A 44,642-nucleotide genomic window follows, 5' to 3' on the forward strand; every position below is an offset into this window, starting at 1 on the left:
GCTGGCCACCACCATCCAGCGCCTGTCCTCCGGTTCGCGCATCAACAGCGCCAAGGACGACGCCGCCGGTCTGGCGATCTCCGAGCGCTTCGGCACGCAGATCCGCGGTACCGACGTCGCCATCCGCAATGCCAACGACGGTATCTCGCTGGCCCAGGTCGCCGAAGGTTCGCTGACCGAAATCGGCAACAACCTGCAGCGCGTCCGCGAGCTGTCGGTGCAGGCCTCCAACGCCACCAACTCCGCCAGCGACCGCAAGGCCCTGCAGGCCGAAGTGACCCAGCTGGTCAGCGAAATCGACCGCGTCGCCAAGCAGTCGGACTTCAACGGCACCAAGCTGCTGGACGGCTCGTTCTCCAGCCAGCTGTTCCAGGTCGGCGCCAATGCGGGCCAGGCCATTGCCATCGACAAGACCATCGATGCCAAGGCCAATGCCTTGGGCGGTGCGATGTTCGATTCGGTCAGCTTCACCATCGCCGCTCCGGCAGACGGCGCAACCGGCGTGAAGGTCAGCGGCATGACCATCACCAACGGCGCAGGTTCGGCAATCAGCATCGCCGACATCGACGTGGCCGCCCAGGGCGGTGCCGATGGCACCAAGACCCAGGACGCCGCCACCAAGGCCATGGTCGCTGCGATCAATGCCAAGATCGGTGAGACCGGCGTCCTGGCCGAGGTCGACGCTGCCGGTGGTGGCAAGATCAACCTGAGCTCGGTCAAGGACAGCGTCGACAAGAATGGCGCCTTCCTCGGTATCGCCGTGGAAACCGGCACCTGGACCGGCATCGCCACCGGCCCGGGCGACATCACCGCCAGCACCACCGCAGTGGCCAAGAGCTTCGCCGACAAGATCGACGTGTCCACCGTGAAGGGTGCACAGCAGGCGATGGAAGTGGTCGACAAGGCCCTGGGTGCGATCAACAGCACCCGCGCTGACCTCGGTGCGATCCAGAACCGCTTCACCTCGGTGGTGGCCAACCTGCAGACCTCGTCGGAAAACCTGTCGGCTTCGCGCAGCCGCATCAAGGACACCGACTTCGCCAAGGAAACCGCAGAGCTGACCCGCACCCAGATCCTGCAGCAGGCCGGTACGGCCATGCTGGCCCAGGCCAACCAGGTGCCGCAGGGCGTGCTCAGCCTGCTGCGCTGATCCACGGCAAGAGGGCGCCGCTACCGTCGGGTCGAACCGACGGTAGCGGCAACCGGGAAGCCACGATGCACGAAGGCGCGGGCCATGCCCGGCCCGGGATCACTCCCGAACCGGCTTGGCATCGCCCGCTCCTGCGGACCTCTCTTTCAGCGCTGTACCTTTGACTGTACGTACCGGGCGGCTTCGTCTCCCCCCGATTGTCAGTAGCCTGATCCCTCCCCTGCATTGGGGGAGGGCTTTTTGCAGACTCCCGGCAGCCCGCGGTGAACCTACCCGCACCCTGCCCCAGCCTTCCTGCAACCCGCGTGCCAGAACCTGCGCCAGACCATTGGCACGGCACGTGCATCAACGAAGTCCTCAAGACCCAGCGGCGCAGGCCGCTATTTTCGTTGACGACGGGCCACCGCACGACGGCCAGGCCCGGATACCAGGAGAATCACATGGCAAGCTTTGGATACGGTGGCATTGGCTCGGGGCTCAACATCTCGGACATCGTCAACCAGCTGGTCGCAGCCGACCGCAAGCCCGCCGACAACGCGCTGAACCTGCAGCAGTCCAAGGCCAAGATGCAGCTGTCGTCGATCGGCACTGTCACTTCGGCCTTCGACAAGCTGAAGACCGCACTGACCGCACTGAAGGCCACCACCGCCTTCGATACCCGCACCGTGACCGCCACCGGCAAGGCGCAACCCGCCAACACCGACGACGTGCTGACGGCCTCGGTGGCACTGTACGACCTTGGCACGACCAAGGCAGCGGCCTCCAATGGCACCCACCAGGTGGAGGTGAAATCCCTTGCCACCGCACACAAGCTGATTGCCAATACCTCGGTAGGAAAGACCGACACCTTCGGCGCCGGAACCTTGACGCTGACCGTTGGCGTCGGCGACAAGGCAAAGACGATGAAGGTCGAGGTGGAAGCCGGCGATACGCTGACCACCGTGCGCAACAAGATCGACGCCGCAGGCCGCAAGGAAGGCGTGCAGGCGACCCTGATCGCCTCGGGCGACAACCAGTACCTGTCGATTGCCCAGGAAAAGACCGGCGCCGCCAATGCCATCAAGCTCGAATACGGCGGCAGCGACCCGAAACTGACCGCACTGGTGGGCAGCCTCCAGGAAAACACCGCGGCAGCCGATGCCGAGCTGACCATCGATGGCGTCACGGTGGTCAGCGCCAGCAACACCGTGGCCGACGCCGTGCCGGGGTTGACCCTGAACCTCAAGGTCAAGGGCAAGAGCACCGTCGTGATCAGCACCGATACCACTGCAGCCACCAAGGTGATGCAGGAGTTCGTGACCGCCTACAACGCAGCAATCGCGGCGATCAACACCGAGACCAAGTACGACGCCAAGACCAAGGAAGCCGCCACGCTGACCGGCGACGCGCAGATGCGTGGTGCCTCCAGCCAGTTGCGCTCGGTGATGTCGGGCGTGCTGAAGGAACTGTCCGCCGATGGCCTGGACCCGAAAACGCTGGGACTGCAGACGCGTGGCTACCCCAACGCCGACGGCAGCCTGGTGCTGGACGCCACCAAGTTTGCCGCCGCGCTGGCCAGTCAGCCCGAGAAGATCCGCTCGGCAATCACCGGTGACACCGGCGGTGCCGGCACGCTCTACACCATGGTCGACGGCTACGTCAGCACCACGGTCGGCAAGGAAGGCGCCTTCGTCGCCCGCACCAAGGGCCTCAACACCACGCTGGACAACATCGACAAGCGCCGCAAGGACCTCGACACGCGCATGAAGAACGTGGAAGAGCGCTACAAGAAGCAGTTCATCGCGTTGGACAGCCTGATGGGCAAGTTGCAGCAGAGCAATACGTCGCTGCAGCAGCAGCTGGCACAGCTGAACCGCTAAAGGACTGCGTGCAACGCTCAAGTTTGGCGTGTAACGCACCGATAACGGACGCAACAGCAATCAACGCCGCACCGCCGGCAACGGTCCCCACGACCCGCCGGCGGCACCCCGCGCAAGGAGAATCACGAATGTACGGTTCCAGCCGTCAATATGCCGAGCAGTACCGCCAGGTGGGAGTGACCAGTGCGGTCGCCGATGCCGATCCGCACAAGCTGGTGGCGATGCTGCTGGCCGGCGCGCTGGAGCGCGTGCGGCGCGCCCTGGCCAGCCTCGAGCGCGGCGACCAGGCCGGCAAGGGCAAGGCGATCGGCGAGGTCTGCGCGATCGTCGGCCACCTCAATGGCTCGCTGGATCATGAGGCTGGCGGTGAAATCGCCGGGAACCTGTCGGCACTCTACGACTACGTGCTGCAGCGCCTGACCGAGGCCAACCTGCACAACGACCGTGCCGCCCTCGATGAATCCCTGCAGTTGCTGGGCGAGATCGACAGCGCCTGGAATGCAATCCCGCAGGAACAGCGCCGCCCGGCCGCGGTGGCGCCATGAGCCTGCACGAACTGCACGCCCAGCTGGACGCCTTCGAAAAGGCCCTGGGCGAAGACGCCCTCGACCAGGCCGACAGCCTGCTCGACGGTCACGACAGCACGCTGCATGCCCTGCTCAGCCAGCCGCTGACCTCGGACGACCACGCACCGCTCAGTGCGCTGTTCGAGCGCCAGCAGAACCTGCTGGGCCTGCTGCGCCAGCGTCGCGATGCGGTGGCAGCACTGATGAATGACGGCCAGCGCTCTCTTCGCGCGGCCCATGCCTACCTGCAGGCAGAATCGCTGGCATGACCCAACTGCCGACAACGTCGCTGCACCATCCCGCCGAAAGCGAGCTGTTCGACGAAACGCTCAGCTGCGAGCTGGCACTGCCCGCCGAATTCCAGGCAGGCAGTGGCACCGGCCGTACCGGCAGTGCCGAGGGCCTGCTGCGCAGCCTGGCGCTGGTTGAAGACAGTCGCGTTGACGAGCATGACGACCGCAATGAAGCCAGCCTGCAATTGCAGCGGCTGGAGGCGAAGCTGGATCTGGCGATGGTGCTGCTTGGCCGCCTGGTCCGCCAGCAGGGCCAGGAACTGACCCTGCGCCCGGTGCGCTGGTCGCGCCGTGGCATCCGCCTGCAACTGGGCCCGCGCAGTGGCGCCAGCCCCGGCCAGGCGGGCCTGGTCCGTCTGCAGCCCAGTGATTGGCTGCCCGACCATATCGACCTGCCGGTGGAAGTGATTGCCGAAGCGGCCGATGGCGGCGGCGGCCACTATCTGTGGCTGCGCTTCCAGCGCCTTGGCGATGGCCTGGAAATGGCCATGGAGCGCCACCTGTTCCGCCTGCACCGGCGTCAGGTGGCCGAGGCACGCCGGGCGCGCTGAAACCTGCCACCATCGCGCTTGGCGGGCAAGCCTTGGCGCGCCCGTTCAGCTAAGTTAAGGTGGACTCCCCTACACGGACCTGCTGCGTGCCTGTGCGAGTTCTCATCGTCGACGATCACACCCTGGTCCGCGCCGGCCTGGCGCGGCTGCTGCAGGGGTTTGCCGACGTGCAGCTGGTTGCAGAGGCCAGCAACGCCGAACAGGCGCTGCAGCTGGCCCTGCAGCACGCCCCGGACGTGGTCCTGATGGACCTGTCATTGCCTGGCCGTACGGGTCTGGAAGCGCTCAGCGATATCCGGCTGCGCGCGCCCGGTACCCGGGTTGTGATGATGACCATGCACGACGACGCCGCGCACGTGCGCGATGCCCTCGACCGCGGCGCGGTCGGGTTCGTGGTCAAGGATGCGGCGCCGCAGGAACTGGAGCTGGCGCTTCGCGCGGCGCATGCCGGCCAGGTGTTCCTGAGCCCGCAGATCTCCGCCAAGATGCTGGCACCGATGCTCGGCCGCGAGAAGCCCACCGGCATCGCCGCGCTGTCGCCGCGCCAGCGCGAGATCCTGCGCCGCATCGGCAAGGGTGAGAGCAACAAGGAAATCGCCGCCGACCTCGGCATCAGCGTCAAGACAGTGGAAACCCACCGCGCACGCATGATGGAGTCACTGGGCTGCCGTCGCGCCAACGATCTGCTGCTGCTGGCCGCGCGCCATCAGCACGAGCTGGAGTAAGCGCCAGCCTCGGCGTGAAGAAGCGATGGCTGGGTAGAGTGGGCTGTTGGTAGAGTCGACTGTCAGTCGACTTGCGCGCGGAGCGCGGGACTTTTCCTTGGTCTGATCGGAGAGCAGTCGACTGACAGTCGACTCTACCGGTGATCGCCTCTATCGACAGCCGACGCAGCCAACCCGCACCCAGCGTCGAATTCCCGTCATCCCGACACTCCCCGACAGGAATCCGTACACGGCGCAGCCCGATCAATCCGGGCCTTGCACCGGAAATCAGCAACTTAGCAGCGATCATCGTCAACATTCCGCGCCACTGTAGGGAATACCCCTACACGCCGTCAGGAAATTCACGAAGCTCCTCAGGAACCCCCCGATTCCGCCACCGCCGGATCAAAAGCAAGATGCGTTCCACAAGGCGCCGGGGAGCGGCGCCGGGGAACCACGATGAAGGCTGCACTCTCGACCCAGCTGGGCCAACAACTTCACCTCACCCCGCAGCTGCTGCAGTCGATCCGGCTGCTGCAGCTTGATGGCCTGCACCTGGAACAGGAAATCCAGCGCCTGCTGGACTCCAATCCCCTGCTGGAAATCGAAGAGCCCGAAGCACCGGCCGCCGACGCCACCGACGTTGCCACCGCGACGCTGGAAACCGCCGCGTTCGACGAGCTGCCGGAGTCGTCGATGTGGGACGTGGCCGGCGCCAGCTGGCAGGACGGCGACGACGACCGCATGGCGCGCATCGCCGCCGGCGAATCCACCGACCCGCAGCTGCGCGTGCTGCAGCGCCTGTCGCTGGACATGGATGATCGCCAGCTGGCAGTGGCCGCATTCTGGCTGGACCACTGCGACGAGGCTGGCTACCTGCAGGCGCCACTGGGCCAGCTGCAGCTGCTGGCCAGCGCCCAGTTCGACATCGACGCCGACGGCGTCGAAGCCATCCGCCAGCAGCTGCTGCACGGTGACCCGGCCGGCATGGCCGCCCAGGACCTGCGCGAGGGCCTGCAGGCGCAGCTGCGCAGCCTGCACGGCGCGGTGCCTGCCCGCCACCTGGCCACGCGCATCCTAGACGGCGCGCTCGATGCGCTGGCCGCACATGATTACCCCGCCCTCGCCCGCCAGCACCACGCCGAGATCGACGATGTGCGCGAAGCGGTACGCCTGATCCTGTCGCTGCAGCCACGCCCAGGCGACAGCCTGCTGCCGGAACGCAGTGCCGTTGTGGTTCCGGATGTGGTCGCCTGGCACGCCGATGGCCAGTGGAAAGTGGCATTGAACCCGGCCACCAGTCGCCGCGTCTCCATCAACAGCCAGTACGAACAGGCGCTGGCAGAGACCAGTGAGGCCGCCCCGGCACTGCGCGAGATGCTGCAGGAAGCGCGCTGGTTCAGCCGCGGCCTGTCGATGCGCTACGACACCCTGCTGCGCACCGCGCGGGTGATCGTCGAGCGCCAGGCCGCGTTCCTGGTGCGTGGCGAGGAAGCCATGGCACCGCTGACCCTGAAGGAAGTGGCCGAGGAAATCGGCATGCACGAGTCCACCGTCTCGCGCATCACCACCGGCAAGTTCCTGCAGACCCCGCGCGGCACCTTCGAACTGAAGCACTTCTTCGCCGTCCGACTGGAAGGCGCCAGCGTCTCCGGGCAGGCGGTCAAGGCCATGGTCCGCCGCCTGATCGACGCCGAACCGGCCGGTCGGCCACTGGCCGATGAGGCGATCGCCGGCCTGTTGTCACGCCAGGGGGTGAACATTGCCCGCCGAACCGTCGCAAAATACCGGGAACAACTGGACATCGCCCCGGCCCGTGAACGGCGCCGGCTCGGCGCCAGGCAACCACAGCTGGCCCGGGTGGGCTGAAAAGGATGTTGCACATGAACAAGCTTACTGTCCTGCTGGTCGATGACCACGAGGGCTTCATCAACGCGGCAATGCGCCACTTCCGCAAGATCGACTGGCTGCAGATCGTCGGCAGCGCCGGCAACGGCCTGGAAGCGATCGAGCGTTCGGAAACGTTGCGCCCGCAGGTCGTATTGATGGATCTGGCAATGCCTGAGATGGGCGGCCTGCAGGCCACCCGCCTGATCAAGTCGCAGGACGACGCACCGTACATCGTGATCGCCAGCCACTTCGACGACGCCGAGCACCGCGAGCACGCGCTGCGTGCCGGTGCCGACAATTTCGTCAGCAAGCTGTCCTACATCCAGGAAGTCATGCCGATCCTGGAAGGCCTCAGGGAGGAACAGTCGTGAGCGAATCGCGCATCCTTGTGCTGGACAACGACGCCGTGCGTGCAGAGCGCACCGTTGCCCTGCTGGAGTTCATGGACTTCAACCCGCGCTGGGTCTCCGACGCAGCCGACTTCGATCTGGGCCGGCAGCGCCAGAACGATTGGATGGCAGTGATCGTCGGCAGCCTGGACGACAACGCCGCCAGCACCGCACTCTACAACTGGCTGGGCGGCAGCAGCCTGCCACCGCCGGTACTGCTGGCCGACGGTGATGCCGCAGCCTTCGCGCAGCAGCACGGGCTGCACGAAGCCAACATCTGGCCACTGGAGACGCCGCTGCGCCACGCGCAGATGGAAGCGCTGCTGCGCCGCGCCAGCCTCAAGCGCCTGGATGCCGAGCACCAGGCAGGTGCCGCGCAGGAGCAGGGGCCGACCGGCAACGGCCCGGCGGTCACTGCGTTGCGCACCATGATCGAACAGGTGGCCGCGTTCGACACCACCGTGCTGGTGCTGGGCGAATCCGGCACCGGCAAGGAAGTGGTGTCGCGCGCCATCCACCAGCGCTCGCCGCGCCGTGATGGCCCGTTCGTGGCGATCAACTGCGGCGCCATTCCGGCCGACCTGCTGGAAAGCGAACTGTTCGGTCACGAAAAGGGTGCCTTCACCGGCGCATTGACCGCGCGCAAGGGTCGTTTCGAGATGGCCGAGGGCGGCACCCTGCTGCTGGACGAAATTGGCGACATGAGTCTGCCGATGCAGGTGAAGCTGCTGCGCGTGCTGCAGGAACGCAGCTTCGAGCGCGTCGGTGGCAACCAGACCATCCGCTGCAACGTGCGTGTCGTGGCCGCGACCCACCGTGATCTGGAAACGCGGATCGCCGAAGGCAAGTTCCGTGAGGATCTGTTCTACCGCCTCAACGTGTTCCCCATTGAAGTACCCGCGCTGCGCGAGCGTCGCGAGGACCTGCCGGCACTGGTGGAAACCATCGCCGCACAGCTGGCGCGCACCGGCCGTGGCGAAGTGCGCTTCACCCCGGAAGCCCTGCAGGCACTGGCGGGCTACGAATGGCCGGGCAACGTGCGCGAGCTGACCAACCTGGTCGAGCGCCTGGCCGTGCTGCATCCGGGTGGATCGGTGCGCGTACAGGACCTGCCGGCCCGCTACCGTGGCGATGCCGCGCTGGCCGCCGTCGCTACGCCGGCGCCGGCACAGCCCGCCACCAGCGAAGAACGACTGGACCTGCGCAGCTTCTCGTTCCACACGCCCGGCAGCGGCAACCAGCCGGCGCTGGAGCACGGCATTGCCGTCAATCGACCGGCGGCACCGGCCGCCCTGCCCGACGAAGGCATGGACCTGCGCAACCACATGGCCAACATCGAACTGGGCCTGATCAACGAAGCACTGGAACGTACCCAGGGCGTGGTCGCCCACGCCGCCCAGCTGCTCGGCCTGCGCCGCACCACCCTGGTGGAAAAGCTGCGCAAGTACGGCATCGAGCGCGAGCAGGCCGAACTGGCCGGCTGACGCGTGCTGTCAGCATGAAGGGGGCACGAACGCCTGGGCTTGCCCGGGCGTTCGTGTTTGTGGGATTTGCAACTATTCCCAATGCGCTTCGCTCCGGGACGCAATAGCCTCAAGGGTTGCGATTGCGACCGAGGAATGTCATGAGCGAGACCTTTGAAGGCTCCATGCAGGAAATACTGGAATCCATGCTCGGCGTTTGTCTGGAGTACGGAGAGAATCGCGTGGATGGTGTGTACCTGTACGGCGCAGCGGAAGCTGGTACTTCCTCTGCAGACGTCTTCTATGAAATAGGTAGTGGCATCTACAGGATTCACGAGTTGAACGACACTCCCGCCGCCCGGAATGGACAGCAGTTTGATGTATCAGATGACCGCGGGTTCGCCTTGCTGAACCTTCTTCTGGACGACTTTGACCGCTTGATTGAGCTTCATGAAGGTCACAATCGGGAGCCTCCTACCCAGCTAAAGGCGCACTTCGACGCCGTTGCTGGAAAGCTAAGCCTCAAGTTCAGCTATGACCTTCATTTCACCAATACCGAGGATCTCCTACCCAGTGACTTTTTCGAAGCGTGGCTCCAGGAAGTGAAGCAGCGCACCTCAAACGCCAGTGTTGGCGGTTAGCCGGGAGCGCAATTCCGGAACGAAGATGAGGCCACCGTGGTCAGCTGCCCCCGTTTCATTTGCACGTTTTCCTAGAGACAACGCGGCCGCAGTGCGGAGCATGGCAGGGACACCCCGAGGAGGTCCCACCATGCATCACCTGATCCTGCTCGCCGCCCTGCTCTGCCCGGCCCTGACCACCGCGGCTAACTGCACCCTGCCCGCCACGCTCGACCAGCGCCAGTTCACCAACCTCAGCGACCCGTTGTACGCGCCGGACAACCCCAACGCCGGGCGCATGGTGCAGGTCAGCTTTGACAACAACCAGTACGTGTTGGACATCCTCGGCACCGACCTCCGCATCGGCGGTAGCTACCGCTATCAACGCCTGGCCCCGCATATCGCGGAAATCCAGATGACCGAGGCCTACCCGGCCGGTCCCGCCCACTACACCCTGCTGCTGACCTGCCAGAGCGACCACCAGGGCCGCTTCATCTACACCCAGCACGACGGACCCATTGCCCCGCTCCAGCGCCAGAATTCCGGCCGCTGGACCCTGCAGCCGTAGGCCAGAAAACCGACGCCGGTTAAATGGCGCCACGACCGGAGCCAGAGCCCGTTGCGTTGCAACGGGATCCGACCCCGTGCCGACCAACGGTCGGCACCCACCATCATCAGAAGCACCATCAGAAGCACCATCAGCAGCAGGTTCCAATAGATCGCGGCCAACTGTCGAAGGCGGGGGGGTCCGGTTGCGGGGGCGTGAGCGCCATGGATGGCGCGACCGAGCCTCCATGGACGGATTTACGGCGTCCCCCGTAACCGGCCCCACCCCGCCACCCCACGGATAGCCCGATTTTGACGTTGATGTTGACGTGGCCTCTGCGGGTGCAGGGCGCAGCCCTGCCACCAAACACCCCCACCCTCACTTCACTGAATCGAAAACCGGTTTCGGCACGGCACTTGCACTGGCTACAGCAGACAACCCCATCCCTGTTTCTGGAACCGTTGCAGATGTCCCACTCCGTCACTTCGATCCTTTCGCAGATCCGCTCCTATCAGACCCAGATGGGACAGCCGGCGCTCAACCCGCTGGGCGAAACGCCTCGCAGCAACGCCCTGCCGGGCACGGTGCTGGATGCACCGCAGGCCCAGCCGGCCAGCTTCACCGAAACCCTGCGTGGTGCGATTGCCGGCGTCAACGATGCGCAACAGAAATCCGGCGCCCTCGCCAAGGCCTTCGAAATGGGCGACCCCAGCGCCGACCTCGCCAAGGTGATGGTCGCCTCGCAGCAGTCCCAGATCGCCTTCCGCGCCACCGTGGAAGTCCGCAACCGTCTCGTCCAGGCTTACCAGGACGTGATGAACATGCCGCTGTAAGGAATAGAGACGCATGGCACTGACGCTCTCCAAGGACAGCCTGAACGCCGAAAAGGCCGGGCAATGGTTCGACCGCCTGCAGAGCCTGCAGATCACCCGTCGGCTGGGCCTGATGGCGATGATCGCGGTGGCGGTGGCGGCAGGCCTGTCCGTGTTCTTCTGGTCGCAGAAGCCGGGCATGGTCCCGCTGTACACCGGCCTGGACCAGAAGGCCACCGCTGAAGCGACCGACCTGCTGCGCGCCGCGCAGATTCCGTTCGCGCTCGACCCGGCCACCGGTGGCATCACCGTGCCGGAAAAGAACCTGCACGACGCCCGCCTGAAGCTGGCCGGTTCCGGCCTGACCGACAGTGGCAAGCTCGGCTTCGAGCTGATGGAACGCGACCCGGGCTTCGGTGTGAGCCAGTTCGTCGAAAGCGCGCGCTACCAGCACGCGCTGGAAACCGAACTGTCGCGCACCATCAACACGCTGCGCCCGGTGCGCGATTCGCGCGTGCACCTGGCCATTCCCAAGCCCAGCGCCTTCACCCGCCAGCGCGACGTAGCCAGTGCCTCGGTCACCCTGGAACTGCGTGGTGGCCAGCAGCTGGAACGCAGCCAGGTGGATGCCATCGTGCACATGGTTGCGGCCAGCATCCCGGATCTCGCGCCGGAGCGGGTGACCGTGGTCGACCAGAGTGGGCGCATGCTCAGCATCACCGACCCGAACAGCGAAGCGGCGGTCAACGCTGCCCAGTTCGAGCAGGTGCGCCGCCAGGAAACCTCGTTCAACCAGCGCATCCGCGAGCTGCTGGAACCGATGACCGGCCCTGGCCGCGTCAACCCGGAAGTGAGCGTGGACATGGATTTCTCGGTGACCGAGGAGGCCCGCGAGCTTTACAACGGTGAGCCGCAGAAGCTGCGCAGCGAGCAGATGAGCGAGAACACCACCAGCACCCCTGGCCCGCAGGGTGTGCCGGGTGCGACCAGCAACAGCCCGCCGGGCCAGCAGGCTGCACCGGCCACCGCGCAGACCCCGACCGAAAGCAGCAAGAACGCCACCCGCAACTACGAGCTGGACCGCACCCTGCAGCACACCCGCCAGCCGGCAGGCCGCATCAAGCGCGTATCGGTGGCGGTGCTGGTGGACAACGTGCCGCGCGCCGGCGCCAACGGCAAGATGAGCCCACAGCCGCTGTCGGCCGCCGAACTGACCCGCGTCGAAGCGCTGGTCAAGCAGGCCGTCGGCTTCAACGCCGAGCGTGGCGATACCGTGTCGGTGATGAATGCCCCGTTCGTGCGGGATACCACGCCGGTCGAAGGCCCGGCCTGGTGGGAGCTGCCGTGGGTGCACGATGCCGGCCGCATGCTGCTCGGTGCGGTGGTGGTGCTGGCGCTGCTGTTCGGTGTGCTGCGCCCGGCACTGCGTGCGATCACCGGCCAGAACAAGAAGAACGACGAACCGGCACTGGAACCGCACACCGCGGATGTGCAGCTGGTCGATGACGATGGCATGCCGCTGCCGGCGCTGGGCGCCGACCGGACCAGCCTGGCCGGACCAGACGCACTGGCCCTGCCGGTGGATTCTTATGAGGAACGACTGCGGATGGCGCGTGAAGCCGTGAAGACCGACTCCAAGCGCGTGGCCCAGGTGGTCAAGGGCTGGGTGGCCAATGACTGAGGCACAACTGACCGGCGTACAGCGCGCGGCCGTGCTGCTGCTGTCCCTGGGTGAGCTGGATGCGGCCGAAGTGCTGCGCCACATGGAACCCAAGGAAGTGCAGAAGATCGGCATCGCCATGGCCACCATGACCGACATCACCCGCGAGCAGGTGGAACGGGTGATGGACCAGTTCGGCCAGGAGCTGGGCTCGAAGACCTCGCTGGGCGTGGGCTCGGACGACTACATCCGCAACATGCTGGTGCAGGCGCTGGGCAGCGAGAAGGCCGGCAACCTGATCGACCGCATCCTGCTCGGCCGCAACACCACCGGCCTGGACGCGCTGAAGTGGATGGACCCGCGTGCGGTGGCCGACCTGGTGCGCAACGAGCACCCGCAGATCATCGCCATCGTGATGGCGCACCTGGAAACCGACCAGGCCGCCGACGCGCTGAAACTGCTGCCGGACCGTACCCGCGTGGACGTGCTGCTGCGCATCGCCACCCTCGACGGCATTCCGCCGAACGCACTCAATGAACTCAACGAGATCATGGAGCGCCAGTTCGCCGGCAACCAGAACCTGAAATCGTCCAACATCGGCGGCGTGCAGTGCGCGGCCAACATCCTGAACTTCATGGACAGCGGCCAGGACCAGGCGATCCTGGGCGAAATCGCTCGCATCGATGCGCCGTTGAGCAACCGCATCCAGGACCTGATGTTCGTGTTCGACGATCTGGTCGACCTGGATGACCGCGAAATGCAGCTGGTGCTGCGCGAAGTGAGCGGCGAGCGCCTGGGCCTGGCCCTGCGCGGTGCCGACATCAAGGTGCGCGACAAGATCACCCGCAACATGTCGCAGCGCGCGGCCGAAATCCTGCTGGAAGACATGGAAGCTCGTGGCCCGGTGCGCCTGTCCGACGTGGAAGGCGCACAGCGCGAGATCCTGGCCATCGTCAAGCGCATGGCCGATGAGGGCACCGTCACCATCGGTGGCAGCGCGGAGGCCATGCTGTGAGCAACGTCGTGCGCTGGCTTGCCCCGGACCTGCTGGCCCAGCCCGAACCGGTGCTGGAGCAGGAGGATGCGTTCGAACTCACCGAGCCGGACCCGGAACACGAGCCGGAGCCGCCGCTGCAGCTGCCGACCCTGGAGGAAATCCAGGCCATCCAGGACAGCGCCGAGAAGGATGGCTTCCAGCACGGCCATGCTGAAGGTTACGGCCAAGGCCAGGCCGAAGTGCGTCGCCTCGCCGCGCAGATCGAAGGCATCCTCGACAACTTCAGCCGCCCCCTGGTGCGGCTGGAGAACGAAGTGGTCGGCGCACTGGGCGAACTGGCGGTACGCATCGCCGGTGCGCTGGTCGGCCGCGCCTACGAAGCTGACCCGGCACTGCTGGCACAGCTGGTCGGTGAGGCCATCGACGCGGTGGGTGGCAGCACCCGCGAGGTCGAAGTGCGACTGCATCCGGATGACATCGCCGCCCTCGCCCCGCTGTTGAGCCTGCCGCCACAACAGCGCCTGGTGCCAGACACCAGCCTCAGCCGCGGCGATCTTCGCGTGCACGCCGAAGCCGTGCGCATCGACGGCACCCTGGAAGCCCGCCTGCGCGGCGCGCTGGACGCGGTGATCCGCCAGACCGGAGCCAATGCATGACCCCCGATCCGCAGCCGACGCCGCCACCGGCCGACTGGGCCATGGCCCGCAACCTGCGCCTGGCCCGTCGCCTCGATGGACTGCGCGTGGATACCGCCCATGGCCGTGGCCTGATCCGCGAAGGCGTGCTGCGCCGCGCGGTCGGACTGACCCTGGAAGCCGTCGGCTGCGAGGCGCCGCTGGGGGCCAGCTGCAAGGTGGAAGTGGTCGACGGCGGCTGGGTCGATGCCGAAGTGGTCGGCTTCGCCGGCGAGCGCACTTACCTGATGCCCAGTGCCGAGCTGCACGGCCTGTTGCCCAATGCGCGGGTGGTGCCATCGGCGCGCCGCGGTGGCGTGGAAGTGGGCGAAGGCCTGCTTGGCCGCGTCATCGACAGCGATGGCGTGCCGCTGGACGGCAAGGGCCCGATCCGCGCCGAAGGCCATGTCGGCATGGCCGGCGTGTCGATCAATCCACTGGCGCGTGAACCGATCACCCAGCCGCTGGACGTGGGCGTGCGCGCGATCAACGCGCTGCTGCCGATCGGCCGCGGCCAGCGTGTCGGCCTGTTCGCCGGCTCCGGCGTCGGCAAGTCGACGCTGCTGGGCATGATGACCCGCTACACCGCCGCCGACGTGATCGTGGTCGGCCTGATCGGTGAACGTGGCCGCGAAGTGCGCGATTTCGTCGAGACCACGCTGGGCGAGGAAGGCCTGCGCCGCGCCGTGGTAGTGGCCAGTCCCGCCGACCGGCCGCCGCTGGCGCGCCTGCACGGTGCCTACCGCGCTACCGCCATCGCCGAATGGTTCCGCGACCAGGGACTGAACGTGCTGCTGCTGATGGACTCGCTGACCCGCTTCGCCCAAGCACAGCGCGAGATCGGCCTGTCGGTGGGCGAGCCGCCGACCACCCGCGGCTACCCGCCGTCGGTGTTCGCCAAGCTGCCGGCACTGGTCGAACGCGCCGGCAATGGCGCCAAGGGCCGTGGCTCGATCACTGCGTTCTACACGGTGCTGACCGAGGGCGATGATCCGCAGGACCCGATCGCCGATGCGGCGCGCGCGATCCTCGACGGCCACATCCTGCTCTCGCGGCGCGTGGCCGACAGCGGCCTGTACCCGGCCATCGACGTCGAATCGTCGGTCAGCCGCGTGGTCACGGAAATCGCCGACGAGCCGTGGCGCCTGCGCATCCGCAAATTGAAGCGACTGGTCTCGGCCTACTCGGCCAACCGTGACCTGATCGCCATCGGTGCCTACCAGCGCGGCAACGACGCGGCCACCGACGAAGCCCTGGAACGCTGGCCGGAAATCATGGAGTTCCTCGGCCAGGACGTTGCCAAGGCCGCAGATCTCCCGCACAGCCAGGCGGCGCTGCAGCGCCTGGTGGAACAAGAGAGTTAAGCCATGAACCAGTCCAAGCGCATTGATCCCCTGCTCAAGCGGGCCCAGGAACACGAGGACGCGGTTGCCCGCGACCTTGCCGAACGCCAGCGCGTGCTCGATACCCATCTATCGCGACTGGACGAACTGCGCCGCTACGCCGAGGAGTACGCCAACGCTCAGATGGCCGCCACCAGCCCGGCGCAGCTGCTGAACCGACGCGCTTTCCTCGACCGGTTGGACAGTGCCGTCGAACAGCAGCAGGCCACGGTCAATGGCAACCGCGAAAAGGTGGAAGCCGAGCGCGCCCGGCTGATCCTGGCCAGCCGTGACAAGGCCGTGCTGGAACAGCTGGCCGCGAGCTACCGCGCGCAGGAAAAAGTGGTGACCGACCGCCGCGACCAGCGCGAGATGGACGATATCGGCGCGCGCCGCGCGCGCCTTGTCCAGGCCGAAGACCAGGACGGCACCGAGCAGGGAGGTCGCTCGTGATGCCCTCCCCACTCGCCGGCAGTGCCAACCCTGCCACGCCGGCCACCAGCAACAGTGCGGCGCGCGCCCCGCGCAGCGAAGGCGGAAAGGACTTCAGCCAGCTGCTGCAGGACGGCGCGCCCTCTGCACCCGGCCCTGCCGGCAGCGCCACCACGCCGTCGCCATCCACGACGAGCCAGCCGTCGACCACTGACAGCAGTGGCCAGGCACCAGGCGAACGCAGCGACGCCGAAGCGGTAACCGCTGAAGCGCCGCCGCCAGCGCCCGTTGCCGTGACCCCGGCTGCACCCGCTACCGACAAGGACAAATCCGCCGCGACCGAAGACGCCCCTTGGCCGCCGCTCGGTCTGGCCGGCCTGGTGCTGGCGATGCCGACGCCCGTGGATGCGGCCGCTGCCCTGCCGACCACCGCTGCACCGTCGCAGGCCAGCGACGGCAGCGCACTGCCCGTTGCCCCTGCCGCGAATCCGGCACTGCCTGCAACTGCCCCAGCAACGGCCGCCGCAGCGACGGCCGACGGCAAACCGGCGGCGACCAGCGCGGACGATGCCAGCGCGCTGCCACTGCCGGAGATGATCCTGCCCGGCAAGCGCAGCGAGCGCGGCGAAGGCAGTGACGTGGCCGCCGTTGGCGACCGCGCCAGTGCACCACTGCTGCATGCACCGGCGGGGGCCGCCGTACAGGACCTGAAGGCGGCGCTCGCCACCGGCAACGCGATCTTCAATGGCGAACCCACGCCCAAGCCCGTGCTGGGTGACGACGGCTTCGACCAGGCCATTGGCGCACGCCTGGGCTGGCTGGCCGACCAGAAAATCGGCCACGCCCATATCCGCCTGAGCCCGGACGATATGGGCCCGGTCGACGTGCGCCTGCAGTTGAACGGCGACAAGGTGCATGCCAGCTTCAGCAGCCCGCACGTGGACGTGCGGCAGGCACTGGAAAGCAGCCTGCCGCGCCTGCGCGAGCTGCTGGGCGAACAGGGCTTCCAGCTGGCACACGCTGATGTTGGCCACCAGGCCCCGGGGGGTGACGGCAATGCGTCGGGAGCATCTGGCAACGGTGGGACCGCCGGTGACGGAGAACCGTCGCCGGGCGACACCAACGTGTCGTCCGCACAGCTGATCCGCCAGCGCGGGTTGCTGGACGCATACGCCTGACAGGCGTGCCAACCAAGGTTGGCACCCACCAGGGCCGGGCGGTCGGCAGCCACCAGGGCACCCGGGCAATAGAGCCGCACCTGCCAGTATCGCGTTGGTGGGTGCGGAGCTTGCTCCGCACGGCCCCACCGCTCCCCCCGACGGAATTCCGTCGCACCCCTCTGCCCCGCCTTCGGCACACCCCTTGCATATCCCGGTGAAGCAACCCTCAGGAGCTTCACCCCGTGGCCGCAGCCGCTGACAAAACCAAGAAGACCGCCGAGAAGGACAAGGCCGCCAAGCCGCGTAGTCCGATTCTGATCACCGCGCTGGTGGCCGTACTGGCCGCCGCTGCCGCCGGTGGCGGCGTCTGGTTCTTCACCCAGTCCAAGCACGAAGAGAAGACCGCGCAGGCGCCGAAGAAGGCCAGCACTCCGGCACCGGCACAGTACTTCGCGCTGGACCCCGCATTCGTGGTCAACCTCAACGGCCCGGTCGACGGTCCGCGCTACCTGCAGCTGGAAGTGCAGCTGATGACCCGTGACCCGGCTGCGCTGGAAGCGATCAAGACCCATGCACCCGCCATCCGCGCACGCCTGCTGATGCTGTTCTCGCAGGTCAGCCCGGACCAGATCGCCGATGTCGCCGGCAAGCAGAAGCTGCAGGCTGCGTCGCTGGCCGAAGTGCAGAAAGTGCTCAAGGCCGAGACCGGCAGCAATGGTGCCGACGACCTGCTGTTCACCAGCTTCGTGACCCAGTAAGGGCCCACCGATGAATGATCTGTTGTCCCAGGACGAGATCGATGCCCTGCTCCACGGCGTGGACAGTGGCGCGGTCGAAACCGATCCGGAACCGCCGTCAGGCGAAGCGCGCTCGTACGACTTCGCCAGCCAGGACCGCATCATCCGCGGTCGCATGCCAACCCTGGAAATGGTCCACGAGCGTTTCGCGCGCCTGTGGCGGATCGGCCTGTTCAACCTGATCCGCCGCTCGGCCGAGCTGTCGGTGCGCGGCATCGAGCTGATCAAGTTCAACGACTACATGCACTCGCTGTATGTGCCGACCAACCTGAACCTGATCCGCTTCAAGCCGCTGCGCGGTACCGGCCTGATCGTGTTCGAGCCGACCCTGGTGTTCGCCATCGTCGACAACTTCTTCGGTGGCGACGGGCGCTACCCCACCCGCATCGAAGGCCGCGAGTTCACCGCCACCGAAATGCGGGTGATCCACCTGCTGCTGAAGCAGACCTTCGCCGACCTGCGCGAGGCCTGGGCACCGGTGATGGACGTCGACTTCGAGTACATCAACTCGGAGATCAACCCGCACTTCGCCAACATCGTGACGCCGCGCGAATACGTCGTGGTGTGCCGCCTGCACGTCGAACTCGATGGCGGCGGTGGCGACATCCACGTCACCCTGCCGTATTCGATGCTGGAGCCGATCCGCGAGCTGCTCGACGCCGGCATCCAGAGCGACCGCAACGACCGCGACGAGAGCTGGGGCAAGACCCTGCGTGAACAGCTCAACATCGCCGAAGTCACCCTGTCCAGCGTACTGGCCAGCAAGCGCATGACCCTGCGTGACCTGACCCAGCTGAAGGTCGGCGACATCCTGCCGATCGAGCTGAGTCCGCAGGTGCCGGTGTGCGTGGAGAACATCCCGGTGTTCACCGGCGAGTTCGGCATCGCCAACGGCATGAACGCAGTGAAGATCACCGCTACCCATCCGCCGGGCACCCGCCCGCGCGTACCCGTCATCCAGGAAGACCCGCAATGAACGATATCGACGCCCTCGAACCCACTCCGGCCCAGTTCAGCAGCCTGCAGGCCGATGAGGCGAACGGCCCGGACCTGAACTTGGACGTGATCCTCGACGTACCGGTGACGCTGTCGCTGGAAGTCGGTCGCGCGCGCCTGCCGATCCGCAACCTGCTGCAGCTCAACCAGGGTTCGGTGGTGGAACTGGAACGTGGTGCCGGCGAGTCGCTGGATGTGTTCGTCAACGGCACCCTGATCGCCCATGGCGAAGTGGTGGTGATCAATGACCGCTTCGGCGTGCGCCTGACCGATGTGGTCAGCCCGAGCGAGCGGATCCGGAGACTGCGTTGAGCCTGCTGGCCTCCACCCTGCTGGCGGTCGGCAAGACCGCCGCTCCGGCCGGCCCGCAGATCGGCCAGCACGCAGCCGCCGCACCGAGCCTGTTCGGCGCGGTGCTGGCGCTGCTGGCAGTGCTGGCGCTGGTCATCGGCCTCGGCTGGCTGCTCAAGCGCCTGCCCGGCAGTGGTTTCCGCCCGGCCGAAGGCATGAAGGTGGTGGCCAGCCTGAGTGTCGGTGCCAAGGAGCGCGTGGTGGTGGTCGAGGTCAACGGCCAGCAGCTGCTGCTGGGCGTCACCGCCGGCGGCATCAACACCCTGCACACCCTGCCCGAACCGCTGCCGCCGCCCGCGCCCGTGCGCGTGCCGGACTTCAAGAATCTTCCGAATTTCGCCCAGCTGCTGCAGCAGCGGCTGCGCAAGGATGCCTGACATGCGTGTCACCCGTACCCGTCTTGCCACCCTGATGCCGTGGCTGCTGATGCTCGCCCTGTGCCTGTTGCCGGCACTGGCCTTCGCTGCACCCGGCGCACCGACCACGCCACTGCCGGACATCAACGTCGGCAAGATCGGTGGTGCGCCGGTCAGCCTGCCGCTGCAGACCCTGCTGCTGATGACGGCGATCACCCTGATCCCGTCGATGTTGCTGGTGCTGACCTCGTTCACCCGCATCATCATCGTGCTGGGCCTGCTGCGCCAGGCGCTGGGTACCGGGCAGACGCCGTCCAACCAGGTGCTGCTGGGCCTGGCCCTGTTCCTCACCGCGATGGTGATGATGCCGACCTGGGACAAGGCCTGGAGCACCGGCATGGCGCCGTACCTCAATGGCGAGATCGACTTCCAGACCGCCTGGACGCTGACCACCACGCCGTTGCGCGGCTTCATGCTGGCGCAGATCCGGGAGACCGACCTGATGACCTTCGCCGGCATCGCCGGGCACGGCACCTACGCCAGCCCCGACGCGATCCCGTTCCCGGTACTGGTCGCATCGTTCGTCACCAGCGAACTGAAGACCGCCTTCGAAATCGGCTTCCTGATCTTCATCCCGTTCGTGATCATCGACCTGGTCGTGGCCAGCGTGCTGATGTCGATGGGCATGATGATGCTGTCGCCGATGCTGGTGTCGGCACCGTTCAAGATCCTGCTGTTCGTGCTGGTGGATGGCTGGGTGCTGACCGTGGGTACGTTGGCGGCGAGCTTCAATCCGGCGTGATTGAGAGGTAGTCGGGCATGGCTCGGCTCTACAGAAGCACAGTCGAGCGCGGCTCGACTCCACACAAGCAGATGGACCCCGAATGTCTCCCGAACTTGCCTTGACCGAACTGCGTGGCGGCCTGATCACCGTGTTGTGGGTGGCCGGCCCGCTGCTGCTCACCGTGCTGGTGGTGGGCGTGGTGGTGGGCGTGGTGCAGGCCGCGACCCAGCTCAACGAACCGACCATCGCCTTCGTTGCCAAGGCGGCGGCACTGACCGCGGTGCTGTTCGCGCTCGGCAGCCTGCTGATCGGCCACCTGGTTGAATTCACCACGCTGCTGTTCCAGCGCATTCCACACCTGATCGGCTAGGACACGCGCCTCGATGGACGCCGCCACCCAGATGGCTGCCGACGGCCTGCAGGCCTTTGGCATGATCGGCACCGTGCTGTGGACCATGCTGCGCATCGGCGCGGTGGCCATGGCCATGCCCATGGTCGGCACCCGTGCGGTGCCGGCACGGATCCGCGTGATCCTGGCCGGTACCCTTGCCATCGCGTTGGCACCGCTGCTGCCGCCGGTTCCGGACTGGACCGGCTTCGATGCTGCCACCGTACTGACCATCGCCCGCGAGCTGGCCATCGGCGTGTCCATCGGCTTCCTGCTGCGGCTGGTGTTCGAGGCCGGCGCGATGGCCGGCGAACTGATCGCCCAGGGCACCGGCCTGGCCTTCGCGCAGATGAGCGACCCGCTTCGTGGTGGCACCTCCGGCGTGATCGGGCAGTGGTTCTACCTGCTGTTCGGCCTGCTGTTCTTCACCGCCAACGGCCATCTGGCGCTGATCTCGCTGGTGGTGGACAGCTACCGGGCGCTGCCGATCGGCGCCCCGCTGCCGGACCCGCACGCCTTCTTCAGCATCGCTCCGACCTTCCTGCTGACGGTGCTGCGCGGCGCATTGACCCTGGCCATTCCACTGACCGTGGCGATGCTGGCGGTGAACCTCGCCTTCGGCGTGCTGGCGCGTGCTGCCCCGGCACTGAATCCGATCCAGCTCGGCCTGCCGGTCTCACTGCTGCTGGGCCTGTTCCTGCTGGCCCTGCTGGCCGGGGAAATGGGCCCGCCGGTACAGCGCCTGTTCGATGCCGCCTTCCAGGCTGCGGACGCGGTCACACACTGACCCGATCATCACGTTTTACCGCTTGCCCTTCCCCCGGGTCTGCGCGCTAGAGTGAATGCGCGGCAACCGGGGGGATGCCGCACGTGGCCGCCGCCCTGCGTCGGCCTGCCTCATGCATGCCCCACCGTGGTTTCCGTCGACAGGCAGGTCCGGGAGACTGACGAATGCTGGTAGGCACGTACAACCCGTGGCTGGTGGCGATCTCGTTGCTGGTTGCCGTGATGGCTTCATACACCGCGCTGGCGATGGCCGGGCGCACGGTCACCGCACCCGGCAAGGGCGCGGCCTGGTGGTGGCGCCTCGGTGGTGGCTTCGCCATGGGCCTGGGCATCTGGTCGATGCACTTCATCGGCATGCTCGCCTTCGACCTGCCCATTCCGCTCGGTTACGACCTGCCGATCACCCTGCTCTCCCTGGCCCTGGCCATCGCCTCATCGGTGTTCGCGCTATGGCTGGTTTCACTGCGTACCCTGCCGCACCCTCGGCTGGCCGGTGGCGCGCTGCTGATGGGCACCGGCATTGCCGGCATGCATTACGTTGGCATGGCGGCGATGCGCATGCAGCCTGGCATCGACTACGACCCGGGCTGGCTGCTGTTCTCGCTGATGGTAGCGGTCGCCGCCTCATGGACTGCGTTGTATGTGGCATTCCGCCTGCGCGCGCAGCGCACCCGCATCGGTGATCGCCTGGCAGCCGCTGGCCTGCTCGGGCTGGCCATCGTTGGCATGCACTACACCGGCATGGCCGCCGCACGCTTTCCGGAAGGCAGCATCTGCGGCGCGGCGGTCGGCGATGGCCTGCAGAACGAGTGGCTGGCGATGCTGGTAGTGGTGCTGACGGTCGCGATCCTCGCGGTGGTGCTGGTGGTGTCCTGGCTGGACCAGCGGGTGGAGGCGCAGCTGCTGCGGCTGCGCAATTCCATGCTGAGTACCTCGCTGACCGACGCGCAGCAGGAACTGACCCAGGCCGCACTGCATGATCCGCTCACCCGCCTGCCCAACCGCCTGCTGTTGCAGCGCCGCATCGTGCAGGCACTGGCCGAGGCCGAACAGGGCGGCAGCCGCTTCGCGGTGATGTTCATGGACCTGGACGGCTTCAAGCAGGTCAACGACGCCTATGGCCACCAGGCGGGTGACGCACTGCTGGTGGCGGTGGCCGAGCGCACCCGCCAGCTGCTCCGCCCGCATGACATGCTGGCGCGCCTGGGCGGCGATGAGTTCGTGCTGGTGGTGCGCATCGAGCACGATGAGGATCTGCCAACCCTCGCCCGGCGCATCCTGCAGGCGGTCGGCAGTGGACCGCTGCTGCCGGACAACGAACTGCAGGTAACCGCCAGCATCGGCGTGGCGATCTGCCCGGATCACGCCGCCAGCGAGCGGCAGCTGATGGCCTTTGCCGACGCGGCGATGTACCAGGCCAAGGAATCCGGGCGCAACGCCTTCGTGCTGTTCGCCGACTGGATGAATGACAGCGCCGAACAACAGTTCCGGCTGCTGGCCGACCTGCGCCGGGCCATCGGCAGCGAGCAGTTGTTCCTGCACTACCAGCCCAAGATCCGCGTGGCCACGCAGAAGGTGGCCGGTGCCGAAGCGTTGATCCGCTGGCACCATCCGGAGCATGGCCTGATTCCGCCCGATCGGTTCATCCGCCTGGCCGAGCGCAGCGGCGCGATCAACGAGATCGGGCGCTGGGCGCTGGACCAGGCCTGCCTGCAGCTGCGGCGCTGGCACGATGCCGGTCACGAAGGCTGGTCGATGTCGGTGAACCTGTCGCCGGTGCAGTTCAGTTCGCCGCACCTGCTGCAGGATGTGCGCGCGGTGATCGAACGCCACAACATCGCCCCGCGCCACCTGGTGCTGGAAATCACCGAAAGCACGGTGATGCGCGATACCGACACCAGCCTGCGCCTGCTGCAGGCGCTGTCGGCGCTGGGCGTAGGCATCTCCATCGATGACTTCGGCACCGGCTATTCCAGCCTGCTGTACCTGAAGCGGCTGCCAGCCACCGAGATCAAGATCGACCATGCGTTCGTGCGCGACCTGGAACACAGTGCAGAGGACGTGGTGATCGTCTCGGCGATCGTGGCGCTGGGCCATGCGCTGGACATGGACATCGTCGCCGAGGGCGTGGAGACCGCCGCCCAGCGCGCCTACCTGGAGCGCCTGGGCTGCGACTACCTGCAGGGCTACCTGCTGGGACGGCCGGTCGATGCGGCGCGCTTCATGCAGCTGCACGACCTGCCCCGGCCGCGGGTGGAACTGGCGCAGAGCCCACCGCCCAGCGACGACGCGCCCCGGTAGCGCCGAGCCTGCGCTCGGCTCCCGCCGGGCACGGCCCGGCGCTACCATTGGTTGGCCTTCGGTAGATCCACGCCACGCGTGGATGCGCCGTTCCACCGTCATCCAAGGAAGCGCCCGTGGCCCTACGCACCCCCCTTGCTGGCCTGTTGCTGGCCCTTGCTGTTGGCCACGCCAACGCCGCTGATCTGCCGTGGTCATTGCCAGCCGATGCTTCCCCGGCCCAGGTCGACGCTGCCCTGCAGGCCCTTGGCAAGGGCGTGCTGAAGTCGCCCAGCCTGACCGATGTACAGCGCGGCCACGCGTTGGTGGCGGCGGGCCAGACGGCCGAAGCGCGGCGATCGATCCAGCAGGCACGCGCATCGCTTGCAGGCGAAGGTGATACCGCAGCAGTGCAACGCTGGGTACCGATGCTGCTGCTCGTCACCGCCGGCGAGCAGGACGCAGCGGAGTATGCGCGCGCCTTCCACGCCACCTTCGCCGCCCTCGACGACGTTGCCGCGGTGCAGGCCGGTGCCGCACTCTCGGTTGAGCCAGCCCCGGTGCGCGCCCAGCTGGAGCAGGCCGTCGCGGCACAGGCGGGGGCGACGACCATTGCCGAGGCTGTCGCCCTGGAACTGCTGCGCCTGCGGGCGGTACTGCGTGCGCAGACCCTGGCCGCTGCCCTGGCCCCTCCGCTGGTCGCGGCGGAAGAGCAGCGCCGCTTCGCCATCGACGACGCATTGCGCATCCCCGTTGGCGATGGCGTCGTGCTGTCGGCGCAGCTGGCCCGCCCTCGCGCCGCATCGGTGCCCCTGCCTGCGGCCATGCTGTTCACCATCTACACCGATCCACCCAAGAATCGGCAGAAGATGCTGCTGGCCGCCGCGCATGGCTACGCCGGCATCGTGGTCGATGCGCGCGGCAAGGGCCAGGGCACGGGCACCATCGCTCCCTACGAACATGACGGCGAGGACGCCAATGCGGCCATCGACTGGATCAGCCACCAGCCATGGAACGATGGCCGGGTCGCCATGTATGGCGGCAGCTACGAGGGCTTTACCGCCTGGGCAGCAGCGCGCCATCACCATCCCGCACTGAAGACCATCGTGCCCTACGTTGCCGCCATCCCCGGCCAGGGCCTGCCGATGGAGAACAACGTGTTCCTGAGTGCCAACTACGGTTGGGCGTTCTATGTGGCCAATGGCCCGATGCTGGACAACGATACCTACGATCAGAACGAGCGCTGGTCGCAGCTGCCGCGCCGCTGGTATGCCTCCGGCCGCCCTTACCGGCAGATCGACCAGATCGACGGCACGCCCAACCCCTGGCTGCAGCGCTGGCTCGATCACCCGACGTACGACGCCTACTGGCAGTCGATGGTTCCCTATGGCGACCAGTTCGACGACATCCGCATCCCGGTGCTGACCGTCACCGGGTACTACGACGACGGCCAGATCTCGGCACTGCAGTACTTCAAGGACCACCTGCGGCACCGCCCCGATGCCGACCATGCCCTGCTGATCGGCCCCTATGACCATCGCGGTGCGCAGTCGGCGCTCAAGCCGATGCAGCTGCGTGGATACGACCTGGACGCCGTCGCGCAGTTCGACACGCCCGCACTGACCTTCCAGTGGCTGGACCATGTGCTGCGCGGCGCGCCGCGCCCTGCGCTGGTGCCTGACCGCGTGAACTACCAGCTGATGGGCGCCAATCGCTGGGGGCATGCGGCAACACTGGACGCCGCCGCGGGCGCTCACCACCGCTACCACCTGTCGGCCGCACCCGCTTCCGCCGATGGCTACCACCGCCTGCAGGAACAGCCGCCAGCGCCGGGCCAGCTGGGGCAGACCGTGGACCTGGGCGACCGCAACGAAATGCGGCATGGCTACTACCCGTTCCCGATCATCGCGGCGCAGGACGAAAGGGATACCGCGCTGTCCTTTGCCACCGATCCCTTTGCCGGTCCGATGGATCTGGTGGGCAGCTTCTCCGGCGACCTGAAGGTACGGATCAACAAGCAGGATTTCGATTTCACCGTCACCCTGTACGAGTTGCTCGCCGATGGACGTCGGATGCAGCTGTCCTACTACATGGGCCGGGCCAGCCATGTACGCGACCCGACAACGCGCCTGCTGCTGCAACCCGGGCAATGGATCCGCCTGCCCTTCGACCGCACGCGCATGGTGGCGCGCCGACTGGCCGCCGGCAGCCGCCTGCTGGTGAAGGTGGATGTACTGAAGGACGCCATGCACCAGGTCAACCACGGCACCGGGCGCGATGTCAGCGACGAGAGCGTGGCCGATGCGGGTGAGCCGCTGCGGGTAGACTGGCACAGCGACAGCATGGTGTCGATTCCGCTGCAGCCGGTGACGCCGGACGGATGATTGCGCCGGGCACGGCCCGGCGCTACCCGTGCCGCCGCCCGCCATCACGGAACGGTTCCTGCCGCACCCTCCTGTAGATCCACGCCATGCGTGGATGCGCCACCCGCCATGCGTGGAACGGTTCTTGCACGCACCCCGGCATCCCCTGCCGCAGTGCCCGTGATGTCCGAGAACGAATCCGCCGGCGAAAAGACCGAACAACCCACCGAAAAACGCCTGCGCGACGCCCGTGAACAGGGCAACCTGCCGCGCTCGCGCGAACTCGGCACGGCCGCCGTATTCGGCGCCGGCGTGCTGGCGGTGATGGCCATGAGCGGTTCGATCGGCCGCGGCGCCAGCGCCTGGATGAAGCACGCGCTCAGCCCCGAACAGAGCCTGCGGCAGAACCCGAAGGAACTGTTCGGCCACTTCGGCGACCTGCTGCTGCAGTTCATGCTGGTGATCGCACCGCTGGTGCTGGTCTGCCTGCTGGCCAGCTTCGTCGCCCCGTTGGTGATGGGCGGCCTGCGCTGGTCGCAGAAGGCGTTGCTGCCCGACATCAACCGCATGAACCCGATGAGCGGGCTCAAGCGCCTCTATGGCCCCGAGGCCATTGCCGAATTCACCAAATCGCTGCTGCGCGTGGCCTTCGTCGGCGTCGCCGCAGGGCTGGTGGTCTGGACCGGCTTCGACACCCTGCGCGGGCTGATCCACCACCCGCTGGAAACCGCCATCACCGATGGCCTGGGCTTCACCCTGCGCCTGCTGCTGGCCACCGCCGGCGCGATGCTGGTGCTGGCCGCCATCGATGCGCCCTACCAGCGCTGGAACTGGATGCGCAAACTGAAGATGACCCGTGAAGAGCTGCGCCGGGAAATGAAGGAAAGCGAGGGCAGCCCCGAGGTGAAGGGCCGCATCCGCCAGCTGCAGCAGCAGATGGCCAACCGCCGGATGATGGAGGCGGTACCCACCGCCGACGTGGTGGTGGTCAACCCGACGCACTACGCGGTGGCCCTGAAGTACGAGGGTGGGACCATGAATGCTCCCACCGTGGTCGCCCTGGGCGTGGACGAAACCGCCCTGCGCATCCGTGAGGTGGCCGACGGCAACAAGGTCGCGATCGTCTCCGCCCCGCCTTTGGCACGCGCCTTGTATCGGGAAGGCCAACTCGGAAAGGAAATCCCCGTGAGACTGTATTCGGCCGTCGCCCAGGTCCTGTCCTACGTCTACCAGCTGCGCGCCTGGCGCACTGGCCCGATGCCGGACGCCCCGCACATCCAGGTGGATGAATTCGGCAAGGGGGGCCGCCCGTGAGCGCCCAGCCCTCCACCGGCTTCAACACCCGCCGCGCCCTGGAAATGATCCGCCAGGGCCTTGGCGCACCGCTGATCGTGCTGGCCCTGCTGGCCATGGTCGTGGTCCCGCTGGCCGCGCCGGTGCTCGATGCGCTGTTCACCTTCAACATCGCCATCTCGCTGATGGTGCTGCTGGCGGTGGTCTACGTGAAGCGCCCGCTGGACTTCACCATCTTCCCGATCGTGCTGCTGATCACCACCATGCTGCGGCTGGCGCTGAACGTGGCCTCCACCCGCGTGATCCTGCTCAACGGCCAGAACGGCCACGACGCCGCCGGCAAGGTCATCGCCGCCTTCGGCGAATTCGTGATCGGCGGCAACTATGCGGTAGGCATCGTGGTGTTCGCGATCCTGACCATCATCAACTTCGTGGTCATCACCAAGGGCGCCGGCCGCGTTTCGGAAGTGACCGCGCGCTTCATCCTCGACGCGATGCCCGGCAAGCAGATGGCGATCGACGCCGACCTCAACGCCGGTTTGCTGACGCGTGAAGAAGCCAAGCTGCGCCGCGAGGAAGTCCGCGAGGAAGCCGACTTCTACGGCGCGATGGACGGTGCCAGCAAGTTCATCCGCGGTGACGCCATCGCCGGCATCCTGATCCTGTTCATCAACATGCTCGGCGGCCTGGCCGTGGGCGTGCTGCAGCATGGCATGCCGTTCGGCGAAGCCGCTGCCACCTACACCCTGCTGTCCATCGGTGACGGCCTGGTGGCGCAGCTGCCGGCCCTGCTGGTCTCCAGCGCGGTGGCGATGCTGGTGACCCGCGCCTCGCGCTCGCAGGACATGGCCCAGGCGATGACCGGCCAGGTGTTCGGCCAGTACCGCGCGCTGGCGATCACCGCCGGCATCATCGGCGTGGTCGGCCTGGTGCCGGGCATGCCCAACGTCGCTTTCCTGACGCTGGCCGCGATCCTTGGCTTCATCGCCTGGAAGGTCTACCGCAAGGGCAAGGCCGCAGCCACCGACCCGGCAGCCGCCGGCAATGACGCGGCCGCACTCAACGCACTCGGCCGCCCGGCGGCAGCTGCGCCGACCGCCGAACTGAGCTGGGACGAACTGCGCCCGGTCGACCCGCTGGGCCTGGAGGTCGGCTACCGGCTGATCCCGCTGGTGGACAGCAACCAGGGCGGCGAACTGATGGCGCGCATCAAGGGCGTGCGCCGCAAGCTGACCCAGGACGTCGGCTTCCTGATCCCGTCGGTGCATATCCGCGACAACCTGGAACTGCCCGCCAACGGCTACCGCGTGCTGGTGCACGGCGTGCCGGTGGCCACCGCCGAGATCCACCCCGACCGCGAACTGGCGCTGGACCCGGGCAGCGCGCTGGGCACCCTGGAGGGCATTGCCGGCAAGGATCCCGCGTTCGGCCTGGATGCCACCTGGATCCAGCCGCACCAGCGTGCCCAGGCTGAAACGCTGGGCTACACCGTGGTCGACCCGGCCACCGTGGTGGCCACCCACCTCTCGCACCTGATCCGCGAACATGCGCCGGAACTGCTCGGCCACGAGGAAGTGCAGCACCTGCTGGCCAACCTGGCCAAGAGCGCGCCCAAGCTCGTCGAAGATCTGACGCCGAAGGCGCTGCCGCTGTCGGCAGTGGTGCGCGTGCTGCAGAACCTGCTGGTCGAGCGCATCCCGATCCGACAGCTGCGCAAGATCGCCGAAGCGCTGGTCGAACACGCGCCCAGCAGCCAGGACCCGGCGGTGCTGACCGCTGCCGTGCGCACCGCGCTGGGCCGCTTCATCGTGCAGGAGATCGCCGGAATGTCGGCGGAGCTGCCGGTGTTCACCCTCAACCCGCAATTGGAACGTGTCTTGCAGGAGTCCACGCAGGGCAACGGCGCCGCGCTGGAACCCGGACTCGCAGAGCGACTGCACCAGAGCCTGGCCGAATGTGTCAGCAAGCAGGAAGCGCGAAACGAGCCGGCGGTCGTGCTGGTACCGGGCCCGGTGCGCGCCGCGCTGGCGCGCCTGGTCCGCCACAGCGTTCCGTCGCTGTCGGTCCTGGCCTACAGCGAGGTGCCGGAGGACAAGCGCCTGAAGCTGGTCGGAACGATCAGCTGACGCCGCCCACCGATGCGCCAGAAAACAGACACCACCTTCGAACCAACGCAACAGACAGATACCAAGGGGAACCCGCACCGTGCAGACCACCGACCACCCGAGTTCTCCGACCGCCACCCCGCCGTCTTCGTCCCGTGACCACAGCATGAAAATCAAACGATTCGTCGCCGCCGACATGCGCTCGGCCATGAACCTGGTGCGCAAGGAACATGGTCCTGACGCCGTGATCCTGTCCAACCGCCGGATCGAGGAAGGCGTCGAGATCGTCGCCGCGGCCAACTACGACGAGAGCGCCGTGCAGCGTGCACTGGAAGCCTCGCGCCGTGATGTCGCACCGCCGCCGGCACCCAAGCCGCGCACCGCTGCTGACGCGGTGATCGCCGCGGTCACCCGCCGCCGCAGCGCTGCCCCGGCGCCGGAGCCGGTGGCCGCCACCACCTCGGCCGTGGCCGCCCTCGCCCGTGCGGCCGTGGGTGCCACCGGCCGCACCTTGGACAGCGCCGACGAGATCGTGCCGACCCGCGGCAGCACCGGCTTCGCAGCCACCCTGGCGCGCGCCACCGTCAACGAACCGGCGCTGCCCGAACAGATCTTCGCCCCGTTCGCCGAGGCCATCGTCGCACCGGGCCCGGCCGTCACCGCGCCGGCCAACCGCGCCCGCTTCCAGATCGACCCGCCGCACGACACGCATCACGAAAGCGTGCCCCCCGCCGTGCAGCCGCCGCCGCTGCCGGGCGCTGCCATGGCCGATGTCCAGCCTGACATCGCCGCCAGCGAAACGGCAGCGCTCGAAGCCGTCGCCGAAGCCAGTCCGGCCCCCGTGCTGGCCCCGGCACCGACGCTGACCGTCGTCGCCCAGGACGACGCCGAGATCCGCCAGCTGCGCCAGGAAGTGGCCGGCATGCGCCAGGTGATCGAGCGCGAGATGAACCGCTTCACCGACGAGCGCCTGCGCGGCTGCCCGGTACGCGCCACCGCGCTGGACCTGATGGACGAGTACGGCTTTGATGCCGGCCTGGCCCGCGACGTGGCCATGCAGATTCCGCTGGAGACCGAAGCCCACCGTGGTCGCGGCCTGATGCTGGGGCTGATCTCGCGCAAGCTGCCGATCGCCCCGGTCGACCCGCTGGAAGAAGGCGGCGTGATCGCCCTGGTCGGCCCGACTGGCGCCGGCAAGACCACCACCATCGCCAAGCTGGCCTCGCGCTTCGCCGAGAAACACGCGCCGCGTGACGTCGCCCTGGTGACCACCGACACCACCCGCATCGGCGCCCGCGAGCAGCTGTACGGCTACGGCCGCCAGCTCGGCATCGCGGTGCACGAAGCCAACAGCGGCACCGACCTGGACCAGCTGCTGGAACGCCTGAAGGACTACAAGCTGGTGCTGATCGACACCGCCGGGCTGGGCCCGCGCGACCGCGCGCTGGCCGCGCAGCTGCAGTGGCTGCGCGCCGCCCGCCAGGTACGCACCCTGCTGGTGCTACCGGCCAACACCAGCTTCGGCGACATGGACGAGGTGGTCCGCCGCTTCGGCGCCGCCAACCTGCAGGGCCTGGTGTTGAGCAAGCTGGACGAGACCGGCCGCTTCGGCAACGCCCTGTCAGTGGCCGTGGACCACGCCCTGCCGATCACCTGGGTGACCGATGGCCAGGACGTTCCGGAGGACCTGCACCGGGCCAGTGCGGCCAATCTCGTACTTCGCCTTGAAGATTTGCGCCGCGCGGCCGATATGCCCTGCAACCCGGAGTTGAACCATGCCGTCGCGTGAGTACGCCAAGCTGACCAAGACCTTCCCGCTGTCGGCCACCCGCAGCGAGCCGCTCGGCCCTGTGCGCACCATTGCCGTCACTGGCGGCAAGGGCGGCGTGGGCAAGACGAATGTGTCCGCCAACCTGGCGGTGGCACTGGCCGGCATGGGCAAGCGCACGCTGCTGCTGGACGCCGACCTGGGCCTGGCCAACATCGACGTGATCCTGGGGCTGAACCCGACCTTCACGCTGGCCGACCTGGTCGCCGGCCGCTGCTCGCTGGACGACGTCATCGTCGAAGGCCCGAACGGCGTGCTGGTGGTGCCGGCCGCGTCCGGCCGCCGGCACATGGCCGAGCTGGCCCCGGCCGAGCACGTCGGCCTGGTCAACGTGTTCTCCGAGCTGGAACGCGAACTGGACATCATGGTGGTGGACACCGCCGCCGGCATCACCGACGGCGTGCTGACCTTCTGCCAGGCCGCGCAGGACACCGTGGTGGTGGTCTGTGACGAGCCGGCCTCGATCACCGACGCCTACGCGCTGATCAAGGTGCTGTCGCGCGAACGCGGCGTGGACCGCATCCAGGTAGTGGCCAACATGGTGCGCGACCCCAACGAGGGCCGCGTGCTGTACGAAAAGCTGACCCGCGTCTGCGAGAAGTTCCTCGCCGATGTCTCGCTGAACTACCTGGGCTGCGTGCCGCAGGACGACTGGCTGCGCCTGTCGGTGCAGCGCCAGCAGCCGGTGGTGAAGGCCTACCCGTCCAGCCCGGCCGCGCTGGCGATCACCGAGATCGCGCGTCGCACCGCACGCTGGCAGGCGCCGACCGAACCGCGTGGCGGCGTCGAGTTCTTCCTCGAGCGCATCCTCAAGCAGCGCGGGGTGGCCGCATGAAAGGCGCAGCCCAGTACAGGGAAGTCCAGCGCTCGGCGGCCAACGAGGTCATCGCCCAGCATTCGGACCTGGTGCGGCGCATCGCCCACCACCTGGCCGCGCGGTTGCCGGCCAGCGTTGAAGTGGACGACCTGATCCAGGCCGGCATGATGGGCCTGATCGAAGCGTCGCGCAGCTACGACGCCGACCAGGGCGCCTCGTTCGAGACCTATGCCTCGATCCGCATCCGCGGTTCGATGATCGACGAGATCCGCCGTGGCGACTGGGTGCCGCGCTCGGTGCACCGCCGTGCCCGCGATGCCGCCGCCACCATCCGCCGCCTGGAACAGAGCAGCGGCCGCGCCGCCAGCGCCACCGAGGTGGCCGCCGCGATGGAGATGCCGCTGCCCGAATACCTGCGGTTGATGGAGGACGCCGCACGTGGCCAGGTGCTGAGCCTGGAGTCGCGCATCGAGGACCAGGGCGAGCTGGACACCGTCGCCCAGGGCGGCCCGACCCCGCAGCAGGTGCTGGAGCGTGGTGAATTCGGCCGTGAGCTGGGCAAGGCCATCGGCCACCTGCCCGAGCGCGAACAGCTGGTGCTCTCGCTCTACTACGAGCAGGAACTGAACCTGAAGGAGATCGGCGCGGTGCTCGGCGTGAGCGAGTCGCGGGTCTGCCAGATCCACGGCCAGGCGGTGCTGCGCCTGCGTGGCCGGCTCAAGATTTTCGAGGCGGCGGACGCCGGCCTGGAAGAATGAACATGCCCGAGGCGGCTGCCCCCGGCCGCCCGGAATGAACAACAAAGGAACTCTGCTTTGAACAAGAACATGCGCATCCTGATCGTCGATGACTTCTCGACCATGCGTCGGATCGTCAAGAACCTGCTGGGCGATCTGGGCTTCACCAATACCGCCGAAGCCGAGGACGGGCATGCCGCGCTGTCGCTGCTGCAGAGCCAGCCGTTCGATTTCGTGGTCACCGACTGGAACATGCCGGTGATGACCGGCATCGAGCTGCTGAAGGCGATCCGTGCCGATGCCAAGCTGAAGACACTGCCAGTGCTGATGGTCACCGCCGAAGCCAAGCGCGAACAGATCATCGAAGCCGCCCAGAACGGCGTGAACGGCTACATCATCAAGCCGTTCACTGCGCAGACGCTGGAAGAGAAGCTCGGCAAGATCTTCGAACGCCTGGCGGCCAGCGCCTGATGGATACCACGGTCGACAAGAGCGCCCTCGCCCTGCGCCTGCAGGAAGCCCTGGACGCACTCGAGTCCGGTGACGAGGCCGCCTGGCGGCAGCGCATCGACGGACTGGTCGCGCTGCGTACGCAGCCGATGATGAGCGGCCTCTCGCGGCTGGCCCGCGAGCTGGGGCAGGCACTGGGTGAGCTGCCGACCGTGCCCAGCGAGGCCGGTGAGCTGGACGACGCCTGCGCACGCCTGGACCACGTGGTGGCCATGACCGAACAGGCCACGCACCGCACCCTGGACCTGGCCGAGGAATGCCGCAGCCTGACCGAACAGCTGCGTGCTGAAGGCCTGCAGCCGGGCCAGGACGCGCAGCTCGAGCGCATCCGCCACAACCTGACCGAGATCGCCCTGACCCAGAGCTACCAGGACCTGACCGGGCAGATCATCCGTCGCGTGGTCGGCATCGTCCGCCGCGTGCACGAGGGCTTCGGCGCACTCGGCCTGCCGCCGGAACAGCATCGCACCGACCCGGAACTGGCCGGGCCGGCACTGAAGGGACTGGACCGCCACGCGGTCTCGCAGAACGACGCCGACGACCTGTTGTCGGATTTGGGGCTGTAAGCATGAGCGCGGTATCCGACGACATCACTGCCGATTTCATCATCGAGGCACAGGAAATCCTGGATCGCCTGGGCGAACAGCTGGTGTCGCTGGAGCAGGCACCGCAGGACACCGAGCAGCTCAACGCGGTGTTCCGTGGATACCACACGCTCAAGGGCGGTGCCGGCTTCCTTGGCGTCACCGCGATGGTCGAACTGTGCCACGCCGCTGAAGAGGCCCTGGGCATCGCGCGTGCCGGGCAGGCGGTGCTGCAGGCCCACCACTTCGACGCCGCCCAGCAATCGCTGGACTACCTGCAGTCGATGCTGGACGCCGTGTCCTCCGGCACCGAGCCAGGCTATGCGCCGCCGGACCTGATCGCGCAGTTCGACATGAACGGTGGCACTGCCGCGCCGGTCGCTGCGGCCGCGCCTGCGGCAGCCGGCAGCGACCTGATCACCGACGACGAATTCGAGGCCCTGCTCGACCAGCTGCATGGCGGCAACGCACCGACCGCGGTCGCGCCGCCCAGGAAGGCCGACGACGGCCTGATCAGCGAAGACGAGTTCGAAGCGCTGCTGGACCAGCTGCACGGCGGCGCTGCGCCAGGCGCGAAGCCTGCTGCCACCGTCGCGGCGGCACCTGCCGCTGCACCGCGCCCGGCGCCCGTACCGGCGCCCGCCGCCAAGCCGGCGGCCAAGCCGATGGCCGAGGCCGAGCACACCGTGCGCGTGGACACCAAGCGCCTGGATGCGATCGTCAACCTGATCGGCGAACTGGTGCTTTCCCGCAACCGCCTGAAGACCCTGCGTGCACGCCTGCGCGACGAGGAGCTGGACCGCGCCGTATCGACGCTGGACATCGCCACTGCCCGCCTGCAGTCGGCGGTGATGCGTACCCGCATGCAGCCGGTGGGCAAGGTGTTCTCGCGCTTCCCCAAGGTCGCCCGCGACGTCGCCCGCTCGCTGAAGAAGGAAGTGGACCTGGAGCTGGTCGGCGCCGAAACCGAACTCGACCGCAACCTGGTCGAAGCACTGGCCGATCCGCTGGTGCACCTGGTCCGCAACGCCATCGACCATGGCGTGGAAATGCCCGACCTGCGCGAAGCACAAGGCAAGCCGCGGATGGGCCATGTACGCCTGTCGGCGCAGCAGGAAGGCGACTACGTCAGCATCGAGGTGCAGGACGATGGCGCCGGCATCGACCCGGAGAAGCTGCGCGCGAAGGCGCGTGAGAAAGGCCTGATCGATCCGGAAGCCGCCGCCCGCCTGAGCAGCGAGGAATGCCTGCACCTGGTGTTCCTGCCCGGCTTCTCGACCAAGCAGCAGGTCACCGACATCTCCGGCCGTGGCGTCGGCATGGACGTGGTGCAGTCGCGCATCCGCGAACTGAGCGGCCAGATCCAGATCCAGTCGGAACTGGGTCGTGGCAGCCGCTTCCTGATCCGCGTGCCGCTCACCCTCGCGATCCTGCCGACCCTGCTGGTGCAGGCCGGCGAGGACGTCTACGCGCTACCGCTGGCACGCGTGATGGAAGTGCTGCACGCGCCGCGCACCTCGCTGGGCTGGTTCGATGGCCGCGCCGTGCTTGATCGCCGCTCGCACACCCTGCCGCTGGTCGACCTGCGCCAGTGGCTGGATGTGACGCCGGCCGCGTCAACCCTGCTGACCATCGTGGTGCTGCAGGCCGGCGAAGCGCGCTTCGGCCTGGTCGTGGACCAGGTGCGCGGGCGCGAGGAAGTGGTCATCAAGCCACTGCCAAAAGCCCTGCGCGGCCTGCGCGGTTATGCCGGTGCAACGTTGATCGGCGATGGTCGCATGGCACTGATCCTGGACGTGGACGGCATACGCTGAACGCCGCCGGGCAAGGCCCGGCGACCCGAAAACTGTGACTACCGTCTGTACGCATTCTCCCGGTGTCTCAAGTCCCATTCATACAAGCCGATACCGGAACCATGGATAGACTCAGCCTCATTGGACTCTTTCTCGCCCTGGCCTCGCTGGTCGGTGGCAGCATCCTCAAGGGCGCCGGCCTGGCGTCGCTGTGGTCGCCTGCGGCGTTCGTGATCGTCATCGTCGGTACCGTTGCCGCGATCCTGCTTCACACCTCACCGGCGGTGTTCAAGCATGCGTTCAAGATCGTGCGCTGGGTCGTGCGCCCGCCGCACAGCGATCGCCGCGAACTGATCCAGCAGATCGTCGAGTGGAGCAACATCGCCCGCCGCCAGGGCCTGCTGGGCCTGGAATCGCAGGTGGAAGCGCAGCAGGACCCGTTCCTGCGCAAGGGCCTGCAGCTGCTGGTGGACGGCGTTGAACCCGAATCGATGCGTCACATGCTGGAGATCGAACTGGGCAGCCAGGAGCACCAGGACCAGGCCGGCGCCAAGGTCTTCGAAGCGATGGGCATCTACGCGCCCACGCTCGGCATCATCGGTGCCGTTCTCGGCCTGATCGCGGTGATGAAGAACCTGGCCGACCCGAGCAAACTCGGCCACGGCATCGCCGCCGCGTTCACCGCCACCATCTACGGCATCGCCTCGGCCAATCTGCTGTTCCTGCCGATCGCCGCCAAGCTCAAGAGCGTGATCTCGCACAACACCCGCGACCGCGAAATGGTCATTGAAGGCCTGATTTCGATCGCCCAGGGCGAGAACCCACGCAACATCGAAACCAACCTCTCCGGCTTCCTGCACTGACATGGCCCGCCGCAAGCACCACGAAGAGCACGCCAACCATGAAGCATGGGCGATCCCCTATGCCGACCTGATGACGTTGCTGCTCGCCTTCTTCGTGGTCATGTACGCGATCTCCTCGGTCAACGAGGGCAAGTACCGGATCATGGCCGACGCGCTCACCGATGCCTTCGGCGGCGCACCGCGCACCATCAACCCGGTGCAGGTGGGTAACAAGCAGGTGCAGGGTGGCGGCTGGGACAGCCCCTCGGTGATCAAGTCCGGCACCAAGATCGGCCCCTCCGCGCCCGCGCCGTCGCACGACCCGACCCTGCTGCCGTCGATGGCCTCGCAGATGCGCATGCCGGTCTCCGTGCACAACCAGGAACAGATCGCCCGTGCCGAGCGCCAGCTCAACAGCATCGCCGACCGCCTCACCGCCGCACTGGCGCCGCTGATCGACCGCGGCATGATCAGCGTGCGCCGCACCGAGTTGTGGATCGAAGTGGAGATCAACAGCGACATCCTGTTCCCCACCGGCTCGGCCGCGCTGGACGTGCATGCACGGCAGACGCTGGCCAGCCTGGCCGAGGTGCTGCGTGACGTGCCCAACAGCGTGCGCGTGGAAGGCCATACCGACAACGTGCCGATCGCCACCGCCACCTTCCCTTCGAACTGGGAACTGTCGGCCGGACGCGCCGCCAGCGTGGTGCACCTGTTCGCCGACCAGGGCGTGCAGCCATCACGGCTGGCGATGGTTGGCTATGGCCAGTTCCGTCCGCGCGAAGAGAACGACAGCGCGCAGGGGCGCAACCGCAACCGCCGGGTGATGGTCATCATCCTGGCCGACACCTCGCATTCGGTGGATCCGCTTGGCCAGCGCCTCAATGCGGCCACCGGCGCCGTCGACGACAGCACCACCGAACAGGCCGCCGCAACTCCGGCCACCGCCCCCACCTCCCCCATCGCACCGGTGAAGTTGCCGCCGGTGCCGGCTGGCAGCCGCGTCGGCGCCGCCGTTCCCCCGGCAATGAAGGAGTAAACCGATGCGCATCTGGGCAGTCGCCAACCAGAAGGGCGGAGTCGGCAAGACCACCACCACCCTCGCCCTCGGCCGCGGCCTGGCCGCGCTTGGCCATCGCGTGCTGCTGATCGACCTCGATCCGCATGCCTCGCTCAGCCGCGCCTTCGGCGTGCCGGTGGATCCGCCGCCGGCGGGCGTGCTGGAACTGTTCGGCGCCCCGCCGGCCGATCTTTCCAGCCTGTGCCATGCCAGCAGCATCCACGGCCTGGACTACGTCTGCGCGCAGTCGGCGCTGGCCACGCTGGAGCGCCGCAGCGCCAACCAGCCCGGCCTCGGCCTGGCCCTGCAGAACGCACTGGCGCGTCACCAGGGCCAGCACGACTACATCCTGCTGGACTGTGCCCCCACCCTTGGCCTGTTGATGATCAACGCACTGGCCGCTGCCGACCGCCTGATCATTCCCACCCAGGCCGAGCCGCTGGCCCTGCATGGCCTGGACGGCATGGTCCGCACCGGCGAGATGGTCGAGCGCTCGCGCCGCCGCCCGCTGCCGATCTCGATCCTGCCGACCCTGTTCGACCGCCGCACCCGCGCCGGCAACGAGTCGCTGCGCACGATGCAGGATCGCCACGGCACCCGCGTCTGGGAAGACGCCATTCCGATCGACACCCGCATCAGCAATGCCGCAGGCCTGACCCTGCCCAGCGTTGGTGAGGACTACCCGGGCCGCGGCCTGGCCGCCTATCGCCGCGCACTGAACTGGATCCTCGTTGAGGATGCCCGTGCCCTGGAGCAGGCCGCATGAACAGCACCGGCGTACTGGACGACTACCTGGACGAACTGCTGGGCGAAGCGATCGCCCCGGCGGCCGTCGTGCTGCCAACGCCGGACAGCGCCGCCCCGGCTCCGGACAGCACATCGGAACCGGAACGCGAGCCGACCTGGGATGACCTGCCGGCCGAGGTGATCTACGAAACCGACACCGTCGCCGCGGTGCCTGCCGTGGACAACGCCGGGCTCGAAGCCGCCTTCGAGGCGGCCACAACGGCCGAGCGCGAGCCCACCTGGGACGATCTGCCCGCTGAAGTGATCTATGAGACGGACGCTGTTGCTGTTGCCGTTGCCCCGGCACAGGACGAGGCAGCACTGGAAGCCGCCTTCGAGGCCGCCGCAATGCCGGTCGCCGCTCCCGAGCGCGAACCGACCTGGGATGACCTGCCTGACGAGGTGATCCACGAGACGACCCCGGCCCAGGCCGGCCCGGAGCCCACCTGGGACGACCTGCCCGACGAAGTGATCTACGAGACCGACGCGGCCGACAGCCATCAGCTCGCCCACACTGACAGCCCCGGTCTGCAGGCTGCGTTCGAAGCCGCTGCGGGTGGCGAGGATGTCCCCACGCCGCCACCGGCCGTGGTTGCGCCCCCGGCACCGCGCCCTGCACCCGCGCCCGCCCCGGCCGCGCGTGCTGCCGCCGCGCCGCCGCCCCGCGTCGCCCTGGATGCCCCGGCCACCAACCGTCCCGGTACCTGGCAGGAGCTGCAGGCGCAGGCGCACCAGCCCGCCAGCAGTCCGCACCCGCAGAACCGCCGCGCCGGCGAGCGCACCTCGCGCTGGCTGCGCCTGCGCTGCGGGACTCAGGCCTATGCGCTGGAACTGCTGAAAGTGCAGGAAGTGGTGTTGCCGGTGCCACTGCTGCCGTTGCGTGGCACGGCACCGGCGATGCTCGGGATCATGAACCTGCGTGGCCAGGTGGTGCCGGTGATGGACCTCGGCCTGCACCTCGGCGCCGCAGCGGCAGAAGACGATGCCCTGACCCGCATCGTGGTGCTGGAAGAGGACGGCGAGACCATCGGCCTGCGCGTGTCGGCAGTGGAAGATGTCGCCAACCTCACCGATTCACAGATCGAACCCCCGGATACCGCCCGCATCTGCCAGATCTCCAATGATCTGTTCCGCGGCGTCGCCCGGGTCAGCCAGCGCCCGATGATCCTGCTGGACGCCACACGGCTGTTGAGTTGATCTGGAAAAAAGGGGACGGAGGGGATTAAGTCGCAAGTGGCTCGGCGCTTTGCGCCGACGCGGTACCTGTCGGGGACGCAAGGAGTTGATCCGTTGGATCAACACCTTACGTCCCCACTGCGCGGTCGCCGTTGCCGAGGGGGCTGCAGTAGCGCCAGGTCGCTTGCGACTTGATCCTCTCCGTCCCCTTTTCAGCTGCGACCGCATCGACGCACCGCGTCGATTCCTCTAAAGAACCCCGCCGGGGTGCCGTTATGGATCACGGAACCGTTTGTCCGGAGCAACGATGAGCACTGTCGAACTGGGTGAGGATCTCGGCATCGAGAGCAGCACCGAGCTCAAGAACCGCCTCGCCCCGCTGGTGGCGCAGGCAGGCGAGCTGACCCTGGATGCAAGCCAGGTCGCCCGCATCCACACGGCCGCCGTGCAGGTGCTGTGTGCATTCGTGCAGGCCCGCCGCGAGGCAGGCCTGGGCACCGACTTCCACGGTTGCACCGCAACCTTCCGTGACGCCGCGCGCCTGCTGGGCGTCACCCAGGCCCTGGGCCTGGACGTAACCCATGACAACCTGAAATCTGTGGAGAACGCTGCATGAGCGCACGTATCTTGGTGGTGGACGATTCGGCGTCGATGCGCCAGATGGTTTCCTTCGCCCTCACCTCGGCCGGTTTTGCCGTCGAAGAAGCCGAAGACGGCGCGGTCGCGCTCGGTCGCGCCAAGGGCCAGCGCTTCAACGCGGTGGTCACCGACGTCAACATGCCGAACATGGACGGCATCGCGCTGATCCGCGAACTGCGCCAGCTGCCGGACTACAAGTTCACCCCGTTGCTGATGCTGACCACCGAATCGGCCGCCGACAAGAAGTCCGAAGGCAAGGCCGCCGGTGCCACCGGCTGGCTGGTCAAGCCGTTCAATCCGGAACAGCTGGTCGCCACCGTGCAGAAAGTGCTGGGCTGATCGCCCCGCACCGCTCCCCTTCTTCGCTTCCGGACCACCACTGCCATGAGCATGGACCTGCAACGCTTCCACGCCACCTTCTTCGAGGAGAGCCGCGAAGGCCTCGACGCGATGGAGGCTGGCCTGCTGGCCCTGGAATCGGGGCAGCAGGACGCGGAGATCATCAATTCGGTGTTCCGCGCCGCCCACTCGATCAAGGGCGGCGCCGGCACCTTCGGCTTCGATGCCATCGCCGGCCTGACCCACGTGCTGGAAACGCTGCTCGATGAGCTGCGTGCCGGCAAGCGGGCCCTGGAAGGCCATGCCGTCGATGCCATGCTGTCCTCGGTGGATGTACTGCGCGCCCTGCTGCGCGAAGCCGAACATGGCCAGGCCGCAGACCCCGCGGCGGTCGCCGCAGTGAAGGCGCGCCTCGAAGCCGTTCTCTCCGGCCAGGCCGCACCGAGCGCGCCGGCCGCTGCCGCAGCCAAGGTGGACGATACGCCGGAAGCCTGGCAGATCGGGTTCACCCCGGCACCCTCGCTGTTCATGAGCGGCAACGACCCGTTGCGCATCATCCGCGAACTGGAACACCTCGGCTCGCTGCAGGTGGCCGCGCGCATGGAACGCCTGCCGGGCTTCGCCCAGCTCGACCCGCTCGAGGCCCACCTGGCGTGGGACCTGGGCCTGGTCGGCAAGGTGCCGCGCAGCAAGATCGAAGACACCTTCGCCTGGGTGCTGGACGACTGCGAGCTGGACATCCGTCCGGCAGCGCCGCCGAGCCTGGCAACCCAGGCGCCCGTTGCTGCATCCCCTTCCACACCTGCTGCCGTCGTGCCGGCAGCGCCTGCTGCGCCTGCCGCCGGCGGTGCTGCCACCCAGGAAGCCGAAACGTCGATCCGCGTCAGCGTCGACAAGGTCGATGCGCTGATCAACCTGGTCGGCGAACTGGTCATCACCCAGGCCATGCTCAAGCAGGTCTCGCACGCGCTGGACCCGGTCCACGCCGAGAGCCTGTTCGCCGGCCTGGACCAGCTGGAACGCAACACCCGCGATCTGCAGGAAGCGGTGATCGGCGTGCGCATGCTGCCGGTCGACGCGGTGTTCCGCCGCTTCCCGCGCCTGGTCCGCGACCTGTCCAGCCGCCTCGGCAAGCAGGTGCGCCTGCGCACCGTCGGCGAGGGCACCGAGCTGGACAAGGGGCTCATCGAAAAGATCGCCGATCCACTGGTGCACCTGGTGCGCAACTCGATCGACCACGGCCTGGAAATGCCCGACGTGCGTCGCGGCGCGGGCAAGGACGAAACCGGCACGATCACCCTGGCCGCTTCGCACCAGGGCGGCCATATCGTCATTGAAGTGAGCGACGACGGCCGCGGCCTGGATCGCGCCAAGATCCTGGCCAAGGCCACCGAACGCGGCCTGGCCGTACCGGACAACCCGACCGATTCGCAGGTCTGGGACCTGATCTTCCAGCCAGGCTTCTCCACTGCCGATGCGGTCACCGACCTGTCCGGGCGTGGCGTCGGCATGGACGTGGTTCGCCGCAACATCCAGGCACTGGGCGGTGAGGTCCAGATCGAAAGCAGCCTGGGTACTGGCACCCGCACGCTGATCCGCCTGCCGCTGACCCTGGCCATCCTCGACGGCATGACCGTGGCGGTTGCCGGCGAAACCCTGATCCTGCCGCTGGCCTATGTGCTTGAGGCGTTGCAGCCGCAGGCCGAGGACATCCGCAGCATGGCCGGCGAAGGCCGCGTGCTGCGCGTACGTGGCGAGTACCTGCCGATCCTCTCGCTGAGCGAGTACTACGGCTACGGCAACCGTGCGCCGGGCAGTGAATCGCTGGTGGTCGTGGTCGAAGGCGATGGCCAGAAGATCGCACTGGAAGTGGATGAACTGGTCGGCCAGCAGCAGGTGGTGGTGAAGAACATCGAGAACAACTACCGCCGTATCGGCGGGGTGTCCGGTGCCACCATCCTTGGCGACGGCCGCGTCGCGTTGATCGTCGACATCGGCGGACTGGTGCGCTCGTTGCGGATGCCGCAGGCCGCCTGATCCACGCTGCATGCGTGTACTGGACCGCCGCCCTTCGGGGCGGCGGTTTTTGTTTGTGCGCGCTCTGCCAAGGGGGTCGGATCCCTTTCCGCAGGAAAGGGATCCGACCCCATCCCTTCTGTGAACTCCGTCGCCATGATGGTTGCGGGCGCAACTACTTCATCCAAGCGAAAGTACGCCGCTGCAACGCTTTCGCGCTGTCATCCCTACGCAACCGAATGTGATCTGCGTCCATAAAGTCCACGCGGACGGCGCCGTTATTTCGCAATGACGGTCGTCACCGAACCCCACCGGGCACCCCCGTTCGCTCTGCAACCACCCCCGAACCGGCGCACAGACGCCGGCACTCTGCCCACCTGGAGCACCCTGCATGAAGTGGTTCCAAGATCTGCCCATCGCCCGCAAGCTGGCCGTGGGGTTCACCCTCACCACCTTGATGACCCTGATCCTCGGCGCCTTCGCACTGCTGCGCCTGAGCGAAGCCAACGCGCAGTTGCGCGAGATGGCTGGCAACGACATCCCCTCGGTCCAGCACCTGGGCGAGGCGCGCTCGCAGCTGGGAGAATTCCGCACCTATGAACTTGCACAGCTGAGCATGCTCGACCAGCCGGAGAAGGTCGCCGACTACAACAAGCGCATGGACGACACCGCCAAGGCCGTGCATGACGAGCTGGCCGCTTACTCGGCGCTGCCGGCGCTGGCCAAGGAGCGTGAACTCTATCGCGCGGCCAGCGCACAGCTGGACCGCTACTTCGCCGCCAACAAGGCGATGCGCGACGCCGTGGCCGCCGGTGATGGCGCTCGGGCACAGCAGATATCCGACGAGCAGTCGCGCCCGGCGCGTCGCGACCTGTTCGCTGCGATGAAGGCCCTGGGCACCCACATCGCCGGCCAGATGGACGGCAAGATCGCCGACGCCAACGCCACCCATCGCAACAGCATGATCGCCATCATCGGCTGCATCGTCCTGCTGTCCCTTGTGGCCGCTGCGCTGGCCATCGTCATCTCACGTGCAGTGACCGGCCCCCTGGGCAAGGCCGTGAACGCCATCCAGGCCGTCGCACGCGGCGACCTCAGCGTCACCACCCAGAGCACCGGCAAGGACGAGGCTGGCCGCATGCTGGCGGCCACCGCCGACATGACCGCGATGCTGCGCCGCTTCAGCGAACAGACCCAGTTGATGGCACAGATGCATGCCGGCCCGGACATCAGCCACCGTATTCCGGAAGACTTCCCGGGCGTCTACGGCCAGCTGGCCAGCGGCATCAACACGGTGATCTTCGAACACCTCGATGCGATCGTCGATGCCATTGAAGTGCTCAACCAGTACGCCATCGGCAACCTCGCCCCGGACGCCCGCCGCCTGCCCGGCAGCCGCGCGATCCTGCACGAGTCGATGGACGCGGCCAAGGCCAGCCTACTGGCCATCAACACACAGATCCAGCAGCTGGCCTCGGCCGCCGCCGCCGGCGACTTCAGCCAGCGCGGTGATGCGCAGCGTTTCGATCACGATTTCCGCGTGATGATCGAGCAGCTCAACAGCATGATGCAGGTGGCCGACGGCAACCTCGGCCAGCTCTCGCAGCTGCTGCAGTCGATCGCCGCCGGCGACCTGACCGCACGCATGGACGGCCAGTTCAACGGCGTGTTCGCGCGCATGCGTGACGACGCCAACACCACCGTCGCACAGCTGACCCAGATCGTCGGCCAGATCCAGGCCAGTGCCTCCAGCATCACCCTCGCCGCTGGCGAGATCGCGTCCGGCAACAGCGACCTGTCGCGCCGTACCGAGCAGCAGGCCGCCAACCTGGAAGAGACCGCCGCCTCGATGGAGGAACTGACCTCC

At 67.5% G+C, this 44,642-nt stretch carries 43 protein-coding genes; all 43 read left to right on the plus strand.

Going from position 1 to position 44,642, the window contains the following annotated elements; genetic code table 11:
* The first annotated feature begins 1 nt into the window (after position 1).
* Positions 2 to 1,150 carry a flagellin gene (locus AC5P99_RS20265; RefSeq protein WP_495213498.1) on the plus strand — a complete coding sequence of 383 codons (1,149 nt, stop codon included), beginning with the start codon at positions 2 to 4 and terminating at the stop codon, positions 1,148 to 1,150.
* Between the two features lie 440 nt (positions 1,151 to 1,590).
* Complete coding sequence (fliD, locus tag AC5P99_RS20270; RefSeq protein WP_043033573.1) at positions 1,591 to 3,009, plus strand: flagellar filament capping protein FliD; 1,419 nt, start codon at positions 1,591 to 1,593, stop codon at positions 3,007 to 3,009.
* Between the two features lie 128 nt (positions 3,010 to 3,137).
* A complete protein-coding gene (fliS, locus tag AC5P99_RS20275) occupies positions 3,138 to 3,554 on the plus strand; it encodes a flagellar export chaperone FliS (protein WP_005409561.1) in 417 nt (138 codons plus the stop codon).
* Positions 3,551 to 3,844: a hypothetical protein gene (locus tag AC5P99_RS20280; protein WP_005413263.1), complete on the plus strand. Its 294-nt coding sequence runs from the start codon at positions 3,551 to 3,553 to the stop codon at positions 3,842 to 3,844. The genes fliS and AC5P99_RS20280 overlap by 4 nt, the downstream gene beginning before the upstream one ends.
* Complete coding sequence (locus AC5P99_RS20285; protein ID WP_005413262.1) at positions 3,841 to 4,419, plus strand: PilZ domain-containing protein; 579 nt, start codon at positions 3,841 to 3,843, stop codon at positions 4,417 to 4,419. The genes AC5P99_RS20280 and AC5P99_RS20285 overlap by 4 nt, the downstream gene beginning before the upstream one ends.
* Before the next feature lie 92 nt (positions 4,420 to 4,511).
* The gene (locus AC5P99_RS20290) at positions 4,512 to 5,144 is read left to right on the plus strand and encodes a response regulator (protein WP_005413261.1); all 633 of its coding nucleotides are present in this window, start codon (positions 4,512 to 4,514) and stop codon (positions 5,142 to 5,144) included.
* A 438-nt stretch (positions 5,145 to 5,582) separates the two neighbouring features.
* Positions 5,583 to 6,992 (plus strand): RNA polymerase factor sigma-54, encoded by a 1,410-nt coding sequence (gene rpoN, locus AC5P99_RS20295; protein WP_495213499.1) that lies wholly within the window; start codon positions 5,583 to 5,585, stop codon positions 6,990 to 6,992.
* A gap of 14 nt (positions 6,993 to 7,006) precedes the next feature.
* Positions 7,007 to 7,384, plus strand: a complete 378-nt coding sequence (locus AC5P99_RS20300; RefSeq protein WP_005409556.1) for a response regulator — start codon at positions 7,007 to 7,009, stop codon at positions 7,382 to 7,384.
* A complete protein-coding gene (locus AC5P99_RS20305; RefSeq protein ID WP_033833133.1) occupies positions 7,381 to 8,886 on the plus strand; it encodes a sigma-54 dependent transcriptional regulator in 1,506 nt (501 codons plus the stop codon). Before AC5P99_RS20300 ends, AC5P99_RS20305 begins: the two co-directional genes overlap by 4 nt.
* Before the next feature lie 140 nt (positions 8,887 to 9,026).
* Positions 9,027 to 9,506: a hypothetical protein gene (locus AC5P99_RS20310; protein ID WP_495213500.1), complete on the plus strand. Its 480-nt coding sequence runs from the start codon at positions 9,027 to 9,029 to the stop codon at positions 9,504 to 9,506.
* A 130-nt stretch (positions 9,507 to 9,636) separates the two neighbouring features.
* Positions 9,637 to 10,053, plus strand: coding sequence for a hypothetical protein (locus AC5P99_RS20315; RefSeq protein WP_108270011.1), 417 nt, complete (start codon positions 9,637 to 9,639; stop codon positions 10,051 to 10,053).
* A gap of 446 nt (positions 10,054 to 10,499) precedes the next feature.
* Positions 10,500 to 10,865, plus strand: a complete 366-nt coding sequence (gene fliE, locus AC5P99_RS20320) for a flagellar hook-basal body complex protein FliE (RefSeq protein WP_005409552.1) — start codon at positions 10,500 to 10,502, stop codon at positions 10,863 to 10,865.
* 13 nt (positions 10,866 to 10,878) lie between these two features.
* Positions 10,879 to 12,525 (plus strand): flagellar basal-body MS-ring/collar protein FliF, encoded by a 1,647-nt coding sequence (fliF, locus tag AC5P99_RS20325; protein WP_005409551.1) that lies wholly within the window; start codon positions 10,879 to 10,881, stop codon positions 12,523 to 12,525.
* A 7-nt stretch (positions 12,526 to 12,532) separates the two neighbouring features.
* A complete protein-coding gene (fliG, locus tag AC5P99_RS20330; protein ID WP_024958226.1) occupies positions 12,533 to 13,519 on the plus strand; it encodes a flagellar motor switch protein FliG in 987 nt (328 codons plus the stop codon).
* Complete coding sequence (locus AC5P99_RS20335; protein WP_088435730.1) at positions 13,516 to 14,157, plus strand: FliH/SctL family protein; 642 nt, start codon at positions 13,516 to 13,518, stop codon at positions 14,155 to 14,157. The genes fliG and AC5P99_RS20335 overlap by 4 nt, the downstream gene beginning before the upstream one ends.
* Entirely contained in the window at positions 14,154 to 15,539 is a 1,386-nt protein-coding gene (locus AC5P99_RS20340; protein WP_088435729.1) for a FliI/YscN family ATPase, read from the plus strand. Before AC5P99_RS20335 ends, AC5P99_RS20340 begins: the two co-directional genes overlap by 4 nt.
* A 3-nt stretch (positions 15,540 to 15,542) precedes the next feature.
* Positions 15,543 to 16,010 (plus strand): flagellar export protein FliJ, encoded by a 468-nt coding sequence (fliJ, locus tag AC5P99_RS20345; RefSeq protein ID WP_005413256.1) that lies wholly within the window; start codon positions 15,543 to 15,545, stop codon positions 16,008 to 16,010.
* Positions 16,010 to 17,167 carry a flagellar hook-length control protein FliK gene (locus tag AC5P99_RS20350; RefSeq protein ID WP_049448917.1) on the plus strand — a complete coding sequence of 386 codons (1,158 nt, stop codon included), beginning with the start codon at positions 16,010 to 16,012 and terminating at the stop codon, positions 17,165 to 17,167. The genes fliJ and AC5P99_RS20350 overlap by 1 nt, the downstream gene beginning before the upstream one ends.
* 224 nt (positions 17,168 to 17,391) lie before the next feature.
* The gene (locus AC5P99_RS20355; protein WP_005409545.1) at positions 17,392 to 17,907 is read left to right on the plus strand and encodes a flagellar basal body-associated FliL family protein; all 516 of its coding nucleotides are present in this window, start codon (positions 17,392 to 17,394) and stop codon (positions 17,905 to 17,907) included.
* A gap of 10 nt (positions 17,908 to 17,917) precedes the next feature.
* Positions 17,918 to 18,922 (plus strand): flagellar motor switch protein FliM, encoded by a 1,005-nt coding sequence (gene fliM / locus AC5P99_RS20360; protein ID WP_005409544.1) that lies wholly within the window; start codon positions 17,918 to 17,920, stop codon positions 18,920 to 18,922.
* Positions 18,919 to 19,254 (plus strand): flagellar motor switch protein FliN, encoded by a 336-nt coding sequence (fliN, locus tag AC5P99_RS20365; protein WP_005409543.1) that lies wholly within the window; start codon positions 18,919 to 18,921, stop codon positions 19,252 to 19,254. The genes fliM and fliN overlap by 4 nt, the downstream gene beginning before the upstream one ends.
* A complete protein-coding gene (gene fliO / locus AC5P99_RS20370; RefSeq protein WP_495213501.1) occupies positions 19,251 to 19,670 on the plus strand; it encodes a flagellar biosynthetic protein FliO in 420 nt (139 codons plus the stop codon). Before fliN ends, fliO begins: the two co-directional genes overlap by 4 nt.
* A 1-nt stretch (position 19,671) precedes the next feature.
* Complete coding sequence (gene fliP / locus AC5P99_RS20375) at positions 19,672 to 20,451, plus strand: flagellar type III secretion system pore protein FliP (RefSeq protein ID WP_005409541.1); 780 nt, start codon at positions 19,672 to 19,674, stop codon at positions 20,449 to 20,451.
* An 82-nt stretch (positions 20,452 to 20,533) separates the two neighbouring features.
* Positions 20,534 to 20,803 carry a flagellar biosynthetic protein FliQ gene (locus AC5P99_RS20380; protein ID WP_005413254.1) on the plus strand — a complete coding sequence of 90 codons (270 nt, stop codon included), beginning with the start codon at positions 20,534 to 20,536 and terminating at the stop codon, positions 20,801 to 20,803.
* A gap of 13 nt (positions 20,804 to 20,816) precedes the next feature.
* Positions 20,817 to 21,608, plus strand: a complete 792-nt coding sequence (gene fliR, locus AC5P99_RS20385) for a flagellar biosynthetic protein FliR (protein WP_005409539.1) — start codon at positions 20,817 to 20,819, stop codon at positions 21,606 to 21,608.
* Between the two features lie 164 nt (positions 21,609 to 21,772).
* Positions 21,773 to 23,908: a putative bifunctional diguanylate cyclase/phosphodiesterase gene (locus AC5P99_RS20390; protein ID WP_495213502.1), complete on the plus strand. Its 2,136-nt coding sequence runs from the start codon at positions 21,773 to 21,775 to the stop codon at positions 23,906 to 23,908.
* A gap of 116 nt (positions 23,909 to 24,024) precedes the next feature.
* Positions 24,025 to 26,271, plus strand: a complete 2,247-nt coding sequence (locus tag AC5P99_RS20395) for a CocE/NonD family hydrolase (RefSeq protein WP_495213503.1) — start codon at positions 24,025 to 24,027, stop codon at positions 26,269 to 26,271.
* 162 nt (positions 26,272 to 26,433) lie between these two features.
* Positions 26,434 to 27,564 carry a flagellar biosynthesis protein FlhB gene (gene flhB, locus AC5P99_RS20400; protein WP_227860266.1) on the plus strand — a complete coding sequence of 377 codons (1,131 nt, stop codon included), beginning with the start codon at positions 26,434 to 26,436 and terminating at the stop codon, positions 27,562 to 27,564.
* Positions 27,565 to 27,608: 44 nt separating this feature from the next.
* On the plus strand, positions 27,609 to 29,669 hold the full coding sequence (gene flhA / locus AC5P99_RS20405) for a flagellar biosynthesis protein FlhA (protein WP_176414773.1): 2,061 nt from the start codon (positions 27,609 to 27,611) through the stop codon (positions 29,667 to 29,669).
* A 145-nt stretch (positions 29,670 to 29,814) separates the two neighbouring features.
* Complete coding sequence (gene flhF / locus AC5P99_RS20410; RefSeq protein ID WP_495213504.1) at positions 29,815 to 31,437, plus strand: flagellar biosynthesis GTPase FlhF; 1,623 nt, start codon at positions 29,815 to 29,817, stop codon at positions 31,435 to 31,437.
* Entirely contained in the window at positions 31,424 to 32,311 is an 888-nt protein-coding gene (locus tag AC5P99_RS20415) for a MinD/ParA family ATP-binding protein (protein ID WP_005409532.1), read from the plus strand. Before flhF ends, AC5P99_RS20415 begins: the two co-directional genes overlap by 14 nt.
* On the plus strand, positions 32,308 to 33,051 hold the full coding sequence (locus AC5P99_RS20420) for an RNA polymerase sigma factor FliA (protein WP_005413248.1): 744 nt from the start codon (positions 32,308 to 32,310) through the stop codon (positions 33,049 to 33,051). The genes AC5P99_RS20415 and AC5P99_RS20420 overlap by 4 nt, the downstream gene beginning before the upstream one ends.
* A gap of 57 nt (positions 33,052 to 33,108) precedes the next feature.
* Positions 33,109 to 33,501 (plus strand): chemotaxis response regulator CheY, encoded by a 393-nt coding sequence (gene cheY, locus AC5P99_RS20425; RefSeq protein ID WP_005413247.1) that lies wholly within the window; start codon positions 33,109 to 33,111, stop codon positions 33,499 to 33,501.
* A complete protein-coding gene (locus AC5P99_RS20430; protein WP_010482455.1) occupies positions 33,501 to 34,106 on the plus strand; it encodes a protein phosphatase CheZ in 606 nt (201 codons plus the stop codon). The genes cheY and AC5P99_RS20430 overlap by 1 nt, the downstream gene beginning before the upstream one ends.
* A 2-nt stretch (positions 34,107 to 34,108) precedes the next feature.
* A complete protein-coding gene (locus AC5P99_RS20435; RefSeq protein ID WP_099604697.1) occupies positions 34,109 to 35,938 on the plus strand; it encodes a chemotaxis protein CheA in 1,830 nt (609 codons plus the stop codon).
* Between the two features lie 101 nt (positions 35,939 to 36,039).
* Positions 36,040 to 36,780 (plus strand): flagellar motor protein, encoded by a 741-nt coding sequence (locus AC5P99_RS20440; protein WP_005409527.1) that lies wholly within the window; start codon positions 36,040 to 36,042, stop codon positions 36,778 to 36,780.
* Position 36,781: 1 nt separating this feature from the next.
* Positions 36,782 to 37,798 carry a flagellar motor protein MotD gene (gene motD, locus AC5P99_RS20445; RefSeq protein ID WP_005409526.1) on the plus strand — a complete coding sequence of 339 codons (1,017 nt, stop codon included), beginning with the start codon at positions 36,782 to 36,784 and terminating at the stop codon, positions 37,796 to 37,798.
* Positions 37,799 to 37,802: 4 nt separating this feature from the next.
* Positions 37,803 to 38,585 (plus strand): ParA family protein, encoded by a 783-nt coding sequence (locus tag AC5P99_RS20450; RefSeq protein ID WP_012480096.1) that lies wholly within the window; start codon positions 37,803 to 37,805, stop codon positions 38,583 to 38,585.
* On the plus strand, positions 38,582 to 39,802 hold the full coding sequence (locus tag AC5P99_RS20455) for a chemotaxis protein CheW (RefSeq protein WP_495213505.1): 1,221 nt from the start codon (positions 38,582 to 38,584) through the stop codon (positions 39,800 to 39,802). Before AC5P99_RS20450 ends, AC5P99_RS20455 begins: the two co-directional genes overlap by 4 nt.
* Before the next feature lie 286 nt (positions 39,803 to 40,088).
* The gene (locus AC5P99_RS20460) at positions 40,089 to 40,397 is read left to right on the plus strand and encodes an STAS domain-containing protein (RefSeq protein WP_495213506.1); all 309 of its coding nucleotides are present in this window, start codon (positions 40,089 to 40,091) and stop codon (positions 40,395 to 40,397) included.
* The gene (locus AC5P99_RS20465; RefSeq protein WP_005409521.1) at positions 40,394 to 40,759 is read left to right on the plus strand and encodes a response regulator; all 366 of its coding nucleotides are present in this window, start codon (positions 40,394 to 40,396) and stop codon (positions 40,757 to 40,759) included. Before AC5P99_RS20460 ends, AC5P99_RS20465 begins: the two co-directional genes overlap by 4 nt.
* 45 nt (positions 40,760 to 40,804) lie before the next feature.
* The gene (locus tag AC5P99_RS20470; protein ID WP_005409520.1) at positions 40,805 to 42,796 is read left to right on the plus strand and encodes a chemotaxis protein CheA; all 1,992 of its coding nucleotides are present in this window, start codon (positions 40,805 to 40,807) and stop codon (positions 42,794 to 42,796) included.
* Positions 42,797 to 43,166: 370 nt separating this feature from the next.
* Positions 43,167 to 44,642: MCP four helix bundle domain-containing protein (locus AC5P99_RS20475; protein WP_495213507.1), on the plus strand; the 1,476-nt coding region annotated here is incomplete at its 3' end.

The sequence above is a fragment of the Stenotrophomonas sp. YJH_SMC_80 genome, from assembly GCF_059372495.1.

Bases quoted from the DNA above. Each gene is read 5' to 3' on its own strand.
- AC5P99_RS20380 (WP_005413254.1), top strand. From the start codon at position 20,534: ATGTCTCCCGAACTTGCCTTGACCGAACTGCGTGGCGGCCTGATCACC.
- fliP (WP_005409541.1), top strand. From the start codon at position 19,672: ATGCGTGTCACCCGTACCCGTCTTGCCACCCTGATGCCGTGGCTGCTG.
- fliM (WP_005409544.1), top strand. From the start codon at position 17,918: ATGAATGATCTGTTGTCCCAGGACGAGATCGATGCCCTGCTCCACGGC.
- fliR (WP_005409539.1), top strand. From the start codon at position 20,817: ATGGACGCCGCCACCCAGATGGCTGCCGACGGCCTGCAGGCCTTTGGC.
- fliN (WP_005409543.1), top strand. From the start codon at position 18,919: ATGAACGATATCGACGCCCTCGAACCCACTCCGGCCCAGTTCAGCAGC.
- motD (WP_005409526.1), top strand. From the start codon at position 36,782: ATGGCCCGCCGCAAGCACCACGAAGAGCACGCCAACCATGAAGCATGG.
- AC5P99_RS20315 (WP_108270011.1), top strand. From the start codon at position 9,637: ATGCATCACCTGATCCTGCTCGCCGCCCTGCTCTGCCCGGCCCTGACC.
- fliD (WP_043033573.1), top strand. From the start codon at position 1,591: ATGGCAAGCTTTGGATACGGTGGCATTGGCTCGGGGCTCAACATCTCG.
- AC5P99_RS20430 (WP_010482455.1), top strand. From the start codon at position 33,501: ATGGATACCACGGTCGACAAGAGCGCCCTCGCCCTGCGCCTGCAGGAA.
- fliE (WP_005409552.1), top strand. From the start codon at position 10,500: ATGTCCCACTCCGTCACTTCGATCCTTTCGCAGATCCGCTCCTATCAG.
- AC5P99_RS20435 (WP_099604697.1), top strand. From the start codon at position 34,109: ATGAGCGCGGTATCCGACGACATCACTGCCGATTTCATCATCGAGGCA.
- AC5P99_RS20310 (WP_495213500.1), top strand. From the start codon at position 9,027: ATGAGCGAGACCTTTGAAGGCTCCATGCAGGAAATACTGGAATCCATG.
- fliS (WP_005409561.1), top strand. From the start codon at position 3,138: ATGTACGGTTCCAGCCGTCAATATGCCGAGCAGTACCGCCAGGTGGGA.
- AC5P99_RS20455 (WP_495213505.1), top strand. From the start codon at position 38,582: ATGAACAGCACCGGCGTACTGGACGACTACCTGGACGAACTGCTGGGC.
- AC5P99_RS20340 (WP_088435729.1), top strand. From the start codon at position 14,154: ATGACCCCCGATCCGCAGCCGACGCCGCCACCGGCCGACTGGGCCATG.
- fliF (WP_005409551.1), top strand. From the start codon at position 10,879: ATGGCACTGACGCTCTCCAAGGACAGCCTGAACGCCGAAAAGGCCGGG.
- AC5P99_RS20280 (WP_005413263.1), top strand. From the start codon at position 3,551: ATGAGCCTGCACGAACTGCACGCCCAGCTGGACGCCTTCGAAAAGGCC.
- AC5P99_RS20390 (WP_495213502.1), top strand. From the start codon at position 21,773: ATGCTGGTAGGCACGTACAACCCGTGGCTGGTGGCGATCTCGTTGCTG.
- fliJ (WP_005413256.1), top strand. From the start codon at position 15,543: ATGAACCAGTCCAAGCGCATTGATCCCCTGCTCAAGCGGGCCCAGGAA.
- AC5P99_RS20285 (WP_005413262.1), top strand. From the start codon at position 3,841: ATGACCCAACTGCCGACAACGTCGCTGCACCATCCCGCCGAAAGCGAG.
- AC5P99_RS20465 (WP_005409521.1), top strand. From the start codon at position 40,394: ATGAGCGCACGTATCTTGGTGGTGGACGATTCGGCGTCGATGCGCCAG.
- flhF (WP_495213504.1), top strand. From the start codon at position 29,815: ATGAAAATCAAACGATTCGTCGCCGCCGACATGCGCTCGGCCATGAAC.
- AC5P99_RS20350 (WP_049448917.1), top strand. From the start codon at position 16,010: ATGCCCTCCCCACTCGCCGGCAGTGCCAACCCTGCCACGCCGGCCACC.
- AC5P99_RS20300 (WP_005409556.1), top strand. From the start codon at position 7,007: ATGAACAAGCTTACTGTCCTGCTGGTCGATGACCACGAGGGCTTCATC.
- AC5P99_RS20470 (WP_005409520.1), top strand. From the start codon at position 40,805: ATGAGCATGGACCTGCAACGCTTCCACGCCACCTTCTTCGAGGAGAGC.
- flhA (WP_176414773.1), top strand. From the start codon at position 27,609: ATGATCCGCCAGGGCCTTGGCGCACCGCTGATCGTGCTGGCCCTGCTG.
- AC5P99_RS20440 (WP_005409527.1), top strand. From the start codon at position 36,040: ATGGATAGACTCAGCCTCATTGGACTCTTTCTCGCCCTGGCCTCGCTG.
- AC5P99_RS20420 (WP_005413248.1), top strand. From the start codon at position 32,308: ATGAAAGGCGCAGCCCAGTACAGGGAAGTCCAGCGCTCGGCGGCCAAC.
- flhB (WP_227860266.1), top strand. From the start codon at position 26,434: ATGTCCGAGAACGAATCCGCCGGCGAAAAGACCGAACAACCCACCGAA.
- AC5P99_RS20450 (WP_012480096.1), top strand. From the start codon at position 37,803: ATGCGCATCTGGGCAGTCGCCAACCAGAAGGGCGGAGTCGGCAAGACC.
- AC5P99_RS20415 (WP_005409532.1), top strand. From the start codon at position 31,424: ATGCCGTCGCGTGAGTACGCCAAGCTGACCAAGACCTTCCCGCTGTCG.
- AC5P99_RS20460 (WP_495213506.1), top strand. From the start codon at position 40,089: ATGAGCACTGTCGAACTGGGTGAGGATCTCGGCATCGAGAGCAGCACC.
- rpoN (WP_495213499.1), top strand. From the start codon at position 5,583: ATGAAGGCTGCACTCTCGACCCAGCTGGGCCAACAACTTCACCTCACC.